Source organism: Bacillus sp. B4EP4a (genome assembly GCF_006680105.1).
In the GTDB taxonomy this organism is placed as follows: Bacteria; Bacillota; Bacilli; order Bacillales; family DSM-1321; genus Peribacillus; species Peribacillus simplex_E.
The window spans coordinates 1-57,671 of the sequence record NZ_VHIK01000067.1 but is presented as its reverse complement, the minus strand read 5'-3'; the positions used below and the strand labels follow the sequence as shown (position 1 = coordinate 57,671).

The window sequence follows — 57,671 nt, the reverse complement described above, 5'->3', positions numbered from 1 at the left end:
AAATGTGAACTTAAATTCCTTAACATTGAACGGGATTAAGGAGATGACATATGATGAACGAATATGATAATTTTGAACGATTGGTTCAAAAGTTTGATCAAGGAAACAAGCTAATTCGCGCATGGGAATTAAAAGGCGGTATTTCTGCACAGGTGACAGGACTTGAAATATTACAATCGTCAGGGCGGATCGTAAAAATGATCGTTCGTCAGCATGGTGATAATGACCTGAAACGGAATCCAAATATTGCAGCAGATGAACACAAGCTCTTAGGGATATTGAAAGCTGCCGGTTTGCCTGTACCAATGCCATATTACTTCGAACAATCCTGCGAGATATTTTCCAAGCCATGCATACTTCTAGAGTTTATTGAGGGTAAGTCAGAATTCACCCCCTCAAATCTTAATGATCATATATTACAATTGGCAATCAATCTAGCAAAAATCCATCGTGTTAATTGTGCAGATCTATCTTTATCATTCCTGCCTAAAGTAGAAAATACATATGTCGCGATGTTAAATAAAAAAGAAAGGGTAATCCTGGACGAAACATTAAATCTGAGCATGATTAGAGATTTGTTAAAATCTTTCATGCCATTACCCTCCAAGAATAAAGAAGTAATCCTTCATGGTGATTATTGGCCAGGAAATATATTATGGAAAGAGGATAAACTAGTTTCCATAATTGATTGGGAAGACTCGGGCTTAGGGGACCCTTTGGCTGACCTTGCCAATAGTCAACTCGAAATTTCATATCATTTTGGAATGCAAGCAATGAATGACTTCACCCATCAATATAAATCCATGATGCCGGAGTTGAATTTTACAAACTTACCCTTCTGGCAATTATTTGCGGCATTAAGGTTATCTGCATTCCCTGAATGGGGCTTGGAAAAAAGCAAGGAAAAGAGCTGGAAGAAAATACACAAGTCATTTGTTCGTCAAGCAATTAACCAAATTCGTAATGAGTGAAAGATCTGATATGCCCATGAACTTTTGATAAAGGCATTTATACCAGTCCCTTTATCAATTTTTTTCATAAACTAACAATGACTTTCAAAAAATATCCGGGAGGTGTTTAAATGTATAATAAGCCCTGGAGGCATCCGAAAGGCGGTCAATATCCACCACAATATTGCCCACCTCACAGAATGCCTACTCAGTATAATCCACCTCAAATCTCCCCGACAAAGCAATATGTTAAAACTAATGTCATTAACACTGTGATTCCGGTTTTTCACCCCACACATACAACTACCGTGAATAAACATTTCACCACATATATACCGCATACCCGAAGTATCGTGAAAGAGTGTTATACCCAAAGCTTTGTTTGTGGAGTTCCTCAACCCCCCAGTTTTTCGAGGAGAATGTTAAGATATTAATTAAAAAAACCCCGATTCGGGGTTTTTATTAATTCCTTCCATCAACCTTTGAAAATTGACATTCAAAGGATTTACAACTGTCTAAATGCAAACATTACTGGACATAGGAGAATAAGTCCTACTTAAAAACGATTCATGAGTATTTAGCTATTGTAGGGTCATATTTACACCATATATTCTATCGAGGTTTATCTTAAAATAAACTTCTTTGATGAGATTCTTCCGATAGTGCTCATGCAAGCCAAAATGACTAACAATTACATAATCTACCATTTGTCTATTCTACTTAAATATTTTGTCGATAATACAACCGTGCCCTTTTCATATACCTCCAATTCCTTTACACCATCAATCGTTAAAGGAATGTTTTTTTCATTGACAATATCTGAATTACTGCCAAGAAGGGTTAAGCAATCGCTATTAGCCACTATCTTTATTCCTGATAAAATGGGTATAGGTGTTTTTATGGAAACGGCATGGCTGACATCTGTAATCGCCTTATTGAAGCATTCTTTGTTTATTATAAATTCCATGAAATAAGTTCACCCCAATATAATCGTTAAAAGAATAATCCACAAAATTCCTAAAAATCCCTGTTTACTCTTCTTATATGTTGCGATCAGGTTCGAAGAAGCGGCTTATTGTATCATTTTCAGCCTAATATTGAGCGTGAACTGCTATGACAGAAAATATAAAACTAACTATAGGTGGTATTAGTTTTATATGAGTCCTTTAGATGATAAGATTCTTGGGGAAAGTGATTGAAAAATAGATCAATATTTAGGAGGAGTTCATCTTGAATCCTTATGCATTTTTGGCAATAGCCATCCTAAGTGAAGTGTTTGGCAGTTCGATGTTAAAAGTATCAAACGGGTTTAAAAGGTTATTCCCTTCCATTGGTGTGGTAATTGGAATGGGTTTGGCTTTTTATTGCCTATCGTTATCATTAATAACCATACCGCTTGGAACGGCTTATGCCATTTGGTCGGGAATTGGCACAGCTTTAACTGCTTTAGTCGGAGTTATCGTTTATAAAGAAAGCTTTAACATGAAAAAATTTTCAGGTTTAGTCCTGATCATTGGAGGAGTGGTGGTTTTGAAGCTCTCTAGTGGAGGCAATTAACAATTTAGTAATCGGAGGTAATAGTATGAAAGGATACATAGCTTTAGGAATATCTATCATAAGCGAAGTATTTGGTACGACCATGCTTAAGTTATCTGAAGGATTCACGCATTTATTCGCTTCATTTGGGGTTATAATAGGATTTGGAATTGCATTTTATAGCTTATCTATATGTCTTAAAACAATTCCGTTAAGCTTAGCTTATGCCATTTGGTCAGGAATAGGCACAGCTTTAACGGCATTAATTGGCGTACTATTATGGAGTGAGCCATTTAGTATCACTACATTAGGTGGCTTAGTATTAATCATTGGTGGAGTGGTTTTACTAAATGCTTCCCATACTCCCAAACAAGCAGAAGGATCGTCAAACTAATGGTTTGACGATCCTCCTCTCCCCCGATTGTTCAAAAATAAAAAGAGTCCAATTCGATGTCTATAAGAAAAACACGCTACCTTGAACAGCATTAAAAAAGGCCGCCACGGCGACCTTCTCTTTTTGAATGGAGCTGAACTTTCATGAATCAGTCCATCTCTTCCATATAATTCTACAGCATTTTCCTTTGCAAACTAATTGTTTTTTCATTTCATCCTTAGCCTGCCAGTCATCAAATACCTTTAGCCTTCACCAAGTCCTTCGTGCAAAGTCCGTAAACTTGAATTTATCGGGTCTATGCCTGGATTCGCTATACTGAAACAAGCTTCCATCGATTAAATGGACCGTACTTTTCACAACTGCCACCATATCGAAGTCTTCAATGTCCAATAATTGTCTATCTTCTTCACTGCATGGCTCCACGGTAATTTCCTTATTGGAAAATCCGATCTGGAGCCCGAGTTCCTTTTCGATATATCCATAAATCGAATCCTCACAAATTTCCTTCGTCAGGTTAGTTACGAACTCGCTTTTGAAATAGTCTTTGTCCAGTATGATTTTCTTGCCATTGATTTGCCGTACCCGAAACACTTTCCATACTTTACCACCATCCGTTAAGTCCAGAAGCTTGGTCATGTTTGAATCGGGGGTCTCAAGCTCCAACTTATGGATGATCGTTTTGGAATGCAAATTCAACTTTTCCACCATTTCTTTATAGGAAATCAACCCTGCTACAGGAAAATTAAATTTGCTGAAATCCAAGACAAATGAACCCTTTCCCTTGATTTTATGGATATATCCATTTTGTTCAAGCAACTGTAAGGCCTTTCTCACAGTATCCCTGGATATGTCATACTCTTCCATTAAGCTACTTTCGGAAGGAAGCTTTGAATTTGTCGGAAAGGTTCCTTCTTCAATTTTTGAAACTATATCACCATATAGCGATAGATATTTGCTGTTCATTTCATCACCACAATATATTTTTCTTAGTCTGCTACTTGTCTTTTTTCAACAAATAGACAAGCGATTCATAGGGACGAAGGATTAAATCACCTGCGAGTTCTTTCGAATCGATATAGTTTGAGAGCAAGAGCTCTGAGTTGTACCCGAATAGGTCAATATCTTTTGGAATCTCGAAGGACGCTTCTTTTTCATAAAAGTTATTGATGACCAGAAGTTTCTCGTCTTCATAACTGCGAACATAAGCGAACAATTGGTCATGGCCGCCAAGAATTTCCTGATAGTCCCCATATGCAATGATATCATGTTTCTTGCGTAAGAATATAAGTTTTTGGTAATGATGAAAAATGGAATCCTGACCCTTCAGTGCGTGTTCAGCATTGATGATCTTAGCATTATCAGGCACTGAAATCCATGGTGTCCCTTTTGTAAAGCCTGCGTGCTCCGTCTCTTCCCACTGCATGGGAGTTCGAGAATTATCACGGGATTTAGCTTGAAGAATTTCGATTATTTCCTTTTCATCCTTGCCTGCCTCTTTTAAAATATCATAATAATTAATCGATTCCACATCCCGATATTGTCCAATATCATTGAATTTCGGGTTGGTCATTCCTATTTCCTCCCCTTGATAAATATAAGGGGTCCCCCTAAGCATATGAATGGCTGTTGCCAGCATCTTGGCAGATTCCTTATGATACTCTTGATCATTCCCAAACCTGGATACGATCCTCGGCTGGTCATGGTTGCACCAGAACAGGGCGTTCCATCCATTCCCTTCTTGCATCCCATACTGCCAGCTGCTTAGGATCTCCTTTAACTGCCTGAAGTCAAAATCTGCAAGTGACCACTTTTCCCCATCTTTATAATCCACTTTTAGATGATGGAAACTGAATACCATGGACAGCTCCTTTTCAACTGGAGATGAATATTTGATGCAATGGTCAATGGTCGTCGATGACATTTCCCCTACAGTCATCACCTCTACATCCTTCCCAAATGTTTCTTCATTCATCTCTTTAAGGAATTGATGAATTTTGGGACCATCTGTATAAAAGCATCGTCCATCTCCATCATTGTCATTTTCAAAGATGTCAGGTTTCGAAATAAGATTGATCACATCCAAACGGAATCCTTTGACACCTTTATCCATCCAGAAGTTTACTACATTGAAGATTTCCTGCCTTACTCTGGGATTTTCCCAGTTAAGATCAGCTTGGGTCCGATCGAACAAGTGAAGGTAGTATTCATCATGTTCCGCTACATATTCCCATGCAGGTCCTCCGAATTTTGAAATCCAATTGGTAGGGGGCTCTCCATCTTTCGATTTCTTGAAAATATAATAGTCCTTATATTCTTTCTCTCCCGCCAATGCTTTTTGGAACCATTCATGCTCTGTTGATGTATGATTGAATACCATATCCAACATGATTTGGATATCCCGCGAATTAGCTTCCTTCACCAATCTTTCGAAATCATCCATCGTCCCGAAAACAGGATCAATGGATGTATAATCCGCTACATCATATCCATTATCATTCTGAGGTGAACGATAAAAAGGGGTCAGCCAAATATAATCCACTCCCAGTTCATTCAGATAATCAAGTTTTTCAATAACGCCATTTATATCCCCGATGCCGTCACCGTTCGAATCCTTAAATGACTTCGGATAAATTTGATAGATGGTACTTTTTTTAAAATCCTTCATTGTGATTCCTCCTCTGCTATCCCTGATGTCTCTATTGCCAGTATGGTAAAAAAGAGGGAGAATGCTCTCCCTCCGCGTTATTAAGCATTTAATTTCGTTGTTTTCGTTCTTGTTTTCAAATTCATTTTAGGACGTTTGGAGAATACGATAGTCAAAATGAATGGCACAACGAAAGCAACCAACATCGCGAGTGCAAACATTCCCATGTACTGTGGCTGGATGGATAGGATACCCGGGATCCCTCCAACACCGATGGAATTTGCCATTACTCCAGATCCGACTGAAACAATGCCTGCGAAAAGTGAACCGATCATACCGGCTAAGAACGGAAAGCCGTATTTCAGGTTAATCCCGAACATGGCTGGCTCGGTTACACCGAGATAACATGAAATCGTAGCGGGTATGGACACTTGTCTTTCCTCCTGGTCCTTTCTGTTGATGTAAATCATCGCAAGCACTGCCGTTCCTTGTGCAATATTGGATAATGCGATCATCGGCCATAGGTTCGTACCGCCAAGTTCACTCATAAGCTGAAGATCGATTGCGTTTGTCATGTGATGCAGTCCCGTGATGACAAGCGGTGCATATGCAAAGCCGAAAACTGCAGCAAATAGCCAGCCAACTGATGAATTCAATCCGGAATATACAACCGTAGAAATGACAGAACCGATTTTCCAGCCTAAAGGCCCCAGAATAGTGTGGGCAATGATAACAGTTGGAAGTAAAGCGAAAAATGGAACGACGATCATGGAAATGGAATTGTGCACTTTATCTCTCAAGAACCGTTCTAAATATGCCAAGACGAACCCTGCAAGTATCGCTGGGATGACTTGAGCCTGATAGCCGATCATATCGACCTGGGCAAAACCGAAATCCCAAAAAGGTATGTCACTTGCCTTTGTGTTTGCCACTGCATATGCATTAAGAAGTTGTGGGGAAACCAGGGTCAAACCAAGGACGATGCCGAGAATTTGAGTCGTGCCCATTTTTTTCGAGATTGACCATGTAATCCCAACAGGAAGAAAATGAAAAATAGCTTCACCTATCAGCCAAAGGAAGGCGTGTACTCCTGACCAGAATTGTGAAATATCCACAAGGGTCTTTGTGCTATCATCGAACATTTTAATATCGCCAATGATATTGCGGAATCCAAGAATGAGTCCGCCAACGACTATGGCAGGAATCAGTGGGGTAAAAATATCCGCAAGATGGGCAATCATACGCTGCAGCCAGCTCATATTCTGTTTAGCTGCTTCTTTCACATCTTCTTTTGACGCTTCCTGAAGTCCAGCTATGGAAACGAATTCATTATAAAACGATGATACTTCGTTCCCGATTATGACCTGGAACTGGCCAGCTTGTGTAAACGTTCCTTTCACAAGCTTAATCGATTCGATATTCGTTACATCCGCCTTGGAGGGGTCTTTCAAAGCAAAACGCATTCTTGTCGCACAATGCGTAACCGTCGCAATATTCTCTTTCCCTCCGACATGTTGAAGCAAATCCGTTGCTGGTTCTGTGTATTTACCCATTTCACTACTTCCTTTCCCTAGAAAGCAAAATATAGTTGTTTTTATAACCTGTACGTATAGGTTCTGTATACGCTTTCATATTATCCTGTACGTACAGGTTCTGTCAAGAACTTTTTCCCTCACTTTAAAGGTTTGATTATCATGTAATTTCATTTACTATACTGTTAATTGACAATATGATGTTTGATAATACGATTCATGTTATCACCGTATCTATCAACAATCTCTCATGGGATTCTTAACATGGATAACTATCTGAAAAATTCCGAAATAGGGTATAATGATGACATAACCTCTAAATCAATATTTTAAAGGTTAGAATTTAACAGAGAAATGGGTGATGAACGTATGTCTGAAACTAATAAATTTCCACTTATATCAGGTAATCTTTCTCTGGATTTAGTGAATACGGAACTAGTCAGTCGTGGTCAACGGCAAGATTTATTGCTATTAGAAGTGGATGTGCTGGACTGGCTTACTATAATAAAAGAGCAAAACTTATTTTGGGATGATCGGCTATGCTTAAAAGTTAAAGAGAGAATCGGGCATGTATTAGTAAGTCTATTAGAAATGCGTACAATTTTAAGAAGACAATTCGAATTAATAGCAGATGGGAACCCGATTCCAGATGAGTTTATCTCTTTTTTAGAAAAAAAAATCGATAAAGCACCATTCACTTATAAATTAATGGATCAAAAACTGGTTCCCCTACCTGTTGGAGAAGCGGAAGATATCCTGCTATCTTATATTGCTTTTGACGTATTAACTTTAATTGAAGAAAATAAGCTGACCTCATTAAAGCAATGCTCGAATAATGATTGCGTACTGTTATTTATCGATGAAAGTGGAAGACGCAAATGGTGTTCAATGAAAATATGCGGTAATAGAAAAAAGGTCGCCCGATTTCAACAACGGAAATCTGATGATGAATGAAGAGCCAACTTAATAAAAGAGTTGGTTTTTTTTGCAGTTTTTAACTAACTGTTAAAAACGGTTTTGACAGGTTAGTTGATTTCGTGTAAAGTGTAAATGTACATTAAAGGAGGGGAATAATGGACCGCATAACAGTAGCGAGACAACAAGAAACACGTTCATTTCATATACGGTATTTATCTAAAATGAAGGGAAAAGGAAAAAGTCCTTTACAGATAAATGTAAAAGACGCAATAACCGGGCTAATCGGTGGATTTTTAACCATTTTCGCTTTAATTCTTTTAACAAAAATGACATCTGCAGTGTGGTTAATGGCTCCATTTGGTGCTAGTTGTGTACTGGCATTCGGGCTATGGAACGCGCCGTTATCACAGCCACGGAATATTATTGGCGGCCATTTTATTTCAACATTCGTAGGTTTAGCTTCCTATCAATTTATAGGCGATGAGCCTTGGGCAATCGGCTTAGCTGTCGGATTAGCAATTGCGGTGATGATGCTGACAAAAACGACGCACCCACCGGCAGGGGCAGACCCACTTGTTGTTATGCTTGGTCATTATAGCTGGAGCTATTTATTTACGCCTGTGTTAATTGGTTCCGTGATAATTGTTTTCCTTGCACTGTTAATTAATAATTTGCGCAGCAATCGGAACTATCCAACTTTTTGGATTTGATTGCTTTTAATGTGTTATGAGATAAAGCATAATTTTGCAATGTTTCACTATCATGAAATAATAAACGAGGAACGCTCAGGCTCCTTGTTTTTGTCAGCTATAAGTGCTGGTATTCTTATTAAGATCTCCCACACTTTTCAATAACCTTTATCATCCATCATTTAGTTTGACTTGTGTTTCTGCAACTTCCACACCGTTCACAAGGAGTGATATTCGATGGATCCCCATGTAATGTCGACGTGTCGTCAGGTCTTTCCAATTGTGAATCCTCACTCTTTCAACTCCTTCACCATCTGAGAAATCCCTATCTGCCAAAAGGAAAATTTTACGGGAAGTTTTCTGATTCGCTTTTACAAAATCGATGGCATACTCGATGCGAAGTTTCACAGAGTTCTTTTCTTGAACTTGAAAGCCGAAATGAAGTTCACTCGTTTCCCCAATAAAAATCGAGTCTGGTTCATTTCTAATAAATGCGTTTGTAATGATATTCGAATTATTCAATATATCCGTGTATCCAAATAAAGAAAGGACTTCTGGATCTGCTTGGCGAACTAAGGTCCTGCATCCCCGTCTAATAATCCAAATTGTGTTGGGTTCTCCGCTTTCATGCCAGCGCTTGGCTGTTTCTATTACGGTTTTCGGATGGTCTTTGGCAATATCATTCAAATTATTGGCAACACTTTTGCGAACATATAGGGATGGATCGTTTTTCAGGTTCTCAAGTAATTCCAAGACGGGTGCCGGATCGGATTTGAACATCGGTAAAGCTTGCCCCCAAGGTAACCTGGGCCTGCATCCCTCACTAGCCAGCCTGCGGACATGCTCATCATCATGATTGGTCCATTCCTTCATCTTCTCGATCATTAAAACGGGATCAAGCAAGATAAAAGCACGGATTGCAAACTCAGAGGATGACCTTGCTGTAAAACGCTCCAACGCATCTAGCGATAACGGCCAATCTTTCTTATTCAATCCATGTACCTCTACAAAATCCGGGAAAAATAAATATCTAAACCCTTCACAATCCTTATCAAGCCGATACAAAATATCCAAAGCCTCTTGATAATCACTTGGAAGATGCTTTCCAAGAGTAATGGAAATGTGCCTTATCCGTTCTTTTAACTTCCTCTCGTCCCAATGCTCATCAATTACTTCCCCTATAAACGATTCAGTAGAGAAGGACGGATGGACACCCTTTACTTTTTCACCGAATTCACGAATGAACGTTTCATTATATAAATCCTTTAAAGGCTCAGCCATTTAATTCACTTCTTTTCTTCAGGTTAAATTTGCTTTTGGATACTTGCACTACCTATCAGCTATCATTTCAAACTATGTTATGCACTCTCATCCATAGAGCGATACATATCATTAAAAAAGGACAGCTTACTTTACAGAACAAGTCTGTCCAAAATCAAGTGAAGTTCATTCATCACTATTTGGAATGGCTGCATAATAGCTGATTCTATAGGAATCTATATACCTCTTACCAATAGATGTAATCTTTGCACCAGAACCCATTTCCCATAAGTCCATCTAATATCCCCATACAAAATCCCTCCCGGAGTTTTCCTTTGTGTATAGTATGATAGTAGTAGCATATAAAGTAAAATATTCCTACCATATTAATGAATTAATCAAAACGACAAAAAGCCCACTCTGAAGAGCAAGGGCCTGCTTCTAGCTTTTATCAAAGAAAAAGGGTCAGTCCCACTGAGTTAATACTTTAACACAGTGGGGACTGACCTAATTGTCTATTAGACATTTTGATTTTAGCTTTATCTGACCTTTCTACTTATCTATTTAATTGTTTCACTTTTACAGGCTTTTTTTCCTTGCTTACTTTGATGATTTGTCCAATAATACTGATGGCAATTTCTTCTGATGTTTCCGAGTCAATTTCCAATCCGATTGGAGAATGGACCTGCTCCAACTGTTCTTGCGTGACCCCTTCACTTTTTAACTTTTCAAATATGGTTATGACCTTGCGTTTACTGGCGACCATTCCAACATATGCAATCGGAAATTGCAGTGCCGTTTTTAATACAATATCATCACAATCTTTTGTAACAATTACCACATATGATTTTTCATTTAGGTTGGCTGCGAGCAAAGCCTTTCCAATATCCTCGTTCACAAAAAGGTTTGTCGCATTAGGAAAGCGTTCCTTTGTACAATAACCAACGCGATCATCGACAATGCAATAAGGATATTCGAGGAAATCAGCGAGCTTTGCCAACGCATGGCCTAAATGACCGGCCCCAGCCAGAATGAGTTCAGGCCTGCTTGTATAGACTTCAATAAAGACCCGTAACGTGCCGCCACAATTCATCTGAATTCCGTCTTTTGCATGTTTATTCAATTTATATTCAACGATTTTCGATTGGCCATTTTGGATCGCCTTTACACTATCTTCGATCACATAGTGTTCAGCCAAGCCCCCTCCGACAGTCCCTTCAATGGTACCATCCCGGTAGACAATCATTTTTCCAACATGCCTGGGAGTCGAGCCCTTTGATTCAATAATCATGGCTAAAGCAAAGGTTTCGTTTTGTTGCGTCAGCATGGCCACTTTTTCCATCAGCTGCATGAAAAGCCCCCCCTATTTTTAAACATTAATTCGGTTGATATTGCTTCATGCTAAGAAAATAACGTAAAAGATGTAACGCAACGGTTTTTCTGTAAGCCGCAGTGGAGCGTTGATCGTCGATTGGTCTAATGATCTTATCGAAGGCTGCCACAATTGCAGCGATGTCTGCATCGGCTAATGGTATCGTTTTTCCAACCAGCTTCTTCTCAATATCAATGGAACGAACCATCGTAGGTCCGACCGCCCCGAAGGCAAATCGAATGTCATCGATTCGATCTTTGCTTATCCGGACGAAACCCGCAAACGATACTTTGGCAATGGCATCTGCGTTGCGGTTGCCGACTTTCTCGAAAACGACATGTGAATCTCCTAATACGAACGGCAGAATAATCTCCGTTACTATTTCATTGTGAAAGCGTTGAACCCGTCGTGGACCTTGAATAAAATCGCTAATCGCAACTATGCGATCACCATTTACGGAGCGCAACAGAAGCTTTGCATTGTATACATATAATAAAGGAAGCATGTCACCGGCTGGAGAGGCGTTGCAAATATTACCGCCTAATGTTCCCCGGTTTCTAATTGCCGGGGCAGCAATTGTTTTAATTGCATTCTTTAAAGCAAAAGGAATCAACGGATTTTCAAGTAATTCACTATAGGTACAGCAGGCCCCGATGTGGAGATCCTTGTGATGTTGATACACCTGCTTTAATTCGGAAAGTTGATTAATAAAAACAATCGGTTTAGGGATTTTCGGAGGTACTCCCCTTCTACTTTTGTGAAGAACCATAACATCGGTGCCTCCGGCTATGATTGCACAATCTTCTCTATTCAATTGGCTCAAAGTTTCGTCTAAACGCTCGAAGCGATACGCTGTTATTTTCTCTACCATAAGCCATCACCTTTTTTAGCTGCTAGGTTAATCGCCTCAACAATCATATTGTAGCCCGTACATCGGCACAGATTTCCGGAGATGCCCTCACGAATTTCAGCCTCTGAAGGATGAGGATTTTCAGATAACAAAGCTGCACTTGCCATAATCATTCCCGGTATGCAATAGCCGCATTGCACTCCCCCGGCTATGGAATAGCTTTCATCTAAAATTTTAAATTGTTCCGTTTCAATGATGCCTTCGATCGTTTGAATATCGGCATCAGCAATCGAGCCAATTGGAATAAGGCAGCTGTTTTGCAGGAGGTTATTCACAAAAACACTGCAGGCTCCGCACTCCCCTTCACCACAGCCTTCCTTTGTTCCGATTAACTCAAACTCATCTCTTAATAAATCTAGTAATCTTGCTGTAGCAGGGGCGTCAGTTTCTACCGTTCTTCCATTTAGTGTGAATTTAATCAACCCTCTTCACCTTCTTTCATCCAAAGACTTTCAATAATGACTTCCGGTGTAATCGGAATTTGCTGAAAAGAAGTGTGCAGGGCATCCTCAATCGCAGCTTGGACTGCTGGAGCGCCTCCGATTAAAGTCAATTCACCTGCGCCCTTCGCCCCGTATGGACCATCAGCATAGGGGTTATCAAAGACCTTGCTTTCAATTGAAACAATATCCAATGAAGTCGGCGGTCCATAATCCGATATGCCTTTTTGTTGGATTCTACCTTGTTTTGACGTCATCTTTTCTAGATAACCGTATGCTAGCCCTTGAGCCAAACCACCGTCAATTTGGCCTTTCATAATCCGTTCATCGATGACCTTCCCAACTTCATAATTGCCGTATACTTTTTCTAACTTTAAATTACCTGTTAACGTATCAACTTCTACTTCAACGATATTAACGCCCCATGAATAAGCCGGGTAGGCATCTCCAGTGAAGGTTTTCTCGTCCCAAGGAATCATTTCACGGTGAACATAGTGCTCAACTACTTCCTGTTCCACCCCTGTTTGCCACTGATTCTTAAGTTTTTTTGCGGCCCGTTCAAGCAATTTTCCGACAATCATCGTCGTCCTGGAAGCTACGGTCGGACCCGAGTCGGGAACCTCTTTTGTGTCGGGATAAGGGTACAAAATATCTTCGAACGCGAGGTTAAGTTCTTTGGCGACAATTTTACACAACGTCGTCAAAATACCTTGTCCCATATCAGAGTTTGAGATTTTTAGTGATACCTGGTCGTCCTTTGATTTAACCAGTTTCACCTTTGCTTTAATATGATCTCTTTCGCCACTGCCAGTAAATCCACAGCCGTGGAGGAACAGCGAAGTTCCTATGCCTTTTTTATAGCGCTGATTTTGTTGATTTAAGCGCTGAAAGACTTCTTTTTTCTTGTTGTATTCTGACACGTTGAGTACGTCCTCAATCATTTCTTCCACTAATATCGAGTCGCGGAATTTACCTTTGGTGATGGTGGGGTCTCCTTGTTTGACGAGGTATTTTCGTTTATATTCAAGCGGGTCGATTTTTGCCAGTTTACTAAGATGTCCAATATGACTTTCGATTCCGGCAAAGCTTTGAGGAGCACCAAAGCCTCTGAAGGCGCCGTTCGGAACGGTATTGGTTTTTAAGACATAGCCTTTTGCATGAAAATGCGGAATTTTATAAACACCGGCACTGTTTATTAATGCGCGCTGCAGCACGACAGAGCTCAATCCAACATTTGCCCCTCCATCGAGAAAGATGTCAACACACATGCTCAAAATATTTCCTTCCTTATCAAGGGCCGTCCTATATTTGAGTTTGGCCGGATGCCTTTTCGTCGTTACCAGCATATCCTCAGAACGGTCGAACACGAGCATTACCGATTTTTTGACTGCTCTTGCAGCAACGGCTACGTGACAAGCCATCATAGAAGGATAATCTTCTTTGCCGCCAAAACCTCCGCCGGTAGGACTTTGAACAACTCTGACTTCATCGTCACCACAGGCTAATGCGCTTAGCAATGCATTTTTTATATAATAAAGACATTGCATCGATCCCTGGACGACAATTTCATCATCCTTATAAACGGCGAGCATTCCTTGCGGCTCAAGATAGACATGCTCCTGATAACCCGTATCATATTCTTCTTCGATGATTTGATGGGCTCCCTGCTCGATAGCTGAAATGTTTTCTAAGCTTTCCCCAAATTCATAGCTTGCCAAAACTAAGGATACTGATTTTTGCCTGATCGCTTCGTCCAATGTATAGATAGCCTGATGTTCTTCAAATTCAACCTTCACTTCATTTAACAAACTGTACAGGATATCCAGGTCTTTGCCCGTGAGCATGAGAATTGGCTCACCAATATAATTGACCCACTCATTGGCAAAAATGGGCTGATCTTCTTTGATAATTTTGACATAATTCGGTCCGGGGATATGCTCTGCTCCAACAGCTTCATACCCTTCCGGAAGGTTAGGTAATTGAATGGATATGATTTTTCCATAAGCAATTGGCGATCGATACAAAACACCATAAACCATATTTTCCACTTTTACGTCACTAATATAGGGCAACTGGCCCGATACTTTACCTTTATGGTCCTTTTTGGGCACTGAGGTGCTTATGTCTTTGAGATTCATTGCAACAACACCCTTCGACTCATTTTTTTAATGGGACATATTCTGATTAGAAACCTCTTCCTATGATTTTATCAATGAGAATGATCTTTTATGATTCATTTCTATTCAAGATTTTCGTAGTTTTTATTTTTATTTTTACTTCGAGAAATTTAAAGCATTATCATAATCAATGGCTTTTTGGTAATCCTCCGGTGTATCAACATCCATTAATACTCCCGCATCATCTACATTCATGTATTGCTTTTCGTAACCGCCCAGGACCACACGCAAATTACTTTCTGGATTGGTTTCGAGAATTTTCTGTTTCACTTCGCTTGATAATTTAATGGGATGGCCGCCTTTATAGTCAAAGCTGGGAATAACCACGTTTCCTTTGTGTTTTGCTAGTAGCTGAACAGTCTCTTTTTTTACAAGCGGACAATCGCCGGGTGTTATAAAGAAGGTTGGGGCATTTACTTCGTTGCAGCCCTTTTGAATGGAATGAAACATTCCCTGGTTAAAGTTTTCATTATAAACAAACTTGATCTGAAATGAATAGGCATTTTCACTGATAATTTTGACAATTTCCTCTTGGATGATTTCCGCTTGAAATCCAGCTACGACGATGACCCTGCTGCATAATCCTTCAAATTTAGAGATCGTTTGCTCCAACACGCTCATTTGCCCCATCGGCAAAGTCATTTTAAATGCATTCGCTCGGCTGGAATATCCAGCAGCTAGGACGATTGCTTCCATATTTGTCACCTTCTACCTATCATTTTTCTTAAATCTCACAATAAAATCACAAGCGGAGGAAGGATTTGCTGTATGGACTATTAAGAGAACATAGTGTTTTTTCTTTATATGCGTAAAAACCTCATTATATTACTTATTAACCAACTTGATACTATTTTTAAATTATCAAAAGATATAAAGAGACAATACATAGTCCTTATTTTAAGAGAATGAGTGTCAAGTATTGACCAAGGTTTAATCGAAGAAGCTAAAATTATCGAATTATCAGATAACGATAAATTTTTTAGAATATAAAGAAGCCTTTGCTCTAATGAGCAAAGACTTTTTGTTGACGAGTTTCTTCTATAGTACACCCGTCGAAGCCTCTAATCGACTACATATTTGCATAAGTGATGACGAACGCTTCTTGGCTGAGCCACACACAAAGAGAGATGAGTTCATCTGCTTGATACTTAATAGATCGCTGTACAAACCCAACTTGTTTGGCGATTTCTTGTAGGACTATTGCCTCCATTTCTCAAATCTTTTTTCAATCTTGCGGACTACTTCAGTCAAAGCCACCCCAGACAAAGCATGATGAGAATGCCTACCATCAGTTTATCCGTTTGGAAGGTCGATCCGGCGACCGCCATCATAAACCCGATTCCGGCGGTTGCCGCATAGAGTTCCCCAACAACAATCCCGATCAGGGTATGCCTCAATCCTAAGCGCAGCCAGTCAAGATTACTGGAATCGTTACGGGAAAAGCGACCGTCAGAAAGGTTTGCTGATCCTTCGCCCCGAAGGAGCGAGCGCCTTTGATCAAATCGGCATCGACCGTTCGCATCCCGTAACGGTGTTTACCAGGATAGGAAATATCAATCCCAAAAATATAAAGGCAATTTTTGAGCCCATTCCAATCCGAAAGAAATCATCAGCAGCGGCAGCAAGGCGATTCTGGGCGTAGCGTATAAGGCGGATACGAATGGATCCAGCACGGTGCTTATTTACCGTACCAACCCATGGCAATCCCCAGCAAAATCCCGCTTACGCGCAGGTCATTGTATATCCCATTTAATTTTAACAAATAATAGAAGGTCTTTATGAAAGGCATTGTCGTTAGAAGTCTCCTTTACGGGACTGCAAACGACAATGCCTTCTTCTTTAGCTAAATCTAAATATAAGAAAGACAAAACATTTCGAATAAAATGAATGAGTGTTTCAGCTATTTATTTGAATAGTTTGGAACAAGGTAATTTCAATGAACCTTTATAGTAATTATCATTGCTACTGGCTTGAATAATCAGGAGATTCCATCATTGAAAATGTCTGCCCTTCCTTCAATAACAGAAATGGAAAAACGACTGTCACAAGAGTTTTGATGCAAAAATTTACTGTTTAGTATTTGACCGAACCCTGGAAGTGTAATACTCAAAAATATTTAAAATTATTGAAGAATGCCACAAAGACCACAGTTAGTGAAAGTCAAATAGAAGGTATTGAGCAAGAATTATCTGAAAGTCCAGAAGATGGGACATAAATAGTTTCTATTAAGTTCCTTTTAACCTTTTCGTATCCATAAAAAAGGTATGGAACCTGAAAACTAATAGATCGGTTTGTTTTCCCGCATTTTCTATTAATAGACTACTTTCTTCCACATATCATATTGAAAGGAAATGAATTGTACCTTAGGAAACATGGGAAAGTGGATTGATATGGATTCCAACAAAATACTTTGAGCCTATTACCCCGATTTTCATGTTGTTTCACCTCGAAAATCAAATAGTATTTTTATTATATGGCAAAATCTTAATAGCACTAAAAAAAATTCACCAAAAATCATGCTTTGAAAAGTGAAAGTCCATCTCGTCATTGTTTGAAATTTAAGAATGGGGACCTCTTTACGGAGGTCCCCATTAATGAAGGCAAGGTTTCTTGTTCAAAGGTACAATTCATTACGGAATATCATGTCCCATCGAGCTTGTTAATATGTTAAACCATTGCTCTTTTTCCATGCTTAGGTTTAGTGAATCAATGGCGCTGTCCAATCGTTCTTTCTTACCTGATCCAACGATCGGCATGATTTTTGCAGGATGTCTCAACAGCCATGCATACATTACTTCATCTATTCCGTTAGCACCGATTTCATCTTTCACAATTTCTAACGTTTTTCTTAAGCGGACAGCCTTTTCATTCGACTCCTCAAAGATGCTTCCTCCTGCAAGCGGTGACCATGCCATCGGCGCCACGCCCATTTCCTGACATAAGTTCATGGTTCCGTCTTCGAAGTTTTCTAGATTGTATGCAGAAAGCTCCAGTTGATTCGTCACAAGCGGATATTCTAGATAAGATTGAAGCATATCCCATTGCGGTTTTTTGAAGTTCGATACTCCAAAGTTACGGACCTTTCCTGATTCTTTTAATTGATTAAACGCCTCAGCCGTTTCCGCAGGGTCCATCAGGGGATCCGGACGATGAATAAGTAACAGATCAATATAATCCGTTTTAAGATTCATAAGAGATTGTTCAACAGACTTTATTATATGAGTTTTACTTGTGTCATAATGATGACTTTTATGGGAAGGACGGTTTTCTGATTTAAGAACTATGCCACATTTCGTAACGATCTCCATTTTATCGCGTAAAGATGGCTTTAATGAAAGTGCTTTCCCAAAAATCTCCTCACACGTATAGCTGCCATATATATCGGCGTGATCATATGTAGTGATGCCCCGCTCCATTCCATGTTCAATAAGAGATAGGATTTCCTCGGTAGGAAATCTCCAATCTGCCAACCTCCACATACCGTGTACAATGCGTGAAAGACTAAAATCTTCAGTTAGATTGACTCTTTGCATGTTTTTCTCCCCTTTTATACCATGATTAATCTTGCTAATCAGTTTTTTGTTTCTGCGTTCCATCATGTTTATCCTTCGTTAATTTATGTCAGAATCATTTGATACTGCCATGAACCTTAGTATAATTTAAATTTTCGGAGAATCCTAATGTTGAGTGACCCTTTCATGCCATATTTATTTAGCTTAGGTTCATGAACCTAAGCTAAATAAATATATCGTCGCCTTCTCGTGCAAGTTCACCCGTTATGTCCATAAGAAAAAGGCTGCCGTAGCAGCCTCCTGAATATTGTTAGTTCCTTTGTGTTTTCTCATGTAATTCCACGATTTCTATCGCTAAATCTTTTGTTGTCATGGAAGTCATCAAGTGATCTTGAGCATGGATCAGGAGCATTGGAATATCGAATTTCTCACCATTCACTTCTTGTTGAATCAATGCGGTTTGGATTTTATGTGCAGCAACAAACTCATGCTCTGCTTCCTTTAATTTATCCTGGGCATCGCTTGATTTACCTTGTTTTTGCAAGGTGATGGCTTCCATTGCACAACTGCGGGCATTCCCGCTATGGAGAATTAATTGAAATGATAATTCTGATAGATCCTCTTTCGTTTTCGTCATTTTACCACTCCTTATGATAGTATGCTATTTTGAAATTAATTGAAGGGCTGTACGCAATACTTCCTTGCCATTACATGATCCATAATGCATTGGATTTATCGTATCTACAGGTACTCCTTTTTCATCCCCTATTTTCTTTATATCATTAAGTAAATAACGAACTTGAGGTCCTAAAAGAATAACATCGACCTCATCTATATGGTTTCTTACTTCCATTGTGGCAACAGCCTGGATTTTCACGTTCAATCCTTCTTCCACCGCCGCTTTCTCCATCTTATTAACCAATAGACTAGTGGACATTCCTGCAGAACAGCATAATAGTATATTCATCATTATTCCTCCTTAAAATTTAGGTTCAGGTTATTTAATCAATCTAAATGTGCCCCATGGTTTAATATAATCCAGCAAAAAAAGTTCCTCTTGTACAACATGGGCGACTGCATTTTTTCGTTCATCCAATGGCATATCCCTCAAGATGACTTGAAGTTCGCCTTTGTATTTCCCAAAAGAATCATTGCCGATGAAAACGGACCCTTTGCGCTGTGGGATACTTTCCCGGACTGCAAAATCTTCATTTGCATATTTTTTCCGGACCTCCACTGAACGGACCATATACTCACTGATATCACCACGGCGAAGGTGTAATTCATCCAACACAACCTTTTGCTCAATTGGTGACGCATCCGAATGGAGTTCCACTTTCAACTCGATCATGTCACGCTGTAAGGTTCCCAGCATTCTTAATTCCTCTTCACTCGCGTAAGCATTCCCAATGATGACATCATCAATTAAACCCGTTGCCCATAGATGCTTGGCTTGTACATCAATTGAAAGTTCACGGTGCTGTTCTAATGTGCATAATCCATCATTTATATTCCAAGGACCTATATCACCGGTTTGTGAAGTAACGAATGCAGCTGTACGAATGCCATGTTCTTTAAAACGTCTACTGCAGGCGATGAAGAAGTCGTAAGGAAGACCTGTGAATTTTTGGGGATAGAAATTATGACAGCCAATGATTTGATTTTTATTCCCCTGATGCGTCAGAATGTTCGATAAATAATCGACGTCATTACTCATATTCAATTCGATTTTCAATCCATAAGGATTATAGGTCATTTTAGCTTCTTTCAAGCCATCGAATCCAAGGTCCAGACGAACACCGTCAGCTCCCATTTCTGCGAAAAAGCTTAAATCATCATAACTAATATCAAACTTGTCGAAAACAGCTGGAGCAACATCAAGAATGACTTCCATATGTAGCGCTTTCGCATAAGAAATAATATCTTTATATTCTTCCATGACAATTTCATATGGTTTTGAAACCGATAATAAACACGTGAATATTCGTTCAAAACCATAACTATGGGCAAGTTTAATATATTGCTTGTCTTTATCCGGTGTAGAGTGTTCCGGATAAATTGAAATACCTAATCTTCTCATAAGCTATCATTCACTCCTTTTCTACTTTCTTTCCATTGATCCCGTCTAGCCTGTAATCCCATTAAATAGTCGCGGTAGCGGGAGGATACCATTACAGAACAAATAATCGTTGGTACAATGACAATTAAATAATAAGTCGATCCCATTGCGGTAAACAGAAAGATAGAAAAGCTAATAATTAAAATAGACAGGCCAACCGATTTCCAGGGTGTTAATTTTTCACCTAGCCCTGTTCGGAAAAAAATGATTTGTGCCCCTACAAATGATAGAGTTGCGGATATTATTTCAAGCATATTTAATGCCCGCTTTCTTTTCTTCTGGTCCAGCTTCTATTTTATTTTCATCACGTAAATGCTGCTTCTCGAACATCTTGAAAAATGGAAAATAAATCATTAAAGAGATGACGAAATTCAATAAAACCAGAACCCCGGCCATGATTGTCCAATTTGTACTGATGACAGCTGCGATGGGACTAAAGACCGTAAACGGCAGCTTAGCCATTATCATCGGTATTAACCCTAATTGAAAGAATGTATAGGAAACTATGACATTTACCAAGGGAGCAACAATGAACGGAACCATTAAAATTGGGTTCATGACAATTGGCGCTCCAAAGATGATAGGTTCGTTAATATTAAAAATCCCTGGAACAAAGGACAGTTTACCCAGCTCTTTCAAATACTTCGATTTTGAAAATAAGAACAGTACAACAAGTGATAATGTCGATCCCGCCCCGCCAATCCATACGAACCATTGAATGAATTGTTCGGTAAATAGATTGGGCAAATTCGCCGCATTACCCGTTCTTGCAAATGCATCCATATTCTCGAGAATCGCCGAATCCCACATCGGCCGTATGATCGGACCCAATATTGCCGGTCCATGAATACCCAGCGACCAAAAGAAAACGATGAGAAAGACTGTAAGCAGACCACCTATTAAACTATTACCCACCAATAAATTTTTGAGAGGTGACACCAAAGTAGTGATGATCGAGTTAATGTCAAAGCCTAAACCATAGCGAATGCCCCAGAAAAGAAGGACCACGACCAATGTTGGAATCAGGGCTGCAAAGGAATTCGAAACCATTGGCGGAACGCTTTCCGGTAATTTGATTTTTATATCGCGTTTAATCAAAAAATGAAAAATCTCAACGGAAATCAGCGATGTTACGATTGCCCCGAATAAAGAGGCTGCGCTTAAAGAGCTGATAGGTAACCAGCGACCCGCTTCTATCACCCCTGGAACGGATTCCATGACTTGGGTAGGCACAACACATGTAATCAGAAAAGCTAAGACTGATAGAAGACCTGCACTGAGTTGATCTAATTTATAATGTCCTGCAAGCGCTGACCCCACCCCAAAAGCTGCATATAAAGCCATTGCTCCCACTGTAAACCGAAACGGTACATCCAAAGCGGCACGATAAGGTGCAATCCATTCGTCATATCCATCAATCGGAAAATTCAACAGAATAACAAAGAATGATCCAATGATCGTCAATGGAAGTGTTGCTAGAACACCGTGCCTAATTGCCAGCAGATGTCTTTGTGAACCAATTTTGTTTGCGACTGGAAGCACTTTCATTTCGAGTAAACCCATAAAACTATTCAATAACCTTTCCCCCTTTTGAATAAGAGTCTGAAAAAACAAACAATTCCAATAAATAAACATTATAACGTTATATTGATTATGTCAATATTTTTATTGAAAATATGGTTTATGTTACAAACTTTTAAATCATAGGAATACATAGTGCAGTTTTATAGCCATTGCTGATAAAAATAGGTAAAAACCCTTCTCGTAGCTCCCCAAGAACACCAAAAAAAACAGGAAATTGATCACTGTCAATTTCCTGCTTTCTTTTTTGAAATCACATTTTTTTAAAAGGAATTTTTTATGACAATCTGTAGCCCTAGACTAGCCTAGTCTAGAGCTCATTTTTTTCTTTTCCTAGTATCAAATTCATATATTTTCTTTACACTTTTCATTAAAAATAGAATGATATAGCGTAGTTGAATATTTACATAATGAAATTAATGGTTTCTTCCAACGCATCATTTGCATCCGGAGATTTCCCCAGCTCGTAAACGATTTCCCCGTCAATCATCGTCATTTCAACCCGTAATTGATCAATACTGTCGATTGTTACATCCAATATTCGGTTGTTTAGCACAATCAAATCTGCTAATTTCCCTACCTCGATGCTTCCTTTTTGGTCTTCCTCGAAGCTTGCGTAGGCTCCGTTCCAGGTGTACAGCCTAATCCCTTCTATGACGGAGATTTTCTGCTCTTCCCCAATGACCGCGCCGGAAGGTGTCAGTCGGTTGACCGCCCCATGAATGCCGATAAGCGGATTGCAGTTAGAGACGGGGCTATCCGAGGCTCCTGCTACGACAATGCCAGCTTTTAAACAGGCTCCAATTGGGTAAAAATAGTCGCTGCGAGCGCCGAAGTGCTTAATGTATATATCTCCAAATTCAGTGAAAAAGTTCGGGTTAGGAACGGTCACTATGCCCAATTTAGCCATTCTCTCGATGAGATCGGGCATCGCCAAACCGGCATGCTCGATTCGATGTCTGTGATTGTGTCGCGGATATTGTCTAAGCGCTTCTTCGAACGTATTCAACAACATCTCGATCGCCCGATCGCCCTGGGCGTGAGCCGTAATTTGATAACCATCTCGATGGGCTGCGATGAGCGCGTCGTTCATATTCTCTTGCGTGTAGTACAGAATGCCGCTGTCTTCCGGATTCGTCTCATATGGCTGACGCGTCGCAAGCGTCGGCGCGGTGCTGGCTCCGTCTATAAAGATTTTCGCCGGACCGATACGAAATCGATCGTCGCCGAACCCAGTGGACAGGCACGTCTCTCTCATTCGGATAAAGTTAGGCTCGTGAACGACCATTGCATACACCCGAACCTTTAAGCGACCAGAACGAACCGCTTGCTGTAGGATGCGAAGATTGACCGGCTCGTACCCACCCGCATCATGAATTGTCGTAATGCCTAACGATACGAAATCGCGCGAAGCGATTTCCGCCGCTCTGGCCAAGACCTCTTCCGTCGGATTCATGACACGTTTTACCGGATCCATGGCTGCTTCCACTAGCAGCCCGTTTAATCTCCCGGACTCGTCCCGACCGAACACTCCACCTTCCGGATCGACCGATTGGTCGTTTACACCTGTCAATTCCAACACATTACTGTTCGCAATCATAATGTGGCCACATTGTCGCACAATTAGAATCGGGTGTTCCGTCGACACCTCATCCAGCTGATTGCGGGTTAGGTACCGCCCTTCCAACATGAACATTTCGTTGTAACCTACTGCTACGATCCACCCTCCTTCAGGGGTAGATTCCGCCTTCAGTTTCAATTCACCGATAATATCTGCATTGGATTGAATCGATGCGTCTTTGCAATTAATCGCTAGCCTTGTAAGTCCATAACCGAGTAGATGCAAATGCGAATCTATAAATCCTGGCAGTAGAGTCCTACCTTGCAAATCCATCACTTTGGTGCTTTCTCCAATCCAACGTTTGATTTCCTTGTTTGTTCCGACGGCTTCTATTCGGTTACGTTTAACGGCAACTGCTTCTGCGATCCGATTGTCCGAATCGACGGTAATGACTTGTCCGTTTAAAAATACAACATCAGCAAACATACGATCACCTCTTATTTTTCTATAAACAAGTTCTAATGACTATGCTTTGTGGGGTTCTAGTTTTTCAGCCAATTCAGCCTACAAAACGTAATTGATTTCTACTAAGCTTCTACTTGAGTCATAGAATCAGCATCAATTATACTGTTTGAGAGATAATTAAAAACCAATGCAATAAACATTTTTCCGATGTACAACATTGACTCTTCATCTACATCAAATTTCGGATGATGATGCGGATATATCGCATTCATCGCCGGATTCCCACCTCCCACATAGAAAAATGTTCCAGGAACCTTCTGTAGATAAAAGGAGAAATCTTCCATTCCTGTTAACGTATACGGCGGGATTTGTATCACTTTTTCCTCTCCCAGAAGATTTTTTGCTAACTTGTCCGCTTTTATTGTTTCATCCGGATGATTCCACAAAGTGGGATATCCTTTCTCATACTTAAATTTCACAGTGGCTCCTGCGGCTTCGCAGGTGGATGTTGCAATTTGCCCAATGGCTTTTTCTATCAAATCTTGAACGCTTTCCTCGAAGGTTCGTACCGTTCCGGTAATTTTAGCCGTGTCGGGAATGACATTAGAAGCCTGTCCGCTTTGAAAAGAACCAACCGAGACAACAACTGTTTTAGATGGATCAACGCGGCGGCTGACGATTTGCTGCAAATTGAGCACCAGTTGGCTGCCCACCACAATTGGATCTACCGTCAAATGAGGAGCTGCTCCATGCCCGCCTTTCCCATAAATCTCAATTTCAAATGTATCCCCGGCCGCCATTATATATCCCTCTCCAACTGCAACCATACTAAGCGGGAGAATGGAAGATACATGGGCTCCATAAATGACATCGACTCCATCCAGACAGCCATCTTCAATCATGGGCTTTGCTCCTCCTGGAATTACCTCTTCCGCAAACTGATGGATAAAGACAACATTTCCTTCGAGCTCATCCTTCACTTCGCTTAATACTTTGGCTACTCCAATCAAAGCAGCTGTATGAACATCATGGCCGCAGGCATGCATCACCCCAGAAATACGGGACTTGTATTCCACGTCTTTCTCGTCTGATATCGGCAATGCATCGAAATCCGCCCGCAGCGCTACTGTTTTGCCCGGTTTCCCTCCTCTTAAGATTCCAACTACTCCTCTTCCGCCAACTTCAGTTCTTACTTCCAATCCCAAGTTTGTTAATACATCAGCGATCTTTTTTGGGGTATTTACCTCATGGAAGGATAGTTCGGGATACATATGAAGATCTCTGCGAAATCTAACCAACTCCGGATATACCTCTTGAAGTCTACTAAATAAGTTTTTTAGCATCATTACCACCCCGTTATTTGTTATAGCATTAATCCATCGGATTGCTGATATTCGTGATCAACATTTCCGTTCCACCTTACTAAATTTGTATTCCCATTAGCCAAAGACCACTATTTTACTTTGACATTCGACTGTATTTGATCAGTCACGTCCACGTGAGAAACATGATTGCTGTTTCGAATGGTTAGTCCGAACAGCGCGGAGGACAAACCATTCGCAATTAAGAACCAGAAAGCGCCGTCGTAAGAACCTTTTAATGCTGAGATGAGTACACCCATCATGATCGGTGCAATGAATCCACCAATCATCGATCCCAGATTCATAATTCCAATCGCGGAACCAATCACACTCTTGTCAAACAATTTGTGAGGGAGTGCGTATACTGCACTAAACACAAAACCATAAAAGATTGATGACAGTGTCAAATAGGTAAAGACCATTCCAACATTAGGTGCGAAGAGTGCTAAAAATAAAAATACTGTGTAAAAAAGTCCATTCATTAAAAAGTACATTTTCTCCCTACCGGAAAATCTGACCAGTAACCAACCACCCGCTGCCGTTCCGAGAGTTGCGGCCGTAGTCGGAAGGAGTCCCAACAACCCTGCGGAAACCAAATCTAAATGGCGTTCTGTTACCATATACATAGGCAACCATGAAGACGTGCCCCACGAAGCAATGCTGATTGAAAACCACGTTAGGACCAATGCCCATGTCTGACGAATTTTCAATAAAGAGAGCATGGAATCCTTGTTTACTGGTTGTTGTTCTTTTGCTTCTTCCAATTGAATCGGACTCCGAATGTATTTCCAAAGCAGTACTCCAATAATCACACCTGCTGCTCCAAGAGCAAAGAACACGTTCCTCCAGCCTAACCAGATCAGGAGTGTTGGCACAAGAACACCCGTAATTAGACCGCCAAACGAATTCGATGACATTAAGATGGACTGTGCCTTACCTCGTTCTTTCTGAGGGAAATACTCAGCGATGGCTTTTGCACAGGCAGCAGGATATCCCCCCTCCATAATTCCGAACAAAAAACGAATCACGATTAAAGCGGTAAACGACCAAGCGAAACCGGTGGAGACTGTAAAAAGCGACCAGAGGACAATAGAAAAAATAATCACCCTTCGGTAACCCAACTGATCTGTCAGCCAGCCGGCCGGAATTTGCATGATGGCGTAAGCCAAGAAGAAGGCGCTGATTACTGTTCCCGTGGCGGCCGGACTAAGATTGAATTCTTGACCGATCGGTACCACAGCAAGAGTCATAACTAACCGGTCCATATAAGAAACCATATAACCCACAAATAGGAGAGACAAAATGAACTTCCTGTTGTCCCCTTGAACAGCCATACGCTTCACAAATCATAACCTCCCCTTAATGATGCCCAGCAAATAATGGATTGCAGCTTGCACCAAGTTTCTGTAAAAAGGCAACTTCCTCTTACGACAGTTCTTCAATTTAGTTCTTTACGAATTTACTAACTCAAGTGCATTATTTTTTGTTTTCTTATGGATCTCATTACCTCCTTTACACCAAATTGTTTATGCAAGTTTTATGCCAAGAAAAAGATCACTTTACAATGAAAAAAGGACGTAAACGGGTTTATTTATGTGAATTTTCTAAATATTTAGAGTATAATTTTTATGAATCGATTCAAATGAATCGAAATTGAATCAACGCTACTCAAAATAATGATGAACTTTGAATTATTTTCGATTCAAAATAAACGGTGGATCCATCCGTTATCAAAGGAGAGACAAGTGATGAATCAGAATATGTCAACCATCGAACCGGAATATTTATTCAAAATCATGAACTTCATGAATAAACCTATTTATATAACCGATAAGAACGGTATGATTCTTTTTGTTAGCGACATGAGCTGTAAGCTGATTGGGAAAAAGAAAGAGGAGCTAATCGGAAAAAACGTCTCACAATTGGAAAAAGAGGGGTTCTTCAAGCCATCTGTTGCAAAAATAGTTTTAGATAAGAAACAAAATGTCAGCGTCATTCAACAAGGTGGAGAAGGAACAGGGGTAATTACAGGACATCTCATATTGGACAAGAATGATGAACCAAAATATGCAGTCACATTGGGTTATGATATTCCAGATTTCGTCGGTTACAGTTCTCAAATTAAAATTGAAGAATTGGATTCTGCTTTTCGGTATTATTTACAAGAATTACAAAAACTCAAAGCGAAACTTGTACGGACCAAAGAAGTCCCTTTTTTTATCGGACAAAGCCGGGTCTATGATATGCTCAAGGAAACAATTGAAAAAGTTGCCTGTGTGGAAACGACCGTTCTTATTACAGGGGAAACAGGTGTTGGAAAAACGCTTATAGCGGAACGTATTCATCATCTGAGTGACCGGAAAGATCGTCCGTTTATCCATCTTAATTGCGCAGCGATTCCGGAATTGCTCCTGGAATCCGAACTGTTCGGCTATCAAAAAGGAGCGTTTACCGGAGCAAATGCGAACGGCAAAACCGGACTTGTCAAACTTGCGGAAAAAGGCACCCTTTTCTTAGACGAGATTGGCGAACCTCACATTCTTTACAACCCAAACTCCTTCAATTGCTGCAAAATAAAACGTACATGCCGATTGGAGCTTCCCAAACGGTAAAAGCCGATGTGCGTATCATTGTAGCCACCAATTGTAATTTGGAGGATATGGTCAAAGAAGGAAAATTCCGGGCTGATTTATATTATCGCCTCCATATTTTACCGATCCGCATACCCTCGCTTCGTGAGCGGAAGGAAGACATCTTTTGTCTCCTTCAGTATAATTTGGAGAAGTTTAATTACTTGCATAACCATAAACGAGTGCTTTCTACAAAAGTGGTCGAAGTGCTTCAAAACTATCATTGGCCTGGAAATGTACGGGAATTGGAAAATATAATTGAGCAGCTTGTCATTATGGCAAAAGAGAATGAAGTTGCAATTCAGGATTTGCCAAAACGCTTGATCGATTCAGTCTGCGAAGACGTTTCTACCTCTTTAAATGCAGGAAATTCTTTACATGAAGTTTTGGAAAGCGTCGAAAAAAGAATGATCACACAAGCATTCCATCATCATAAAACAACCCGCGATGCGGCAAAAGCACTGGGCGTTACTCAGTCATTATTTATGCGCAGGTTGGCGAAATATGCGATTACAAAAGAAGAAAAATAAGCTGGAACGGTAGATGCCGCCGTAACTGATAAAAATGTTAGGAAACCTTGACAGTGTGAGGGACCAACCCAAAGTCATGCTTTGTTGCAATAAAAAAGCACTTAACCCCTAGGTAAAGTGCTTTTTTCAATTTTTTACCTCATTCGCTTTATGCATTCTCCTTATTCTGGAGATGACGCTGCCAACCAGGCTTTCATTATTCTTTAATATCCCACTGTGGATTCCAAACGACTTCCCAAAGGTGTCCATCAGGGTCTTGAAAGTGTGCAGAGTACCCTCCCCAGAAAGTGTCATGTGCCGGATCGTTTATGATCGCGCCAGCTTTTTTTGCTTTTTCCAACACAATATTCACTTCCTCTTTACTACCTACATTGTGACCAAGGGTAAATTCAGTAGGACTTTTCGGAGACAAAGGAACCTTGGCCTCATGCGCTATATCCTTTCGACTCCAAATGGCAAGCTTTAGGCCTTCTTGCAGGTCAAAAAAGGCAACGGCTCCATGCTCAAATTCTTTGCCCACTATTCCTTCAGTTTGAAATCCAAGGCCTTTCCGATAGAATTCCAGCGATTTTTCCAAATCATCCACACCTAATGTAATTACAGTAATACGTGGTTTCATGATTGCCCCCCTTCTTACTTACTTTCTCCTTCTATTGGTTACCAATGCATGTAGTTCAAACCAGATCAAAGTAAACAAATTTTTTGTCAATCTAAAATGATCGAATTAAACGAGTCCTAATAAATGAGTCCCTCCTTTATACACTTGGTTAATTTTAACATTCCCCATCTTTTTTTCCATTAATTTTACTAATCCATTTTATTGGTATTTTAAGTGTAAAATAACTCTCTACCTACTTTAACCGCTCTTTATCCATTAAAAAGTCCCTCTCGATTGAGAGGGGCCTTTAATGGATGGCCCTTAATCTTCGAGCTCCTTTTTCTTGTTCAAGAGTAGGAGGTATTCCCTAACCAATTCCTCTTTTTCCTCTTCCTTCATAACACTGGACAGTTTCCCAAGTGTCTCGATGATTTGCACTTCAATCATAAGAAGTTCAGCCTGTTTATCTTGATTACCATCTTTAAGCGTAGCCGATTTAGTTGATTTCTGATTGATAGCACTTACTCTCGGAGGTTCATCTTCAAATGAAAGTGAATGTGTTGCAAGCGATTGGATCAATGAACGATCATGAGTCACAAAAACGATGGTTCCTGGATACGCCTTTAACACATCGGTTAAAGCCTCTTTAGTTTGAATATCCAGGTAATTTGTAGGTTCATCCAAAACCAATACATTATAGTTTCCCAAAAAAACTTTTGCTAGGGAAGCCCTGACTCTTTCCCCACCGCTTAAAAGTGATACTTGTTTGTGAACATCATTTCCTTTAAAAGCTAATCGTGATAATAGCGTACGAATAAATGCTTGATTGTAGGGACTGTCCTCCAATATATTTTCAAGAACCGTTTTACTTTCATTCAAATTTTCTTGTTGTTGGGCAAAAAATCCAATCTTTGCTGGCTTCGCGACATATAAATCTGAGTGCCGCTCCACTATCTTTTTCAATAATGTCGTTTTTCCTGAACCATTTTGACCATTGATGGCGAGTCTGCAAGCTAGGGGGACATCTCCAAAAATATGTTGTTTCAGCATCCTTGAACCGACTTTCAGGAAACAGCCATTAAATCGAATGACCCTTTTGCTATGCAAAGATGGAAATTCTGAAATATCAAAGATTATAGGGGAATCTTCCCTCGGTTTTTCTTTTTTTGCTAATTTTTCGATTCTAGTTTCAATCGCTTCAGCAGAACGGTTCAATTTCGCCTTCTGTTTCCCGGAGCTCCGTTTATGGAGCCTTGCTTCTGAATTGCCCATTCGTTTAGGGGCTTTCCTAATTGAATCAGATTTGGCTTGGAGGTTTTGTGCAGCCTGTTTCAACCGATTCTTTTCACGGGTGTACTCTTCATATTGCTTATTTTCCATTTCTGTTTTTGCTTGCTTTTGTTTGATATACGCTTCGTAATTCCCTTCATATACAGTTACCTTGCCTTGCTCGACTTCCCATATTGTTGTACACAGATGATTTAAGAAAGTTTTATCATGTGAAGTAAGCAAAATAGCGCCATTAAAAGACTTTAAATCCTTTTCCAATTGTTCAATTCCGGATATATCCAAATGGCTGGTAGGTTCATCCGCAATCAATACATCCGCATTGGAAGACAGAGCTGCGGCGATTTTTCTTCGAGTAAGTTCTCCGCCGCTTATGATTTCTTGATTCTCATTGGGCAGTTTCCATATGCTCGTTAACTCCCCGCTTATTTCTTGTTCAGTTTCTTCAATTTGCGGGATATAGCCGACTGTTCCATAGCTCTCTATATGACCGGTATCGGGTTCCCTCATGCCCGCTAGAATAGAAAGCAAGGTCGTTTTACCTTCTCCATTCCTACCAACCAAACCAACACGGTCATGGCTGTAAAGATGAAGTGCATCAACGGAAAGAACTTCACGGTTCCCGTAACTTTTCTTTAAATCATTCGCTTTTAAAAATAACATGAAAAATCCCCCTCTATTTTTCTAGAGAGAGATCGCCTGTTACTAAATTAATATACATAAACCAAATATATCTCATCTGATTTGATAACAGATAAAGCAGTTGTATATAAATTAGTACCTATAAACGAACAGACGAATCCCATCTCTAAACATAATCATAAAAAATCTCACAAGGGTATCTAAAAAGAGTATTGTTCAAATGAAATAGTGATTTACTTTACTCACCAATAAATCCGGTAAGCAAACAAAGTGACGCGTATTTTCATTGAACATATTTAACCGATTACACCCATTGATATAGATTTAGATTTACTGTTTATTTGATAAGATTACTGCTTCATTGTATGAGGTACCTTTTCCTTCCAATGTAATGAATTAATGATTGCATATTATTCATATGTTTGTAAAGCCATTTTATTCCTTTTTTTTGATTGATGCTCATAAAAAAGTGAGAGAATTAATTGGGCTCAACATGGACATGAACATCATATACTCCATGATCTTTCATCATCACTTTCTCTACATGCGTCGCTATATCATGTGCTTCTTTAATATCCAAGGTAGAATTGACAAGGATGACAACATCAATCACTTCATTATTCCCGTAATTTCTCCCTTTAATTTCTTTTATCCCCTTGACTCCATCCACATTTGTAATTACATCCTTATATAGATGAATTTTATTTTCATCAAATCCGTCTGAAAGTTCATGCGAGGCTTGAATGAAAATCTCCCAGGCTGTTTTGCATATTAATAATCCAACAATGATGGCAGTAAGGGAATCCAGCCAAGGCATATTTAATTGGGAACCAAAAATCCCAATAGCTGTTCCGATACTTACCCAAGCATCCGAGATATTATCTTTTGAAGCTGCCATAACGGCTTTACTATTAATTTTTATAGCAAGCTTTTTATTATATCGGTATACAAAATACATGGCTATTGCTGATAAAACACCTACATACCCTGCAATAATGTCAGGTGATTCCTTTCCACCTTTAAGCATGGAAGCAACGGCGTCTATTAAAACTTGTACACCAACAGCAAACATGATGAATGAAGCTACCATCGAAGCAATCGTTTCGCTTTTCCAATGACCATAACCATGATCTTTATCGGGGGGTCTTTGAGCTAACCTTAAACCGATCAGCACGGCAATGGACGCGACAATATCAGTCGTGTTGTTCAAACCATCCGCTTTCAAGGCCGCTGAGTCGCTTATGTATCCTATAACCAGTTTCATTATTGATAGACAAATATAAGCAATTATACTAATGATTGCACCACGTTCGCCTAATTTGAGGTCATTATATTTTTGTTCTTCCATTCAACTTCCCCCCACAATTAAGTACCTGAATATCATATCAACTTAAAAATGGGTGGGTCTATAGCAACCTTTTTGTATCGCTTTATATAAGTAAGTGATATATAACTATGTTGCATAAGGCAAACTATCTGAAAAGAAAAACATTGATGAACCCTTGTCAAAATCCCCGGATGTTAACGCCGCATAAATAATGAATTAAGTGAGATTTATATCGTTTTTTCAACTTTAAAACAAAATAAAGTTCCGCTTTCGTTTGATTGCAAATTATATTTTATATTTAGTGTTTTAGCTATATCCTCAATTATTTTTAAGCCAAGCCCCTTACTTTTACTATCGATATCAAAACCAATTCCATTATCCTTGATACTGAGTCCATTATTTTCAATGGTAATCACAAGTTTATCAGCCCTCGAGTGATTCAACACATTTTGGAAAACGTTATCGAATAACCTTTGAAGCCACAAGTCATTACTTATCCATTCCAACTCTCCATTTAATGGATGATAAATTAATTCAATACCATGCATGTTATACAAATAACCCCATTTTTTAACCATCATTTCTATTAAATCGTGCATGTTCACTTCATCATTTAAGATATAAGAATTATCTAACGCATCTGTGGATTGAATATTATATTCATTTGTTAATTCGGAAATATAATCAATTTGTTGATATAGTGAAAGTGGAACTTGATCCGTATATTGACCTTCTAAATAAAACAATTGTAATCTTATTGCTGTTAAAGGTGTATTGATGTCATGCCTTAATTTATTTAAGAGTTCCTTTTTCATTTCCTCCTGGTGTTTTAGTTCCAATTCCCGATAGGTCGTTCTTTCTATTAATAAGTTCACCGATTTAGTTAATTTCCCGATTTCATCATTGCTTTTAATCTCTAATATATTCGGAATCTCCTTATCACTAGCTAAATTCCTGATGGTTTCATTCAATATATTTATTTTATTTAATAGCGAGTTAATAGATTTGGAAAATAAGAAGGCTAACAATAATAATGATAAAATGAATACCCCAAGCATTGTAGGATATGCAAATGATTCATGAAAAGGAATGTCATCATTTGTGGTTTTAAAGGCCAAGTCATAAATTACTGACATAAGGATACTGATTAACAGTAATATAAATGGCACGCTAATAACGGCGATAAATAATAATAGCTGGTATTTTTTCTTTAATTTCATTTTTTTATATAGGTATTCAATCTATACCCTTCTCCATATATATTTTGGATGATCTCACCGGTGTTATCATTGATTTTTGTTCTAACTTTTTTTATATGTACATTAATGATATTTTGATTCCTATCCTCGAGCTGCCATAAATGTTCAAAGAAATGTTCTTTCGTTAAGATCCGATCCCTATTTTCATATAAATAGAAAAATATTTTACGCTCTATCGCAGTAAAAACCACTTCATTATGCAAGTCATTATTGAATACCTTTTTATGTTCGGCATCTATATATATATGCTTAATTTGCGTGAAAGTACCATATTGATGATCCAGCAATTTCTGCATTCTTAGTAATAGCTCCCTAGGATCAAAGGGCTTAGTCATATAATCCTCACCAATTGTCAAACCTTGGAGTTTGCTTTCCATATCATTTCGGGCGGATAGAAAAATAACTGGAATATTTAAACCTAGACTTTTTACTTTCTTTGTAATTTGATAGCCATCATCTCCTGGCAGCATAACATCCATAATGACTAAATCCATCTCATGGATTATATCTATAATATCTTTTCCTTCTTTCACCCAACGTACATTGTATTTTTCGCGTTGCAAAATTTTTTTCAATAAATCACCAATCATCAAATCATCTTCAACAATTAAAATATTATATCTTTTCATCATAAAGCCTTTCTTTATTCATTTGATAAATTCCATGGCAAGATCATATATCTCATCTGGCACATATAAATAAATGCTGTGCGTCCCTTTCAGTTTTATTACATCCGCTTTTAATAGTTTCTCTGCAAACTCCTCATAATCTTCATTTTTTTGTTTTGTATATTTTGAATCCTTATTTTCATCGGCAATCGCATCTAAAAATAAAATGGGTGTTCCTTTTGGAATCGGCAAGTTAACTGATTTTTTCCCATTACTGTAACTCTGTAAAAGCTCTTGCTCCATATCATCATTAAAAAACTGTTTATATGATAGTGCTTTATACACTTCCTTTTCATGGTCACTTAAGAATGATTGCCGAATCACTTCGGGATTATAAACAGCAGAAGGAACAAGACGATGCAAACCCATTTTCGTTAAAATATTCACTCCTCTTACAGTCAATGAATCTACCATACCCATTTTATGAGTTACATATTGGTGCGGTAAACCAATATCCAAAGCAATGATTCCCTTTACTTCACTTGGGTATTTTTGTGCCCAGTAAATAGCTTCGATACCTGATACTGAGTGTGGAACCAAATAATAAGGAGGTTTATTTCCACTTTCCATCAACGATTTCCTGCTTTGTTCCAATATTGTATCAATATCCCTATCATCGTGAAAAACATCACTGTATCCATATCCAGCTCTTTCAATGACTGCAATCTTATTTTCTTTTGCAAACTTACTATATAGTCCTTTCAATTCATAAACAGGAGCAGCAATCCCGGAACCGGACATAAAAACGTATGTATCCTCACCGCTGCCTTCCGTATATACATTAATTTCTTTGTTATTAAAATTAACGGATGTTCCTTCACTAATTAATGAAGACTCCTTGCCCTTTTGATAATTATGGTAAATAAAAACAGCTATTGCTACAAAAATGATAATAACAATCAAGGTAAAAAATATATTCTTTGATACTTTCAACATTTTCCTCATAGAGAAAACCCCTTTCAAGTGATACTGAAAGGATATATGTTAAAAATAAATTTCTAATAAATTTTCTTTGTATATTTTCACTTTTACTTTTAATAACAGTGAATTTCATTAGAAAAAGGCTGCTCCAAAGCAGCCCAAACTATTGAAGGAAAGTCTTTCCGAATGAAGTAATAGCATCCCTCCACCATATTCCTAAGGATAAATAATATTATATGTAGGTTTAATCACTCCGTTTGGATATTGTTTCATTTCAACTAAATCTAATTTTAGACTTGGCTTAACGCTGCCGAAAAGAGGGATGCCTTCACCGATTATGACTGGATTCACTTTCAGCACCAATTGATCAATGAGTTTATGTTTTAATAGCGTTCCAGCCAATTCTCCTCCCCCGCAAAGCCATAGCTTTCCGTCACTTTGCTTCTTGAGATTTTCAATAAACGCAACGGCGTTTCCGTCGATAAGTTCTACCTCCTCATTCGATTCAAACTGAAGAGAGCTCGAAAATATATAATGTTTCAAGCCCTTATAACCCGGTTCACCCGGTTTAGCTCCGAATTGAAATCCAAATTCATATGTTTTACTTCCCATCAACACCGCTTCATATTGCTGGATATCGGATAAAAAGTCTGGGACATGATCTCCTTCAAATAAGAAAAAGGATTGATTGATATTCCCATCCAACATTGCTTGATCGGCAATGAAATTGTCCAGTGAAACCGCTACATGATATACCAATTCTGCCACTTAGTCATCCCTCCAATAGTGATTACACATTTTACACGAACAACGAGTGTCCTATAACTATCAGATAACCATATCCATTATTCTTTTGATATGGTCTTCATTTATTTCGACACCCACTTGCGTACATAGGTATTTATTTAGTCTAAGGAATTCTGGGGTCATACATCTCAACGTTTTAATAATTTCATTTGAATCGCGGCCACAATCCCAACTTTCCAATAGGGATAATTGCTTTCCAGCTAATATACTTCTTTTGCCTTCGATTTTTGTCCATACTCCATAGGGTCCGTCTACATGTTCTTCGATTTCCATATACCACCCAGACACAATCAGCCACCGTATCTTATCAAGATTGGATAGTGCATATAACATTTCTCTTCTCATGACGGCTCTGTAGGTTTCATGGACAAAGGCAAGCAGCTTTCCTCTCCAATGTTCAACTTCATCCGGTGAAGGTTTATACACTTGTTTTGCGGATTCATTAATAACATGACTCATAATATTAAAAGGATCATAAAGAACTTACCTCTTTTAACCAAATGGAGGGTACAATTTCCTCAGGTGCGTGATACCAGCTATCCACTTTCACAAATGTATCATAATGAGTGACGACATACGGTGAGGAAGGATTGTAGTCTTCGTGAAAGGAAACATCACCCCAATTATTGGCTCTATCCCTTTTTCCCTTTAAAAATTCCGCTTTCCGTTTTGGAATAACAATGGTGTGCAAATCTATATCAGAGTAGTTATCATGGTTTCCTTTTGCTAATGAACCGGCTATGTAAATAGCCAAAACGCCAGGATCTGCTGATAAATCTTTTAATGCATTTACCAAAAGAATATCTCGTTGTTTCGGTAAAAATGCATCTCTTTCTATATGTTTGCTAACAAATCCCGCACACAAAACCATCTCCTTTTTTTGTAAAACCATCAAAGTAATATATATTCGTGAATCAAGAATAGAATCCCTTCCGAAGAATTGCCGTGTCTGTGATATATACCGCTTCTTACCTCCTTGTTTTCTTGGCGGATATCCAGGAACCGCTTTACCTGGCATCTATCCATGTTCTCACCAATGTGGTATTATTTTGAATATTAAGTTAAAAGGAGGCATCATTTCATGTTTCTTGCAAAAACTCCCGAACCACCCTATTACGCTTGTATTTTCACTTCTCAAAGAAGCGATAAGGATGCCGCAAGCTACAATTCAACCGCGGAATTCATGGATGAACTTGCCGCTCAACAAGATGGCTATTTAGGAGTCGAAAGCGTAAGAGATCAAAACGGGTTAGGAATTACCGTATCCTATTGGAAGTCCCTGGATGCCATAAAGCTTTGGAAAGAAAATGCCGCTCACAAAAAGGCACAAGAAAAAGGTATGAAAGATTGGTACTCGTCATACTCAACCCGAATTTGCAAAGTTGAAAGAGATTATACAAGTAAGTGAGGAAACTAAGATTTCATGTACATAGATGGTTTTTCTCGAAATTTTCAGCTATAGAAAAAGACTGCTTTTTAGCGGTCTCGGACTGTAGAGAAAACTCGAAGAAAAGTGAGTTTGCCTGCAGTTTTTTTAGGGGTATGTACAAATTGAACGTTGATTTCCTCTCCAGGCACTCGCTTTCCGCGGGCAGTTAAACTGACTTTCATTCAATATACCTTCGGGATTTGTTTAATTTTAGGCAAAAATTCAAAGGGAGTTTCAAAAGTGGTTCGGAATATTTTAATTCCAAACCACTTTTGTCGACAAACTGAGACCGCCTTTTTAGCGGTCTTCACAATGAATTAAAAGGTCACTAAATCTTCTTTTATGAGTGAGTACATATATAAATCATCGAATTTGCCACATGTATATTCATAATGCCTTAGCAATCCTTCTCTTCTAAATCCTTGTTTTTCCACGAGTTTTTGGGATGGGTGATTATCGGGTTCAATTAAAGCTTCAATCCTTTCCAGGTGAAAGTGGCGATAGCCATACATAACAACAGCTTCCAATGCTTCACTAGCAATGCCTTTTCCCCAATGATCTTTACATAAATCATATCCAATTTCAGCTCGATGATGCTTGGTGACCATATTCAGAAAACCGCAACTTCCTATAACCTTACCGGAATCTTTTAATGTAATTCCCCATCTGATTCCCGTACCTTCCTGGAATATAGATTCGTACCATTTAATTTCATCCCATACGTCATTTACTGTTTGGCACGGATCTAATCCCATTGGCTTCACTACATCTATATCAGATAAATATTTAAACATATCACCCGCGTCTTCTATTGTTACTTCCCTTAAGATCAATCGTCGTGTTTCAATAAGCGGAAATTCCTTCTCCATCCACTTTCCCTCCCCCAAAGTCCCTTTTCCATACGTTACTGATTTAATCATTACCTAATTAAAGCCGATAATCAACGCTTTATTGTATAAAGAAATAATGATAATAGCTAAAAGGCGTCCCTACTTTCGTAGAGACGCATTTTTTCCGTTTACTTGATTCCTTCATTTATAGAATTCGTTTCCTTTACTGCTGAAATCATTAAAAACTTGGGCCTTCGATTTTCATCGTTCATTTCAGGAACACTTTTTAACAATTCATCAGAAGGCATCGGATCATACGCTGAAACCAGCACCAATCAAGTCATTTATCTATGTTGAGATCGTACGATGATACTTTAATTCGTTATCGGTTAAGAAGGTTGTTTCTCTCACACCTTCGAATTGATAATTGTCAACTGGCCAATGCAAATGATTTCCGCGATCATCTACATACCAAGCTTGTTCTTTGCGGGAAGTAAAGATTGGATGTTCAACCGAGAAAACAAAAGTTTTGTTAAGTCAAAGAGGGATAATTTTTTCTTATTATTATTACAAAACAACTTAAGCACCAATAGTGTTTAAAATTCAATATGAGGAAAAAAAAAACAGCCATTAATATTGTTGTCTTTTATTTTGACAACAATAAATAGGCAGCCCTGTTTTGTTGTCCATCATTGTCCATATAGGACGCTTCCCACCCTTTGTACATAGTCTGAAAGGGTAAACAAAAAAGGAGGATTTCTTGAATGTATAATTATAATTACGCTTATTACCCTAATAATGTGCATTATTATATAGATGGAGAACGAATACCTGGCCCGGGCGGTAGTCAATGGGACGGACACGGTGGTGGCCATGGCGGTGGCCAATGGGACGGACACGGTGGTGGTCATGGCGGCGGTCATTGGGACGGACACGGTGGTGGTCATGGCGGCGGTCATTGGGAACACGGACAATGGATTCCACGCTGTAGGAGAGTATGGGCTCCCGGATTTGGTTGGACTTGGATTTGTAGGTGGTGAAAAAAAGACAGCTTATGGCTGTCTCTTTTTTTGCTTTTTCTTCGTTTTGTCCAATAACTCCAATTACCAGTATGCTTGTTTTCCTACCTCCCCATCTGAAGTTCAAATTACTGCAAACAAAACCCTTCATATTGATATTGATCTTAATCCCTTTCGACAATTAGTTGTAATTTCAACAAGATAATTCGTACAATTTAGGACTTATCTCCTGATGTCCTTTAAAAGAATAAGTCTTTTTTACCCATCCTTAATAAGTTATCGAGAAGATAAGCAAACTATACCATATTGCAGCTATACGGAATCTACCTAGGCTTAGTTCGCTACAAATTAATCCAGGTAGTTAAAAAGGATAAATGATATCGCTTAATCAAAATTTAATGGGGTGAATGTTTTATGAGAATGAAAAAAGCAATAATAGGTCTCTCACTCTTATGTATGATTGTTCCTGGTATTGCCAAATCGGCTGATTCCGTTGCTGAAAATAATCGAAGCAATATCGTAGCAAATTGGAAATTCACAAAACAACATGTTAAAAGCGGTACAATCGATAAAGGTAATTTAATTATAGAAGATACAAGCAAACATGGAAACGATTTAGAGTTAGTGACGATAGGTGATCCTGCCTCGCCTGAATTAAAAAATATGATTCAATGGTCTGAAGAAGATTATCATGATCAAGAAAAAGTGGATAGCTTGAAGTTCGCTAACTATGAAAACGCCCCTTCAGGTAGGTATTTCAAAACCAAAAAGAATGCACCTATCAATTCGGAGAAATTCGATAAGGGTTTTACCATTGAAGCGATTTTTAAGTTGCCAAGTGATTCCAAGAGTGTCATGGGGCTTTTTTCTAGACAAGGACAGGCGGCCGATCTTAATAAAATGGAAGGCGAGAAAAAAATCCTTTCTGCTTTAACTGTATCCAGTGATCAAAAAATCCACTGGACAAGTCATCCATCTAATTTAAATTATAATGTAAGCAATTGGTCTCGATCTTTAAACGCTGAGGAATGGTACCATTTGGCAGTTGTTAATGATGGTAACACGACGACTTTAACTTTGAATGGCATAAGTGATTACGGAAAATCAGAAAAAGTAATAGGTATTGCAGCAGTTAATGGTAAAGGCTGGAACATCGGAGCATCTGAGTGGGGAAATAAGTTTAATGCACTATTCAAAGGGAATATCCAGGAAATACGAATTGCTAATAAGGCTTTAACCGAAAAAGAATGGCTTGTGCAGGATGCCCGTGACGATGAACCATTCGAAGGATCAAACAAAGCTTTACCCTTTCTAAAGAATAAAAAGAATTATAATTTTCTTTTTGTACCAGATACCCAGAAATATTCAAGCCAAAATCCAGAGATATTTAATAGCCAAATGAACTGGATTTCCAATAACACCAAGAAGAACAATATTATCATGAATACATTTGTTGGGGACATAGTCGATAGTGATTTAGAAAAACAATGGCAGAATTCCCTCGGTGCCATTTCCCTCTTGGATAAAAAGGATGTTCCATATATGATGGCGGCCGGGAATCATGACTATGCGGCCGGGGACCCTTTCTTAACACATTATGGGCCGCAGCGTTTTTTGAATAAAAAATACTATAAGGGGTCGTCTCCCTCTGGGTATAGCTCATATGCAATCGCTAAGGCAGGGAGTTATGAATACTTAGTTTTAATAGTGGATATGAAAAATCTGCATAAGGACCTGGAATGGTCAAAAAAGGTTCTGGATCAGCATAAAGATAAACCGACAATCCTTGTCTCACATGATATTATATTTCCGAAGGTTAAGGATGATAAAACCATCGCCGTCGAGTCGTCTAATGGCCGGCTGATTTGGGATGAACTTGTAAAGGACCATAATCAAGTGTTCATGACGGTTAATGGACATTATTTTGGGATAGCACATCGGGTAAAACAAAATTCAGCAGGAAATGATGTCATTCAAATGCTGGTCAATTACCAAACGAATTATCGAGGGGGTAATGGCTGGCTAAGACTTGTAGAATTTGATGAAAAGAAAAATGTATTGGTATTCCGAACCTATTCGCCCTTTGTCGACGAAATGTCTAAAAAAGAAAAATCCTATATCGATTATAAATTTTTAACAGGTGAAAATAATTCATTTAAATTGGATTGGGACTTTAAAAATAGATTTAATTTTAAGTAATTAAAAGAGGAGGAAAAAATCCAATTCCCCAGGTGTAACTGATTGATCTCAGCAACCTGGGTGAATTCCTTTATTGGGTGCCCTCCTATGTGTTGAGTCGTTCAAGAAGGATAAACGTTCATTCTTCATGATGAATTTAAAATGCTGCGATTTTTTCCAGTTGGTTTAAAGAACTATCATGCTGCTTTTTTCATTACTGATTTATACTTTCCGAACCCATTAACGACAAGAACCCCTAATATCGCAATTCCGCCGCCAATGACTGAAAGAGTACTAGGCACTTCCCGCAGCCAAACCCAAGCGACGAAAATGGCAATCACAGGTTCAAGGTATAACAAACTGGAAACGGAACTGGCTTTTCCTAATGATAGTGCGACTGCCCAAGTTACATAACCGATGGCTGCAGGGAAAATACCAACAAAAATCGCTGATAAATGACCTTCCATTGTAGCATGTTGAATTTCTTGAAATAGCCCAGGAAAAAATATGAAAAAGGGTATTGTACCGATCCATGTGAAATAGGCTGTCAATTCAATCGGATTATAGCGGCTAAACAGTGGCTTTTGGAAAACAAAAAACACTGCAGAAGCAATAGCAGACATCAGCACTAAAAAGGCACCTTCAGAAATATTCAGGGAAGGGCCTGCAGTACCTAATGTTATTAAGGTGATCCCTATGAATCCTATGCCTAAACCAATCCAACCGAATAGGCCGAGGCGTTCTTTTAAAACGAATGCAGCAATGATCGCGATGAAGACAGGTGCTGAACCAATCAGCATTCCAGCCGTTCCCGCCGAAACGGTTTGTTCCCCGAATGTAACCCCGATATGATAAATACTAATACCAATAAATGCAAGGATCGATATCCTCAGCAAATCCTCTTTTTTCGGGAGTCGAAATTTCACCCCAGGCCATAGAGCATAAAGGACAAAAATCCCTGATGCTATAAGATAACGAACAAGTACCAAATGGCCGGCTGAATACCCGCCATGTAAGCTTGCACGAATAGCAGCGAATGTAGATCCCCAAATAATAACTGTAATAGATGCCAATAAAAACGCCTTAGTGTTCAAAACCTATTCCTCCCAACCAATCACTATAAACTGAAGGTATCATGGATACGTGAGAACTTCAATAAAATTTCTATCTTGCTGTGAAGTGGAACAGTAAAATAACGAATAAGAGTACATTCCGAGATGTAATCATCGCTGAAGAAATCCCCTTCCATATGGGATTGAATTGGAAATCTTCATTTAAAGATGGAATAGGTTTGAAAATTATGCTAAACAAAAGGTGCTTCGTATAGGAAGCACCTTTTGTTCAGACTGCAGACAAACTCGATATTAAGATTACCTACATTTTTTTGAGGGAGTGTAAAATATGAACGTTGATTTCCACTCCAGGCACTCGCTTTCCGCGGGCGTTCCGGGAGCCTCCTCGGCGCTCTTGGCGCCTGTGGGGTCTCCCTTGGACGCGCTTTTCCCGCAGGAGTCTCGTACCTTCCGTTCCAATCAACTATGTTTAAATATTCAGAAGGAACCCCTTTTGTCTACAAACTCGTTTACAATTACCTTTTCCAAATTTAAGCTTACTTGAAATATTGTCTTGGGGCTTTTACACTGTAACCATTTTGTGAAGCAATACTGCAAAAATAACGTTTATATTATAAATTTCATTAACTATTTTCTGGTTTCCAAGATGAAAAGCGTCTTTCAATAATGCCTAATAATGAAGTAAGAATGATTCCCGTAATAGTAATGACCAACACTCCAACAAACATGCGATCTGTTTGTAGATTTTGACCATTGCTTGTCAATTGATATCCGATTCCAGCTGTCGAAGCGAATAATTCACCTACAACTACAGCAATTAATCCTTGACCAATACCTAAGCGAATACCGTTTAAAAGGAATGGTACCGTCGAAGGCAAAGCGATTGTTTTAAATATTTGAAATTCACTTGCACTAAATGTTCTTGCTGCTTTTATTAAGTTTTGATCTAATGTTAACATAGCTTTTTGAGCGCTCATCACTATTGGAAAGAAGGCCATCAAAAATACTATAACAATTTTTGATGCTGGTCCTATTCCGAATGCAATTATGATCACTGGTAAAAGGGCGACTTTAGGCGTTACATATAATCCTGAAATGAAAGGGTTAACGACTGCATTAAAGTTAGAATTCCAGCCCGATAACACACCAATTGGAATTCCAATAAGTATTGCTAAAACAAAGCCTGCAATAAATTCGTAACCACTTACTTTCATATTTTCCCAAAAAGAAATTTCTTGGACCATTAAAACTGCCGCTTGGGCAATTTCAATTGGTGAGCTAATGAACAATGGATTTATCCATTCATTTTGAGAGGCAACTTCCCAAAGCAACAGGAATATTAAAACAGAAGCAATACTGATAAAAAATGACTTCTTTTCTTTTTTTATTTTCTTCGCCTTTTTTATCTTGTGCTTTGATTGTGTTAGTTGGATCGTACCCTTCGTCATATTATTCTCCTTTCCCTTTATTATTTTTCTTTATTATCGAAACCTTGTTTTGAAGACTCCTGTTCAATAATGGACCATATATGATCTACAAACTCTAAAAATTCCGGGCTACGCTTCACGTGGAGATCTCTAGGTCTAGGTATATCAACATCGACAACCTCCACTACACGTCCTGGTCTTGCCCCAAAAACAAAAACTCTATCAGCTAAAAATACCGCTTCATCAATTTGGTGTGTAATAAAAAGACTTGTCTTTTTTGTCTCATCCCATATTCTAAGTAACTCACCTTGCATAAACTCCCTGGTTTGTGCGTCCAATGCCGAAAATGGTTCATCCAGTAATATTAAGGACGGGTTTACCGTTAATGCTCGAGCCAAGTTTACCCTTTGCTGCATCCCCCCTGATAATTCGTGGGGATAATGATTTTCATAACCTTTTAAACCGACCATTTCAATAAATTCTTTAGCCTCTCCCTTCTTCTCTGCCGTTAATTGCTTTAGCAGTTCAACACCATAGAGAACATTTTCCAAAACTGTTCTCCAAGGTAAAAGGCTCGGGTTTTGAAAAACCATTGCCCTGTCCTTGCCGGGACCATCAATTTTTTGCTGATCTAATAGAATTTCTCCCTTACTTGGCTTAAGTAATCCAACTACAGTATTTAAAAAAGTGGTTTTCCCACAGCCGCTCGGCCCTACAATACATATAAATTCACCATCTTTGATATTCAAGTTTATATTCTGCAGGGCAATCACTTCTGCACCAGTTTTATTGTTAACGTAAGTAACATCCAAAAAACGAGTGGACAATTTGAAATTTTCCAGTTGTGCATTTTCCATCTTACCTATCATCTCCTTTCTATCTAATTATTTTTTAAATGCTTCTTCTATATAACTATTTGTCCAAATAACATCTTCAGTAGTATCCTGTTTAGTAGAAACGCCTGACAACTTGCCGAATTCAACTAATGGATCCTGGGCATTATCCCAAGCTTCTTGATTCATTTCCCCATATCCTTTAAAAGTGTTTTTCAATCCGATTAGTGATTCCTCTAGGATATCAACATCAATTCCATCAAAATAAGATACGATTGATTCGGCTGCTTCTCTTGGATTATTACGTGTGAATTCCATACCTTTCCCTATTGCCCGAACTACTTTCAAAGATGTTTCCTGATTTTTTTCTAAATATTCCTTTTTAGCAAAAACAGCTTCCCAGACCATATTCCCATACATTGGCTCTTCACTTGTATTGATTACAATCTCACCAACATCTTTACTTTCCGCTTGTAAACCCATTGGAGGTGATGCTATACCACCGTCAACAATCCCCTCCTGCATACCGCCAATCTTCGATCCATCTCCTGCTAATTTGACGGCTTTAAAAGTTTTGGGATCAACACCATGCATTTGCATTAAATATCGGGTGTATACGTCTCCAGAATCGCCAACAAGGTTTGTACCAATAGTCGCGCCGTTCAATGAAGCAACTCTATCTTCAAGTGATGAGTCTTTAGAAACATTCTTTTTCTTTTGATATTGTTTAGAGAGAGTAATTTGATAAGTTAGCGCTGAATTTAAAGATTGAATCGCCATTAAATCTTCACCTTTGTCAAGAGGAGTGAACATACTTCGAGGACCTGAGACCGCAAACTGAGCTTCTCCCGATAATACAGAAGCAATGACTTGTGCTCCTCCACCACCAGATACAATCTCAGCTTCTATTCCTTCTTTTTCAAAAAATCCTTGCTCAATGGCTACATATAAAGGGGCAACTGACAATAACCGTGCAGGTTCCGTAAAAGTAAGCTTTACCGCTTTCCCTCCGGAACTCCCTTTATTTTCTGTAGTTGTTTCGTCACTTGAACTGCATCCAGATACTATTAACGCCAAACAAAGCAGAACGAACGCCAATTTATTCTTAAACATATTACTTACCTCCCTAAATCAATTTTTAGTCAATTGAAAATTCTCCATAAAAAGATATTACTATTCCCCCTTCTTTTAATTTTATATACAAAACATGATTTCATATACATATCAATTCTAAATCAGCTGTCCCAGCGTGGTCAATTATAATTTTGGAAAATTTAGATAATTCGGTGGATTTCTGTACAAAAAAACACTCATTTAGAATCATTGAGTGTCTGCTTCCTTTAACTATCCGGATACATCAGGCTGCTCCATTAACATAACTCTTCTGTTCCATCTGGTTCATCCGGATTCATGTTAGCTGGAAAAAGTAAAGATTCAGCATTTCCTAAATCACGCTTTTAAATGGTAATTTACCAAGCAGCAAATTACAAAATCAATAATATTACACCTACAACTCCGAGTGAATCGGCATTGTACCTTCCGGCTATCCTCTGATATGCTTCGAGCTCATATATCCCGTCCCTATTATAATCTACCGGATATAAAGCAGATAAAGGGTTGACCCATCCAGCTATCGGTGCCTTCAAAACACCATACTTGTATAGTAATGAATCACTTTTCTGATATCATACGTATCCAATTTTCATCCCAACTGTTTCTTTATTATCAATATAGAATTATATGCAGGAATTTTGTGGATAGCTTGAGAGTTTTTTGAAATATATAAATATAAAAAGCTAAGTATTACACTGCTGGCATGACTTGGGGTACCGGTATGACCTTAAACGAGAAGCTATGAAACTCAAAAGAGTTTTTCAATAGATGGTGAATCAAATTTTCCGAGTTATTACTTTCTTCTTATTGAAAAATATCTCAATTTATGTCAATTGAAACCAAATTACGAGTTTGTTATCTTAGTTAATGAACCGGTTCATGACTATTTTCTGTATGAATATTAGGCACAATAAAAGGAGAGATGAAACCATGACACAAGAACGTAAATCAACAAGCGCAGTGGAGCAGTATGCTAATCTCATCCCCATGAGCGAAATTGCTTCGAACGCAGATCAATTATTTCCTTTTCCAATCTTTAATAGTTTACGACAAAAAACTCCTGTAAGGTACGACCAGGCTCGAAGCTGCTGGGATGTGTTTCGATATGAAGACGTTCATTATATTCTAAAAAATCCAAAACTGTTTTCATCGGAACGAGGGTCTGGAACTCTTCAAGGAAGCATTTTGACAATGGACCCTCCTAGACACACAAAAATGAGAAACTTAGTGAACAAGGCATTCACTCCTAAAGCAGTGAAGGATTTAAAAAATAAAATCGAAGAGGTGACACTTTACCTTCTCGATCAAGTTAATGAGAAGGGGACTATGGATCTCGTTCATAATCTTGCTGGTCCGTTGCCTGTCATTATAATTGCCGAATTATTGGGGGTCCCTGCTAAGGATCGGGATCTTTTTAAAACCTATTCTGATGTTCTCGTGGCAGGCGCCAAAGATGGTTCAAATGAAGCCTTCCAAAGAATGGCACAAAAACGTAAGGAAGGAAGTGGGTTTCTTAAAGAATATTTCAAAAAAATAATTTTAGAGAGAAAAATTAATCCTGAAGAAGATTTAATTTCGCTATTATTAGCAGCAAAAATTGATGGGGAAAAATTAACAGAAGAGGAAGTACTATCTTTCTGTGTTTTATTATTAGTTGCGGGCAATGAAACAACAACTAATTTAATTACAAATGCCGTACGCTATATGACAGAAGATAAAAACATTCAAGAACAAGCTAGGACAAATCTACCTTTAATACCAAAATTGGTAGAAGAAACACTACGTTTTTATCCTCCAATACAGGCAATTGGCCGTGTTACAAAGGAACATGTCAAAGTTGGGGGCAAAACAATCCAAAAGGGGGAACAAGTAATTTGCTGGGTCGCTTCGGCAAACCGGGATGAACAAAAGTTTGCAGAACCTAATCGGTTTACGTTAGAAAGGAAATTAAATCCTCATTTGAGTTTCGGGTTTGGTATTCATTTTTGTTTAGGTGCCCCGCTTGCACGTCTAGAAGCAGAAGTAGCTCTCGTGACACTATTAAGTACATTTGCAAAATTGGAAGGTGTAAAAGGGACTGAGCTGGAGGCGATTCCAAGTCCGTTCGTTTTTGGAGTGAAAAGTCTTCCTTTAAAATTCACAAGATAATGAGCCTTGCCTCCTAAGAATATAAACGAACACCCTATATTTATTCCAGTTATTAGAAATAACACTGCACTAGGTTGATAAAAACTAAATATATAATTCGGATTTTATGACGTAAAAAATAAAGAAACGAAAATGGAAATCACAAAATGATTGCCATTTTCGTTTTAAATACTATTTTGGTTTTAGGGCACCTTGATGAAAGTCTTTTCTTGTATCGAAATATGCATAACCCTTCTGGTAATTCCTACTTTTCATATATTTCAAGAGGCAAATCATCCGGATCACAAAAAAAAGTAAACCTTTTTCCTGTTAACTCATCAACACGGATAGGTTCGACTGGAATGTTTTCTTTTTCTAAACCTTCAATAGCTTGATGAATATCTTCTACTTCAAAAGCAAGATGTCTAAGCCCTCTTGCTTCTGGATAACTTGGACGGTGGGGGCTATCCGGAAATGAAAACAATTCCAGCTGATATTCCCCTCCCACCATTAAATCTAATTTATAGGACTTCCTTTCTGCCCGATATGTTTCCTGCTTAATATCACATCCTAAAATGTTTACATAGAAGTTTTTTGATTTTTCATAATCGGAACAAATTATAGCTACATGATGTATTTTTTTTACCTTCATTTGCTTCCTCCCTAAGATGATTGGTTATTTTTATAATCTAATTTCACCAAAGTTATCCATTAATAAAAAATTAGATTTCAGTTCCTTTTATTTTCATTTCTTCAATCTTTGAAACTGGTGCTGATTCAGTATCTTTTTTTATTTCATGAGTTACCGAAGGAATGATAGGACATGGGAGGGAAAGCCTCCAGGCGCGGCGTTGGAAAATGTTCATAACATGGTAAAATTCCATTGTTCTTTTATTTCACGATGCCTTAATGTCCCTAAGTTACTTCATATATCCGTTAACATACATTCAAAATGAACCCCTGCGAATAAGCGGGTTTTTACGAGAAAAACGTTTTAAACTGAGAGAGTTCAATAAGGTGAGGAGCCTGGCGGCGAAAAAAAAGAGATTTAGTTTAAAAAGAATCACAAGTAGATGAATCTATATTGTGATTCTTTTCAAGCCTAAAAAAAAGCGGATTCAAATCTTTAATTCTTCTCTCCGAACTCCTTTCCTGCTGATTTTTGATCCTTTATTTTAAAAGAAATTAGGAAGCTAATTAACGAAAGTACAGCGATGACAATAAATGAGATTTGCGCGCCATACATATCAGGATGTACTATCTCGGGACGCTGCTGAGCATTTTCGGTAGCTGATGTCATCACAGTAACAAGTATTGCAGTACCTACAGATGCGGCAATCATTTTCATCGTATTATCCATTGCTGCTCCATGGGCGATTAACCGTTTAGGCAGCTGGTTTAAGGCGGCCGTTGAAACAGGCATCATAACCATGGCTAATCCGAACATCCGAATACTGTACATTACCATTATAAATGTAAAACTTGTCGAAGGACCAACATCCATAAAAGTAAAGGAGGAAGCGCTTATGAGGAGTAATCCGCCAATAACCAACCACCTGGCCCCAATCCGGTCAAAAATACGTCCAATGAACGGGGACATTAACCCGGTAATAAGTGCTCCAGGGAGTATCGCTAATCCAGCTTCAAACGCAGTAAATCCTCGCATGTTTTGCATAAATAGCGGGATGAGCGTTTCGGCACCTATCAGACCCATAAAGGTAATGGCTCCAATAATAATGGCAATCGGGAATAATGAATACGTGAACACACGGAACTCCAGCATTGGATGCTTCAATCGCAATTGCCTTTTGATAAACCAAACAAGTGAAATTGTTCCAATGCCTAGGGATATGATAGTACTCCCGTCTGTCCAGCCATAATTACCAGCAGCTGTAAATCCATACAATAATCCACCGAAACCTACGGAAGATAAAACAATCGAAAGCACATCCACTTTTGGCCGTGTAACTTCTGTTACATTTTTTAAAGCGAAGAACGCAACTATGATATCAATAATAGCAATTGGAAGTATGATAAAGAATAACACCCTCCATGAGTAGGTCTCCGTAACCCAGCCCGACAAAGCTGGCCCAATAGCCGGCGCGAAGGAAATGACCAGCCCGACCAGTCCCATGGCTGCACCCCGTTTATGAACAGGGAAAATCATTAGGAAGACTGTTTGCATTAACGGGAGCATAATTCCGGCTCCGCTCGACTGGATCATCCTTCCTAGCAGCAGCATTCCAAAATTAGGAGCTAGCCCCGCTACCAATGTACCAATAGCAAAAATCCCCATGGCTGAAAGGAAGAGCTGTCTGGTGGTAAAGCGCTCCAGTAAAAACGCGCTAACAGGGATCATGATCCCATTAACCAGCATAAAAACGGTAGTTAGCCACTGTGCACTATTTGCCGTAATATTCATTTCTTCCATTACAGGAGGAATCGCGGTAATCATTAATGTTTGATTCAAGATCGCAATAAATGTACCCGCTAGCAAAAGGGCAACAATTGTTGTCTGTTTACTTTTTGTTGAACTCAATTATGGTCCCCCTTTACGATTTGGAAAAAACATACTTTTGTAGATTACACGAAATTACATCATATATCCACTTATTTGCTGTTAAAAATAAAAGCAATAAAGTCAGCATTAAATCATTACTTTCCCTACAATAAAAGGGGATTCCCTTTGAAGAACAGGTTGCAATTGATGTGCGTATTGCCCTAGTCACAGGGTTGCTGTCACAGACCGCAAAGTAGCAGATAAGTAGAGAGATGATGGGGAACACAGGAGCAAAGTGTATGCTCCTTATGTTGTTTATAGGGTCCGTTTCTGAATAGCTCTGTATAAAAAAACCTGTGAAATAATTCCTTTAATGGAGTATTCCTTACTGTCATACATTCGTAGGACCAAGACTATTTTATCCTTGGTTATATATGATCTCATCTTTCAAGTAATTTTTCGTTTCTCGGTTTCTTCTTGTATAAATATTGTCAACTAAGGATAATGTCATTTTATAAAGTAGGTTACCTTGTTTTTCGTTAGTGGCTTGATGAATGGCCAGAGTGTTCTTATCTTTAGTCTTCCCTACCCATTTCGTCATTTACATTGTATCCCCTTGTAGAATATAAGTTTTGTGCTGAAATTAAAAAAGAGCACTTTGAAAATACCGATGCTCTTTAAATAGTAAAAAATAAAATTATTATTTATTATTTTCTGATTCTTATACCTTTTCATTGTGCTATCACAAATATAAAGGTGTATTTCCATTCCTGTTTAGTAATCTTTTTTTCACCAACCAAGCGCCTCCCATAATTCCTGCATCATTTCCTAACGTGGCATTGGCTAACTCCACTCCTTGCAATACTCTTGGAAAAGCAAAACGAGTAAATTGCTCTTTTAAAGGTACTAACAGTGCATCCCCTGCTTTGGAAACTCCTCCACCAATGATAATTTTCTCAGGATTTAAACCATTCGCAAGATGAGCTAATGCTAATCCTAAATAAAGGGTAACTTTCCCAATCACTCTATTAGCTAATTCATCACCCTCATTCGCTACTTCAAATACTAGCTCAGATGATAATATTTGATGTTCATTGTAAAAATCCCTCAGTCTACTTGGTGTCTCGGTAAAAGATAATTCTTCAATCGCTAAACGAACAATACCTGTGGCAGATGCTATGGTTTCAATACATCCCGTTTTCCCACAATTACAAGGTGCCCCATCCTCTACGAGAGAGGTAATATGCCCTATTTCGCCACCTGCCCCATTTATTCCATGTACAATTTGCCCATTGGAAATAATTCCACCACCAACGCCCGTTCCCAAGGTGATACATAATAAATCTTTTGACCCTTGTCCAGCACCTTTCCACATCTCCCCAATGGCTGCTGCATTTGCGTCATTATCAACTATGACTTGCAAAGATGTTCCCATTTCAAGAAGATCCTTCAAAGGAAAGTTATTCCACCCTAAGTTAACTGCGACATCAATAGAACCATTCCCCAAGTTAACAGGACCGGGTGCTCCAACCCCAATACCAATTAACTTCTGTTTTTCTTGCCCCAACTCACTTAATGTTTGATCTATTGATTTAGCCATCTCCTTAGGAATATTTTTCCCTTTTTCATTTATATTGGTAGGAATTTCCCATTTATATATAATCTCACCATTTTGATTGATAAATGCCATTTTAATAGTTGTACCGCCTATATCTGCACCCACTAACCATTTTTCATCCATCAATACTCACCCTTTTTCATTCAAGTTGGCAAGGAACTGTATGCCTTCACCTTACGGCAAGTTAAGATTAAATTCGTTAATCTTGTACTAGCTATCGACTATACAGCTTTACTTTTTTATATAGTAATTAAGAAGTTTAACTCCTATCTTTCCTTGTTCAATAGAAATTTTTCTAGAGCTACGATAGCCCTTTGTTCATCGTCTCCATCTGCAGTAAATTTAAACTCCTTTGCCATGTCTAACTGTCAGTGCCATTCCCCCGATATTACTTTTCTCAACTACCTTTTTTCCTTTTTCACAATATTAATGTCACTGTTAAAAGATGATGCTTTTCCTACAAATTTCAGCACCAGATCGAGATTGGAGTCCATGACGAAGAAGTACGTCAATTTTTTTCTACCATTAATCCTCACTCTACCCTTACTAATTTATCTATTTTTTTTATTGAAATTAAAAAACTTATTTCTCGTAGTTCATACATCTGTTATAAGACACCAGCTTCTCTTCTTTTATGTGTTTTCATAGGAAGTGGAATACGAGTCTCCGTTTTACTATCAAAGAAGTGTACCTTGTTCATGTCTATAGCTAATTTCATTTGTTGACCTGCTTTCACTTCTGTACGAGCATCCACGCGCGAAACAAAGTTCTGATCATTAATTTGTGAATAAACCATTATTTCAGCACCCATTAATTCTGCCACTTCCACTTTAATATTTATTGTTGTATTCGGTGAGGCATCAACGAAAATCAGCTCATCATGAAAATCTTCTGGACGTACACCTAAAATCATTTGTTCACCTATATATCCTTGCTCACGTAATCCTTTCATTTTTCCCTCTGGCACCTCAATACGTACCGGTCCGATATGGAAGATACCCTCTTTTAAGGTACCAGTAAAGAAGTTCATCGCAGGAGAACCAATGAACCCGCCAACAAATACATTTGCAGGTTCGTCATATACTTCTTTTGGTGCACCCACTTGTTGAACAATTCCATCTTTCATAACAACAAGACGAGTTGCCATGGTCATCGCTTCTGTTTGATCATGCGTTACATAAATTGTGGTGGTTTGTAAGCGTTGATGTAGTTTAGCAATTTCAGAACGCATTTGGACACGCAGTTTTGCATCCAAATTGGACAATGGTTCATCCATTAAAAATACTTTTGCATCACGAACGATTGCACGACCTAAAGCAACACGTTGACGTTGCCCACCCGAAAGGGCCTTTGGTTTACGCTGTAAGTATTGCTCTAGACCAAGGATATGGGCAGCCTCTTGTACACGACGATCAATTTCCTCTTTCGCGAATTTACGTAATTTCAGACCGAATGCCATATTGTCATAGACGCTCATATGGGGATATAAAGCATAGTTTTGGAAGACCATTGCAATATCTCGGTCTTTTGGTGCCACGTCGTTGACACGTTTACCATCGATAAAAAAATCGCCTTTTGAAATCTCTTCAAGTCCTGCAATCATGCGAAGAGTAGTTGACTTACCACAACCAGATGGACCAACAAAGACAATAAATTCTTTATCTTCAATCTGAAGGTTAAAATCTTTCACTGCTGTTACGTTTTTATCGTAGATTTTATAAATATGATTTAAACTTAACTCGGCCATTGTTTTCTCCTTCTTGAATCAGATTTTTTAATTTGTAATAGACTAGAATTTTATGATAATTTGATTTTGAAAAAATATTGTGATATGGATCAAGTAGATTCATACCACAACGACCTTTCAATAAAATTAACTTGTTATGCCCACCACATCTGTGAAGGTGATTCCTCAATTAAAACCGTTTGTAAGTTTGTCACTGCACGTTCGAATCCCTCATCAATAGACATGATCGCATCTTCATGCTCGATACTTACCACATAATCATACCCGTATGTGCGTAATGCACTCATCATATCTGACCATTCTTTTAAACTATGTCCACAACCAACTGAACGGAACGTCCATGCCCGCGAGCGAACTTCTCCATATGGTTGCATATCGGTTAACCCAAACATATTAATATTTTCTTGATCTAAATAAGTATCTTTGGCATGAAAATGATGAATGGCATTTTCTTTGGCTAAAATCTTAATGGCTGCCACTGGATCAATTCCTTGCCACCATAAGTGACTTGGATCTAAATTCGCTCCAATTGCATCACATGTTTGTTCTCGAAGTTTTAACAAGGTATAAGGTGTATGAACTAAAAATCCTCCGTGCAATTCTAATCCGATTTTCACGTTATTCTCTTTTGCATACTCTCCTACCTCTTTCCAATAAGGAATGAGCTTTTGTTCCCATTGCCAAGTTAAGATCTCACCATATTCATTTGGCCATGGAGTAACCGGCCAGTTTGGGTATTTAGCCCCCTCGTGATCACCAGCTGTTCCTGAAAAGCAGTTGACAACAGGTACATCAAGTAAAGAGGCCAGCTTAATCGTTTTACGTAAGGTTTCATTGGATTCTTTTGCAAACCCTTCTTCTGGTGAGATAGGATTTCCGTGACAACTAAATGCACTAATCGTCAATCCACGATCCGCTACTTTCTTTTTATAGCTTTCTCTCGCATTCGCATCTTCTAATAATTCATCTAACGGGCAATGATGGTTTCCTGGATAGCAGCCTGTCCCAATTTCCACGGTATGTAACCCAGCTGTTTGCACTTTATCTAGCATGTCTTCAAATGAATAGTTTGCAAATAGAACAGTAAATACACCCAATTTCACGTTGTTTTCCTCCTATAGGTCCCAAATTCTTAATATGGTAAGATATTTTTATAAAGCGGATTTTAAACTGCTGGCTCTTTTATCGCTAAAAAGGTACTTACAATTTGTTTGGTTTCATGAGATTCAATAGCGGCTAGAATAACAGATAGAGATTTTGCCCCTTCCTCTCCTGAAACGGCTGGCTCTTTATCCTCTACGATAGCATTTACGAATTGTTCAATCACATGTGAGTTGTCTTGGCCGCCCTCATCGTTTGATTGAATTTTGCCAAGCTCATAATTTGCAACCTCACCTGTTGCGTATTGAACGATTAAGGAATACGTTGGATGATCTTCTAAACGAAGAATTCCTTTCTCACCGTAAATAATCGTGGAGTTATCTTCTTGACCCACGTACGCCCAACTAGATGCGAGCGTTCCAATAATTCCACTTTCTGTTTTTAACACACATACTGCGTTGTCATCGACATTAGCAAAATCTTTAGCGTTCGTTTGCACAAATGCACCTACTTCAACGATTTCTTCACCAAGAATGTAACGAAGTAAATCTGTTTTATGCACACCTAAATCTCCCATGGCTCCAATAAACGCTTCTTTCTTTTTAAAGAACCAACTCTCTTTACCGTCAACACTCCATTGCTCAGGTCCTCCATGACCAAATGCGGTACGGAAGCTATATATTCTTCCAATTTCACCACATTCAATAAGTTGACGTGCTTTTTGATGGGATGAAACGAAGCGTTGATTGTGACCGATCATAAGTTTTTTGCCACTTTCTTTTGCTGCTTGAATCATAGCCTGAGCTTCTTCTTTTGACGTAGCCATTGGTTTTTCACACAATACATGAACGCCTTTGTTTAAAGCTGCGATTGATATGGGCGCATGCAAATAATTTGGTGTACAAACACTCACTGCATCTACCGTTTCGCTTGCGAGTAATTCTTCATAATTTTTATATACTTTTGCACCATACTGCTTGGAAACTTCAATGGCGCGCTGTTCATTTATATCACAAACTGCTACAATCTCTACTTCTTTATTCATTTTATATTCTGGTAAATGACGAAGTTGAGCGATACTTCCACAACCTATAATCCCTACTTTTACTGTTTTCATAATCAGTTTCCCCTTTAATATCCTTAATTTTTCACTGCAATTCGTTCCAGTGGTGTTGCATTTCCGTATATAGGACGTTTTCTGTCAACTGGGTGTGCCCATTTCACGCCATTTATAATGACACGTTGAATATCTTTATTGTGATATGTTGGATACGTTTCATGGCCTGGTCTAAAATAAAAGACTTTTCCATTGCCTCGTTTATATGTGCAACCACTGCGGAAAACTTCCCCACCTTCGAACCAACTCGTAAAGACTAATTCGTCTGGAGCCGGGATATCAAAATGTTCCCCGTACATTTCTTCGCGTTCTAGCTCGATATATTCTGAAATGCCTTCAGTAATCGGATGACTAGGATCTGTTACCCAAAGACGCTCTTTTTCATCTGCTTCGCGCCATTTTAAATCACAACTTGTACCCATTAATGTTTTGAAAATTTTGGAGAAATGGCCTGAATGCAATACGATTAAGCCCATTCCATCTAATACACGCTGCTTTACCTTTTTAACAATTACATCGTCTACTTCATCGTGAGCTAAATGCCCCCACCAAATCAGCACATCTGTTTCTTCTAATACAGCATCTGTTAAACCGTGTTCGGGATCATCCAATGTAGCTGTTTTTGCATCAAATCCGCTTTCTTTTAAAAATGCTGCAATAGCACCATGAATACCTTCAGGGTAGACTTCTCTTACAACTGGATTTTTTTGTTCATGTCGATTTTCATTCCATACAGTTACTTTTACCATCATAAATACTCCCTCTCATTTTGATTTGATGTATTGAAATTATTATCCGTAAATCTCCAACTTCACAATACATAAGCTGTCGATTTGACTGCCCAACCGCTTTCTAAAGTATTTGCTTTAGAGGTCTGCCTGCCAACCTATCACTCTATGGACTGCACTGAATTAAGTCGTTAAAAACAACGTAAACGTTTACGTTAATGGTACTGTAGTCTTCCTCATAGCGGATAGCGGATAACGGCTGTCAATGCCCGTGAGTTGTGGAACAGCCATTACATCACTTGAACAGAATACAGCTGTAAATGTTGGATAGTCCAAACTTGAACCACCCTTTCTATTCCACGTTGAAGACCATAATACCCATATGTACTCATATGTACTCATTTGAATGGTTACCGTAACACCAACATCATTTATAGCGTCCTTAAATCCATTTACACGAGGAATTGTCGAAATGACATCTCCTTTTGTTCCGGCAATCATCCCAACATCAATTCCTGTTAAAACTTCACTTGTTAATTGTTTCGATACTTTGAGAACCAGTAAGCAATATATCTAGTACAACAGCCTTAGCCTGATAACCAATCTCGTCAATCACTTTTCTGAATGCCAGAAACAGATAAAACTGGCTTTCTTTTCTGCATCAATAATTGTAATTTCCACCAACTTTCTACGTAAACGTTTTCTAAAAACACACTAGCACATGTGTAAAACCTTTTCAAT

General features: G+C 38.7%; 57 protein-coding genes and 5 pseudogenes. 13 read left to right on the top strand and 49 right to left on the bottom strand.

Translation table 11 applies throughout. The features are described from left to right. Positions 1-50: 50 nt before the first annotated feature. Positions 51-971: a phosphotransferase family protein gene (locus FNK51_RS24835; protein WP_260399753.1), complete on the top strand. Its 921-nt coding sequence runs from the start codon at positions 51-53 to the stop codon at positions 969-971. 110 nt (positions 972-1,081) lie between these two features. Beyond that, positions 1,082-1,384 carry a CotD family spore coat protein gene (locus tag FNK51_RS24830; RefSeq protein WP_141995047.1) on the top strand — a complete coding sequence of 101 codons (303 nt, stop codon included), beginning with the start codon at positions 1,082-1,084 and terminating at the stop codon, positions 1,382-1,384. Between the two features lie 266 nt (positions 1,385-1,650). Here the strand turns inward: FNK51_RS24830 and FNK51_RS24825 are convergent, their stop codons facing one another. After that, complete coding sequence (locus tag FNK51_RS24825) at positions 1,651-1,917, bottom strand: beta clamp domain-containing protein (protein ID WP_141995046.1); 267 nt, start codon at positions 1,915-1,917, stop codon at positions 1,651-1,653. A 263-nt stretch (positions 1,918-2,180) separates the two neighbouring features. Between FNK51_RS24825 and FNK51_RS24820 the strand changes: the two genes are divergently transcribed. Both FNK51_RS24820 and FNK51_RS24815 read left to right on the top strand, forming a co-directional pair. Beyond that, positions 2,181-2,507: a DMT family transporter gene (locus tag FNK51_RS24820; protein ID WP_141995045.1), complete on the top strand. Its 327-nt coding sequence runs from the start codon at positions 2,181-2,183 to the stop codon at positions 2,505-2,507. Between the two features lie 25 nt (positions 2,508-2,532). Next, positions 2,533-2,880 carry a DMT family transporter gene (locus FNK51_RS24815; RefSeq protein WP_141995044.1) on the top strand — a complete coding sequence of 116 codons (348 nt, stop codon included), beginning with the start codon at positions 2,533-2,535 and terminating at the stop codon, positions 2,878-2,880. A 249-nt stretch (positions 2,881-3,129) separates the two neighbouring features. Here the strand turns inward: FNK51_RS24815 and treR are convergent, their stop codons facing one another. From treR to treP, 3 genes are all read right to left on the bottom strand, one after another. Further along, on the bottom strand, positions 3,130-3,843 hold the full coding sequence (gene treR / locus FNK51_RS24810; protein ID WP_141995043.1) for a trehalose operon repressor: 714 nt from the start codon (positions 3,841-3,843) through the stop codon (positions 3,130-3,132). A gap of 31 nt (positions 3,844-3,874) precedes the next feature. Then, a complete protein-coding gene (gene treC / locus FNK51_RS24805) occupies positions 3,875-5,545 on the bottom strand; it encodes an alpha,alpha-phosphotrehalase (RefSeq protein ID WP_141995042.1) in 1,671 nt (556 codons plus the stop codon). 80 nt (positions 5,546-5,625) lie between these two features. Beyond that, a complete protein-coding gene (treP, locus tag FNK51_RS24800; RefSeq protein WP_098372905.1) occupies positions 5,626-7,077 on the bottom strand; it encodes a PTS system trehalose-specific EIIBC component in 1,452 nt (483 codons plus the stop codon). 348 nt (positions 7,078-7,425) lie between these two features. Between treP and FNK51_RS24795 the strand changes: the two genes are divergently transcribed. Further along, entirely contained in the window at positions 7,426-8,010 is a 585-nt protein-coding gene (locus tag FNK51_RS24795; protein WP_141995041.1) for a CGNR zinc finger domain-containing protein, read from the top strand. Positions 8,011-8,129: 119 nt separating this feature from the next. Further along, positions 8,130-8,684, top strand: a complete 555-nt coding sequence (locus FNK51_RS24790; protein ID WP_141995040.1) for an HPP family protein — start codon at positions 8,130-8,132, stop codon at positions 8,682-8,684. Positions 8,685-8,834: 150 nt separating this feature from the next. Here the strand turns inward: FNK51_RS24790 and FNK51_RS24785 are convergent, their stop codons facing one another. Then, positions 8,835-9,944 (bottom strand): DNA alkylation repair protein, encoded by a 1,110-nt coding sequence (locus FNK51_RS24785; RefSeq protein WP_141995039.1) that lies wholly within the window; start codon positions 9,942-9,944, stop codon positions 8,835-8,837. Positions 9,945-10,042: 98 nt separating this feature from the next. On the opposite strand from FNK51_RS24785, the pseudogene FNK51_RS27655 reads away from it, so the two are divergent. Further along, positions 10,043-10,140, top strand: a pseudogene (locus FNK51_RS27655) (IS6 family transposase); the annotation flags it as partial. A gap of 339 nt (positions 10,141-10,479) precedes the next feature. On the opposite strand, the gene FNK51_RS24775 reads toward FNK51_RS27655, so the two are convergent. The 18 genes and pseudogenes from FNK51_RS24775 to FNK51_RS24700 form a co-directional block, all read right to left on the bottom strand. Beyond that, the gene (locus FNK51_RS24775) at positions 10,480-11,274 is read right to left on the bottom strand and encodes an XdhC family protein (protein WP_141995038.1); all 795 of its coding nucleotides are present in this window, start codon (positions 11,272-11,274) and stop codon (positions 10,480-10,482) included. Positions 11,275-11,299: 25 nt separating this feature from the next. Beyond that, complete coding sequence (locus FNK51_RS24770) at positions 11,300-12,166, bottom strand: FAD binding domain-containing protein (protein ID WP_141995037.1); 867 nt, start codon at positions 12,164-12,166, stop codon at positions 11,300-11,302. Continuing rightward, a complete protein-coding gene (locus tag FNK51_RS24765) occupies positions 12,160-12,627 on the bottom strand; it encodes a (2Fe-2S)-binding protein (RefSeq protein ID WP_141995036.1) in 468 nt (155 codons plus the stop codon). Before FNK51_RS24765 ends, FNK51_RS24770 begins: the two co-directional genes overlap by 7 nt. Continuing rightward, on the bottom strand, positions 12,624-14,783 hold the full coding sequence (locus FNK51_RS24760) for a xanthine dehydrogenase family protein molybdopterin-binding subunit (protein WP_141995035.1): 2,160 nt from the start codon (positions 14,781-14,783) through the stop codon (positions 12,624-12,626). Before FNK51_RS24760 ends, FNK51_RS24765 begins: the two co-directional genes overlap by 4 nt. 135 nt (positions 14,784-14,918) lie before the next feature. Continuing rightward, positions 14,919-15,518 (bottom strand): nucleotidyltransferase family protein, encoded by a 600-nt coding sequence (locus FNK51_RS24755; RefSeq protein ID WP_063234626.1) that lies wholly within the window; start codon positions 15,516-15,518, stop codon positions 14,919-14,921. Positions 15,519-15,863: 345 nt separating this feature from the next. After that, a pseudogene (locus tag FNK51_RS24750) lies at positions 15,864-16,032 on the bottom strand (IS4 family transposase); the annotation flags it as partial. Positions 16,033-16,069: 37 nt separating this feature from the next. Further along, positions 16,070-16,219, bottom strand: coding sequence for a hypothetical protein (locus FNK51_RS26810; protein WP_181762342.1), 150 nt, complete (start codon positions 16,217-16,219; stop codon positions 16,070-16,072). A gap of 2 nt (positions 16,220-16,221) precedes the next feature. Beyond that, a complete protein-coding gene (locus FNK51_RS27650; protein WP_141995034.1) occupies positions 16,222-16,344 on the bottom strand; it encodes an ABC transporter permease subunit in 123 nt (40 codons plus the stop codon). Continuing rightward, positions 16,320-16,526, bottom strand: coding sequence for a hypothetical protein (locus FNK51_RS26805; protein ID WP_144479610.1), 207 nt, complete (start codon positions 16,524-16,526; stop codon positions 16,320-16,322). The genes FNK51_RS27650 and FNK51_RS26805 overlap by 25 nt, the downstream gene beginning before the upstream one ends. Positions 16,527-17,452: 926 nt before the next feature. After that, entirely contained in the window at positions 17,453-18,355 is a 903-nt protein-coding gene (locus FNK51_RS24740; protein WP_141995033.1) for an aldo/keto reductase, read from the bottom strand. A 289-nt stretch (positions 18,356-18,644) separates the two neighbouring features. Beyond that, a complete protein-coding gene (locus FNK51_RS24735) occupies positions 18,645-18,971 on the bottom strand; it encodes a PTS sugar transporter subunit IIA (protein WP_098372895.1) in 327 nt (108 codons plus the stop codon). Positions 18,972-18,995: 24 nt separating this feature from the next. Next, positions 18,996-19,301 (bottom strand): PTS sugar transporter subunit IIB, encoded by a 306-nt coding sequence (locus tag FNK51_RS24730; RefSeq protein ID WP_063234623.1) that lies wholly within the window; start codon positions 19,299-19,301, stop codon positions 18,996-18,998. Between the two features lie 30 nt (positions 19,302-19,331). Then, the gene (locus FNK51_RS24725) at positions 19,332-20,414 is read right to left on the bottom strand and encodes a DUF871 domain-containing protein (RefSeq protein ID WP_141995032.1); all 1,083 of its coding nucleotides are present in this window, start codon (positions 20,412-20,414) and stop codon (positions 19,332-19,334) included. Further along, the gene (locus FNK51_RS24720; RefSeq protein WP_098372892.1) at positions 20,411-20,707 is read right to left on the bottom strand and encodes a hypothetical protein; all 297 of its coding nucleotides are present in this window, start codon (positions 20,705-20,707) and stop codon (positions 20,411-20,413) included. The genes FNK51_RS24725 and FNK51_RS24720 overlap by 4 nt, the downstream gene beginning before the upstream one ends. Continuing rightward, positions 20,700-22,028 (bottom strand): PTS sugar transporter subunit IIC, encoded by a 1,329-nt coding sequence (locus FNK51_RS24715; protein WP_141995031.1) that lies wholly within the window; start codon positions 22,026-22,028, stop codon positions 20,700-20,702. The genes FNK51_RS24720 and FNK51_RS24715 overlap by 8 nt, the downstream gene beginning before the upstream one ends. A gap of 409 nt (positions 22,029-22,437) precedes the next feature. Beyond that, the gene (locus tag FNK51_RS24710; RefSeq protein ID WP_141995030.1) at positions 22,438-24,081 is read right to left on the bottom strand and encodes an amidohydrolase; all 1,644 of its coding nucleotides are present in this window, start codon (positions 24,079-24,081) and stop codon (positions 22,438-22,440) included. A gap of 101 nt (positions 24,082-24,182) precedes the next feature. After that, on the bottom strand, positions 24,183-25,403 hold the full coding sequence (locus FNK51_RS24705) for a M20 family metallopeptidase (RefSeq protein WP_141995029.1): 1,221 nt from the start codon (positions 25,401-25,403) through the stop codon (positions 24,183-24,185). 110 nt (positions 25,404-25,513) lie between these two features. Then, on the bottom strand, positions 25,514-26,755 hold the full coding sequence (locus FNK51_RS24700; RefSeq protein WP_286178882.1) for an MFS transporter: 1,242 nt from the start codon (positions 26,753-26,755) through the stop codon (positions 25,514-25,516). Between the two features lie 414 nt (positions 26,756-27,169). Here FNK51_RS24700 and FNK51_RS27645 point away from each other — a divergent pair, with 414 nt between their 5' ends. Both FNK51_RS27645 and FNK51_RS27640 read left to right on the top strand, forming a co-directional pair. Further along, positions 27,170-28,033 (top strand): sigma 54-interacting transcriptional regulator, encoded by an 864-nt coding sequence (locus FNK51_RS27645; RefSeq protein WP_353617978.1) that lies wholly within the window; start codon positions 27,170-27,172, stop codon positions 28,031-28,033. After that, entirely contained in the window at positions 28,006-28,581 is a 576-nt protein-coding gene (locus FNK51_RS27640; RefSeq protein WP_353617977.1) for an AAA-type ATPase lid domain-containing protein, read from the top strand. Before FNK51_RS27645 ends, FNK51_RS27640 begins: the two co-directional genes overlap by 28 nt. 196 nt (positions 28,582-28,777) lie before the next feature. On the opposite strand, the gene FNK51_RS24690 is transcribed toward FNK51_RS27640, so the two are convergent. The 9 genes from FNK51_RS24690 to FNK51_RS27425 all read right to left on the bottom strand — a co-directional run bounded on the left by FNK51_RS24690 (position 28,778) and on the right by FNK51_RS27425 (position 37,108). Beyond that, positions 28,778-29,200, bottom strand: a complete 423-nt coding sequence (locus FNK51_RS24690; protein WP_141995027.1) for a VOC family protein — start codon at positions 29,198-29,200, stop codon at positions 28,778-28,780. Between the two features lie 300 nt (positions 29,201-29,500). After that, positions 29,501-31,129 (bottom strand): ribosomal protection-like ABC-F family protein, encoded by a 1,629-nt coding sequence (gene abc-f / locus FNK51_RS24685; protein ID WP_141995026.1) that lies wholly within the window; start codon positions 31,127-31,129, stop codon positions 29,501-29,503. A gap of 457 nt (positions 31,130-31,586) precedes the next feature. Next, complete coding sequence (locus FNK51_RS24680; protein ID WP_141995025.1) at positions 31,587-32,456, bottom strand: cation diffusion facilitator family transporter; 870 nt, start codon at positions 32,454-32,456, stop codon at positions 31,587-31,589. A gap of 206 nt (positions 32,457-32,662) precedes the next feature. Continuing rightward, positions 32,663-33,655: a sensor histidine kinase gene (locus tag FNK51_RS24675; protein ID WP_141995024.1), complete on the bottom strand. Its 993-nt coding sequence runs from the start codon at positions 33,653-33,655 to the stop codon at positions 32,663-32,665. Then, positions 33,652-34,323, bottom strand: coding sequence for a response regulator transcription factor (locus tag FNK51_RS24670; RefSeq protein ID WP_098372960.1), 672 nt, complete (start codon positions 34,321-34,323; stop codon positions 33,652-33,654). The genes FNK51_RS24675 and FNK51_RS24670 overlap by 4 nt, the downstream gene beginning before the upstream one ends. 18 nt (positions 34,324-34,341) lie before the next feature. Next, on the bottom strand, positions 34,342-35,307 hold the full coding sequence (locus FNK51_RS24665; protein ID WP_141995023.1) for an alpha/beta fold hydrolase: 966 nt from the start codon (positions 35,305-35,307) through the stop codon (positions 34,342-34,344). Between the two features lie 192 nt (positions 35,308-35,499). Next, positions 35,500-36,051 carry a dihydrofolate reductase family protein gene (locus FNK51_RS24660; RefSeq protein WP_141995022.1) on the bottom strand — a complete coding sequence of 184 codons (552 nt, stop codon included), beginning with the start codon at positions 36,049-36,051 and terminating at the stop codon, positions 35,500-35,502. Positions 36,052-36,111: 60 nt separating this feature from the next. Further along, positions 36,112-36,549, bottom strand: a complete 438-nt coding sequence (locus tag FNK51_RS27430; protein WP_286178875.1) for a hypothetical protein — start codon at positions 36,547-36,549, stop codon at positions 36,112-36,114. A 13-nt stretch (positions 36,550-36,562) separates the two neighbouring features. After that, positions 36,563-37,108 (bottom strand): nucleotidyltransferase domain-containing protein, encoded by a 546-nt coding sequence (locus FNK51_RS27425; protein ID WP_286178874.1) that lies wholly within the window; start codon positions 37,106-37,108, stop codon positions 36,563-36,565. Positions 37,109-37,171: 63 nt separating this feature from the next. Between FNK51_RS27425 and FNK51_RS24650 the strand changes: the two genes are divergently transcribed. Next, a complete protein-coding gene (locus FNK51_RS24650; protein WP_141995021.1) occupies positions 37,172-37,498 on the top strand; it encodes an antibiotic biosynthesis monooxygenase family protein in 327 nt (108 codons plus the stop codon). Positions 37,499-37,836: 338 nt separating this feature from the next. On the opposite strand, the gene FNK51_RS24645 is transcribed toward FNK51_RS24650, so the two are convergent. After that, positions 37,837-38,388, bottom strand: a complete 552-nt coding sequence (locus tag FNK51_RS24645; protein WP_141995020.1) for a GNAT family N-acetyltransferase — start codon at positions 38,386-38,388, stop codon at positions 37,837-37,839. Between the two features lie 149 nt (positions 38,389-38,537). Continuing rightward, positions 38,538-38,877 (bottom strand): annotated as a pseudogene (locus tag FNK51_RS27420) (class I SAM-dependent methyltransferase); the annotation flags it as partial. Between the two features lie 351 nt (positions 38,878-39,228). Between FNK51_RS27420 and FNK51_RS26985 the strand changes: the two are divergent. Both FNK51_RS26985 and FNK51_RS24630 read left to right on the top strand, forming a co-directional pair. Further along, entirely contained in the window at positions 39,229-39,573 is a 345-nt protein-coding gene (locus tag FNK51_RS26985) for a hypothetical protein (RefSeq protein ID WP_220127005.1), read from the top strand. 209 nt (positions 39,574-39,782) lie between these two features. Next, complete coding sequence (locus FNK51_RS24630; RefSeq protein WP_141995019.1) at positions 39,783-41,567, top strand: laminin G domain-containing metallophosphoesterase family protein; 1,785 nt, start codon at positions 39,783-39,785, stop codon at positions 41,565-41,567. Positions 41,568-41,743: 176 nt separating this feature from the next. Here the strand turns inward: FNK51_RS24630 and FNK51_RS24625 are convergent, their stop codons facing one another. The 5 genes and pseudogenes from FNK51_RS24625 to FNK51_RS24600 form a co-directional block, all read right to left on the bottom strand. Further along, complete coding sequence (locus FNK51_RS24625; protein WP_098372877.1) at positions 41,744-42,640, bottom strand: DMT family transporter; 897 nt, start codon at positions 42,638-42,640, stop codon at positions 41,744-41,746. Positions 42,641-43,242: 602 nt separating this feature from the next. Then, the gene (locus FNK51_RS24615) at positions 43,243-44,067 is read right to left on the bottom strand and encodes an ABC transporter permease (protein WP_141995018.1); all 825 of its coding nucleotides are present in this window, start codon (positions 44,065-44,067) and stop codon (positions 43,243-43,245) included. A 20-nt stretch (positions 44,068-44,087) separates the two neighbouring features. Then, complete coding sequence (locus FNK51_RS24610; RefSeq protein WP_141995017.1) at positions 44,088-44,903, bottom strand: ABC transporter ATP-binding protein; 816 nt, start codon at positions 44,901-44,903, stop codon at positions 44,088-44,090. Positions 44,904-44,930: 27 nt separating this feature from the next. Then, positions 44,931-45,992 carry an ABC transporter substrate-binding protein gene (locus FNK51_RS24605; RefSeq protein WP_141995016.1) on the bottom strand — a complete coding sequence of 354 codons (1,062 nt, stop codon included), beginning with the start codon at positions 45,990-45,992 and terminating at the stop codon, positions 44,931-44,933. A gap of 383 nt (positions 45,993-46,375) precedes the next feature. After that, a pseudogene (locus tag FNK51_RS24600) lies at positions 46,376-46,531 on the bottom strand (VCBS repeat-containing protein); the annotation flags it as partial. A 391-nt stretch (positions 46,532-46,922) separates the two neighbouring features. Here FNK51_RS24600 and FNK51_RS24595 point away from each other — a divergent pair. After that, positions 46,923-48,140 carry a cytochrome P450 gene (locus tag FNK51_RS24595; RefSeq protein ID WP_141995015.1) on the top strand — a complete coding sequence of 406 codons (1,218 nt, stop codon included), beginning with the start codon at positions 46,923-46,925 and terminating at the stop codon, positions 48,138-48,140. A gap of 244 nt (positions 48,141-48,384) precedes the next feature. Here FNK51_RS24595 and gloA2 read toward each other — a convergent pair whose 3' ends face one another. From gloA2 to FNK51_RS24550, 10 genes and pseudogenes are all read right to left on the bottom strand, one after another. Beyond that, complete coding sequence (gene gloA2 / locus FNK51_RS24590; protein ID WP_141995014.1) at positions 48,385-48,771, bottom strand: SMU1112c/YaeR family gloxylase I-like metalloprotein; 387 nt, start codon at positions 48,769-48,771, stop codon at positions 48,385-48,387. A 474-nt stretch (positions 48,772-49,245) separates the two neighbouring features. Next, positions 49,246-50,658, bottom strand: a complete 1,413-nt coding sequence (locus FNK51_RS24585) for a DHA2 family efflux MFS transporter permease subunit (RefSeq protein WP_141995013.1) — start codon at positions 50,656-50,658, stop codon at positions 49,246-49,248. Between the two features lie 276 nt (positions 50,659-50,934). Further along, positions 50,935-51,060: pseudogene (locus FNK51_RS27415) on the bottom strand (recombinase family protein); the annotation flags it as partial. Beyond that, positions 51,038-51,220, bottom strand: coding sequence for a hypothetical protein (locus FNK51_RS26795; protein WP_133345271.1), 183 nt, complete (start codon positions 51,218-51,220; stop codon positions 51,038-51,040). The gene FNK51_RS26795 and the pseudogene FNK51_RS27415, both read right to left, overlap by 23 nt. A 141-nt stretch (positions 51,221-51,361) precedes the next feature. Continuing rightward, positions 51,362-52,360, bottom strand: coding sequence for an ROK family glucokinase (locus FNK51_RS24575; protein WP_141995012.1), 999 nt, complete (start codon positions 52,358-52,360; stop codon positions 51,362-51,364). Between the two features lie 484 nt (positions 52,361-52,844). Beyond that, the gene (locus tag FNK51_RS24570) at positions 52,845-53,984 is read right to left on the bottom strand and encodes an ABC transporter ATP-binding protein (RefSeq protein ID WP_141995011.1); all 1,140 of its coding nucleotides are present in this window, start codon (positions 53,982-53,984) and stop codon (positions 52,845-52,847) included. A 134-nt stretch (positions 53,985-54,118) separates the two neighbouring features. Further along, positions 54,119-55,087 (bottom strand): sugar phosphate isomerase/epimerase family protein, encoded by a 969-nt coding sequence (locus FNK51_RS24565; protein ID WP_063234584.1) that lies wholly within the window; start codon positions 55,085-55,087, stop codon positions 54,119-54,121. 62 nt (positions 55,088-55,149) lie between these two features. Continuing rightward, positions 55,150-56,202 (bottom strand): Gfo/Idh/MocA family protein, encoded by a 1,053-nt coding sequence (locus FNK51_RS24560; protein ID WP_141995010.1) that lies wholly within the window; start codon positions 56,200-56,202, stop codon positions 55,150-55,152. 23 nt (positions 56,203-56,225) lie between these two features. Further along, the gene (locus FNK51_RS24555; protein WP_063234582.1) at positions 56,226-56,951 is read right to left on the bottom strand and encodes a ThuA domain-containing protein; all 726 of its coding nucleotides are present in this window, start codon (positions 56,949-56,951) and stop codon (positions 56,226-56,228) included. Between the two features lie 189 nt (positions 56,952-57,140). Next, on the bottom strand, positions 57,141-57,431 hold the full coding sequence (locus FNK51_RS24550) for a type 1 periplasmic-binding domain-containing protein (RefSeq protein WP_098372822.1): 291 nt from the start codon (positions 57,429-57,431) through the stop codon (positions 57,141-57,143). Positions 57,432-57,671: the final 240 nt, after the last annotated feature.

What these genes read in the sequence shown, in the direction of transcription:
- FNK51_RS24835 (WP_260399753.1), top strand. Translation starts at nt 51, where the DNA reads ATGATGAACGAATATGATAATTTTGAACGATTGGTTCAAAAGTTTGAT.
- FNK51_RS24830 (WP_141995047.1), top strand. Translation starts at nt 1,082, where the DNA reads ATGTATAATAAGCCCTGGAGGCATCCGAAAGGCGGTCAATATCCACCA.
- FNK51_RS24825 (WP_141995046.1), bottom strand. Translation starts at nt 1,917, where the DNA reads ATGGAATTTATAATAAACAAAGAATGCTTCAATAAGGCGATTACAGAT.
- FNK51_RS24815 (WP_141995044.1), top strand. Translation starts at nt 2,533, where the DNA reads ATGAAAGGATACATAGCTTTAGGAATATCTATCATAAGCGAAGTATTT.
- treR (WP_141995043.1), bottom strand. Translation starts at nt 3,843, where the DNA reads ATGAACAGCAAATATCTATCGCTATATGGTGATATAGTTTCAAAAATT.
- treC (WP_141995042.1), bottom strand. Translation starts at nt 5,545, where the DNA reads ATGAAGGATTTTAAAAAAAGTACCATCTATCAAATTTATCCGAAGTCA.
- treP (WP_098372905.1), bottom strand. Translation starts at nt 7,077, where the DNA reads ATGGGTAAATACACAGAACCAGCAACGGATTTGCTTCAACATGTCGGA.
- FNK51_RS24795 (WP_141995041.1), top strand. Translation starts at nt 7,426, where the DNA reads ATGTCTGAAACTAATAAATTTCCACTTATATCAGGTAATCTTTCTCTG.
- FNK51_RS24790 (WP_141995040.1), top strand. Translation starts at nt 8,130, where the DNA reads ATGGACCGCATAACAGTAGCGAGACAACAAGAAACACGTTCATTTCAT.
- FNK51_RS24785 (WP_141995039.1), bottom strand. Translation starts at nt 9,944, where the DNA reads ATGGCTGAGCCTTTAAAGGATTTATATAATGAAACGTTCATTCGTGAA.
- FNK51_RS24775 (WP_141995038.1), bottom strand. Translation starts at nt 11,274, where the DNA reads ATGCAGCTGATGGAAAAAGTGGCCATGCTGACGCAACAAAACGAAACC.
- FNK51_RS24770 (WP_141995037.1), bottom strand. Translation starts at nt 12,166, where the DNA reads ATGGTAGAGAAAATAACAGCGTATCGCTTCGAGCGTTTAGACGAAACT.
- FNK51_RS24760 (WP_141995035.1), bottom strand. Translation starts at nt 14,783, where the DNA reads ATGAATCTCAAAGACATAAGCACCTCAGTGCCCAAAAAGGACCATAAA.
- FNK51_RS24755 (WP_063234626.1), bottom strand. Translation starts at nt 15,518, where the DNA reads ATGGAAGCAATCGTCCTAGCTGCTGGATATTCCAGCCGAGCGAATGCA.
- FNK51_RS27650 (WP_141995034.1), bottom strand. Translation starts at nt 16,344, where the DNA reads ATGCGAACGGTCGATGCCGATTTGATCAAAGGCGCTCGCTCCTTCGGG.
- FNK51_RS24740 (WP_141995033.1), bottom strand. Translation starts at nt 18,355, where the DNA reads ATGCAAAGAGTCAATCTAACTGAAGATTTTAGTCTTTCACGCATTGTA.
- FNK51_RS24735 (WP_098372895.1), bottom strand. Translation starts at nt 18,971, where the DNA reads ATGACGAAAACGAAAGAGGATCTATCAGAATTATCATTTCAATTAATT.
- FNK51_RS24730 (WP_063234623.1), bottom strand. Translation starts at nt 19,301, where the DNA reads ATGAATATACTATTATGCTGTTCTGCAGGAATGTCCACTAGTCTATTG.
- FNK51_RS24725 (WP_141995032.1), bottom strand. Translation starts at nt 20,414, where the DNA reads ATGAGAAGATTAGGTATTTCAATTTATCCGGAACACTCTACACCGGAT.
- FNK51_RS24720 (WP_098372892.1), bottom strand. Translation starts at nt 20,707, where the DNA reads ATGCTTGAAATAATATCCGCAACTCTATCATTTGTAGGGGCACAAATC.
- FNK51_RS24710 (WP_141995030.1), bottom strand. Translation starts at nt 24,081, where the DNA reads ATGTTTGCTGATGTTGTATTTTTAAACGGACAAGTCATTACCGTCGAT.
- FNK51_RS24705 (WP_141995029.1), bottom strand. Translation starts at nt 25,403, where the DNA reads ATGCTAAAAAACTTATTTAGTAGACTTCAAGAGGTATATCCGGAGTTG.
- FNK51_RS24700 (WP_286178882.1), bottom strand. Translation starts at nt 26,755, where the DNA reads ATGGCTGTTCAAGGGGACAACAGGAAGTTCATTTTGTCTCTCCTATTT.
- FNK51_RS27645 (WP_353617978.1), top strand. Translation starts at nt 27,170, where the DNA reads ATGAATCAGAATATGTCAACCATCGAACCGGAATATTTATTCAAAATC.
- FNK51_RS27640 (WP_353617977.1), top strand. Translation starts at nt 28,006, where the DNA reads ATGCCGATTGGAGCTTCCCAAACGGTAAAAGCCGATGTGCGTATCATT.
- FNK51_RS24690 (WP_141995027.1), bottom strand. Translation starts at nt 29,200, where the DNA reads ATGAAACCACGTATTACTGTAATTACATTAGGTGTGGATGATTTGGAA.
- abc-f (WP_141995026.1), bottom strand. Translation starts at nt 31,129, where the DNA reads ATGTTATTTTTAAAAGCGAATGATTTAAAGAAAAGTTACGGGAACCGT.
- FNK51_RS24680 (WP_141995025.1), bottom strand. Translation starts at nt 32,456, where the DNA reads ATGGAAGAACAAAAATATAATGACCTCAAATTAGGCGAACGTGGTGCA.
- FNK51_RS24675 (WP_141995024.1), bottom strand. Translation starts at nt 33,655, where the DNA reads ATGAAATTAAAGAAAAAATACCAGCTATTATTATTTATCGCCGTTATT.
- FNK51_RS24670 (WP_098372960.1), bottom strand. Translation starts at nt 34,323, where the DNA reads ATGAAAAGATATAATATTTTAATTGTTGAAGATGATTTGATGATTGGT.
- FNK51_RS24665 (WP_141995023.1), bottom strand. Translation starts at nt 35,307, where the DNA reads ATGAGGAAAATGTTGAAAGTATCAAAGAATATATTTTTTACCTTGATT.
- FNK51_RS27430 (WP_286178875.1), bottom strand. Translation starts at nt 36,549, where the DNA reads ATGAGTCATGTTATTAATGAATCCGCAAAACAAGTGTATAAACCTTCA.
- FNK51_RS27425 (WP_286178874.1), bottom strand. Translation starts at nt 37,108, where the DNA reads ATGCCAGGTAAAGCGGTTCCTGGATATCCGCCAAGAAAACAAGGAGGT.
- FNK51_RS24650 (WP_141995021.1), top strand. Translation starts at nt 37,172, where the DNA reads ATGTTTCTTGCAAAAACTCCCGAACCACCCTATTACGCTTGTATTTTC.
- FNK51_RS24645 (WP_141995020.1), bottom strand. Translation starts at nt 38,388, where the DNA reads ATGGAGAAGGAATTTCCGCTTATTGAAACACGACGATTGATCTTAAGG.
- FNK51_RS24630 (WP_141995019.1), top strand. Translation starts at nt 39,783, where the DNA reads ATGAGAATGAAAAAAGCAATAATAGGTCTCTCACTCTTATGTATGATT.
- FNK51_RS24615 (WP_141995018.1), bottom strand. Translation starts at nt 44,067, where the DNA reads ATGACGAAGGGTACGATCCAACTAACACAATCAAAGCACAAGATAAAA.
- FNK51_RS24610 (WP_141995017.1), bottom strand. Translation starts at nt 44,903, where the DNA reads ATGGAAAATGCACAACTGGAAAATTTCAAATTGTCCACTCGTTTTTTG.
- FNK51_RS24605 (WP_141995016.1), bottom strand. Translation starts at nt 45,992, where the DNA reads ATGTTTAAGAATAAATTGGCGTTCGTTCTGCTTTGTTTGGCGTTAATA.
- FNK51_RS24595 (WP_141995015.1), top strand. Translation starts at nt 46,923, where the DNA reads ATGACACAAGAACGTAAATCAACAAGCGCAGTGGAGCAGTATGCTAAT.
- gloA2 (WP_141995014.1), bottom strand. Translation starts at nt 48,771, where the DNA reads ATGAAGGTAAAAAAAATACATCATGTAGCTATAATTTGTTCCGATTAT.
- FNK51_RS26795 (WP_133345271.1), bottom strand. Translation starts at nt 51,220, where the DNA reads ATGACGAAATGGGTAGGGAAGACTAAAGATAAGAACACTCTGGCCATT.
- FNK51_RS24575 (WP_141995012.1), bottom strand. Translation starts at nt 52,360, where the DNA reads ATGGATGAAAAATGGTTAGTGGGTGCAGATATAGGCGGTACAACTATT.
- FNK51_RS24570 (WP_141995011.1), bottom strand. Translation starts at nt 53,984, where the DNA reads ATGGCCGAGTTAAGTTTAAATCATATTTATAAAATCTACGATAAAAAC.
- FNK51_RS24560 (WP_141995010.1), bottom strand. Translation starts at nt 56,202, where the DNA reads ATGAAAACAGTAAAAGTAGGGATTATAGGTTGTGGAAGTATCGCTCAA.
- FNK51_RS24555 (WP_063234582.1), bottom strand. Translation starts at nt 56,951, where the DNA reads ATGGTAAAAGTAACTGTATGGAATGAAAATCGACATGAACAAAAAAAT.
- FNK51_RS24550 (WP_098372822.1), bottom strand. Translation starts at nt 57,431, where the DNA reads ATGATTGCCGGAACAAAAGGAGATGTCATTTCGACAATTCCTCGTGTA.